This window comes from Nostoc sp. PCC 9305, from assembly GCF_963920915.1.
Lineage (GTDB): Bacteria > Cyanobacteriota > Cyanobacteriia > Cyanobacteriales > Nostocaceae > Nostoc.
This window is the reverse complement of sequence record NZ_CAWUDN010000050.1, coordinates 1-55453: the sequence shown is the minus strand read 5'-3', so window position 1 is coordinate 55453 and position 55453 is coordinate 1. Positions and strand designations below refer to the sequence as shown.

Below are 55453 nucleotides of genomic sequence, written 5' to 3'. Positions count from 1 at the left end.
TCTCCGTATTTACTTATCTTTACATAGTTTAGTTTTTTTATGCCCACCTACTTAATTCACTTTCCACGATTCAATGTGATGTCTGCGACGGGCTACGCCTACGCTCAAATCTTTGTCAATAAGCAGGAATTAATGAGATTTGTCTAGCGACTTTTTATTTGTCCCTGTGCCAAATTAAAATGCCACTTGGATAGGAAATCGCAAGGTATCCATGCATTTCTGGAAAAGAGATTGTGGCATGTGTAGTCAGAGAACAAATATCACTTGATGCAAAACTATAGCTCAAGAGGGACTAATGATTGATCGCTTTGTAAATCTAATTTTTATCGATTCCTTTGCCCTGGCAATTAACCTGACGTTTGGTGCATTACTTGGCACTAAAATCTGCAACTATTCATGGGAGGGAGATGTAGGTCGTGAGGGAGCAACACCAGAAAGTCACGCTAGTTCTTCTGAACCGCCACCATCCTTAGAGGAAGTAGATATAATCACTTCTATTTGATGAAGCTTGCCTGCCCCAATTGTCAAAAGCGATTGCAATCGGGAGAGTGCCGTTATGCAAACTTTAACTACTAACTGTAAAATTGAGGATATTAAGTCATGGCTCTCATTGATGAAGTTAAACAGGTTTGCTCGCGCCTAGCCTCTGTTGGCTGGCGAGATTTGCTACTCCAGCAAGGGCTAGATATCACAGCAACAAACCTCCAGCAGGAATTAACTAAAGAACTATCGGCTATCAATCGTCAGATAGTAGGGTTTGAAGATTTTGCCTTTGAAGGGAAACGAGCAATAGAAGCAGGAAATCCATCTCGGAGCTTGCTGTTTCATGCCTTGGCTTCACCCAATGTTATAAGTGCCAATCTCGGCGCATATCCCACCCTAGCAGAACTCGAAATTATTGAAAATTTTGTTTATGGAGTGCAGCCTCCTTCTTTACAAGATTTGCAAGTTCTGGCTTCAAGACAACCATTAGCGATCGCAGTGTTTGCTTGTGAATATCGCCCAGCTTCGGAAACTGTCCACCGTCAGCACGCTTCACTTTGTTTTTCGCGCACAGGTGTGGCACGAGTCGGAAACAGACAAGCGTTATATAATGATAAACTGCGCGGATTTCTCCCAGCCGTGGAAGGTGACTTAAAAGAAACTTTTCGCGTCTTGCCAGCTCGTTATTCTGCCTATATTGCTGTTCAACGCACTGGTAATCAAGATACTTTTGGCCCGTTGCGTTTTCAGGATGGTGATAATAGCAGACTATTCTGGGTTCCGCTCCACAAGTTATTCAACGGTACAGAATGCATTCGTGGCTTTGACTTACAAGTGGCAATAAAAGCTCATCATGTCAATCAAAAACTGCGGCGGATTCATTTAGCATTAAAAAACACAGGCTGGGATGAACCAGACATTAGTAACCCGCCATTTATTTTTACAGAAGGCATTGCTGAATTCACAACAGCGTCTGAGTTTGGCACAGGGCTTTTAGTTCCAGTTGTTCACCCAAATCTCATTGAAGCAGCTACTTATCAAGGAAAGCTACTCACCTTTAAAGTTCCACCGAATAGTCCAACCCTATCTTCTAGCCTAGCTATTCCTGCGGATAAAACCACAGGAGCAAGACACGCTCCAGAGTATGTTCATGTCCGCCATAAAATATTGCCCAATGGTCAACAAGAAAATCTCAACGACCAGAAAGATGTGGAAGCGGTTGTGAAAGCAGGTGGCTATGATGCTCAACACTATCTTGACTTTACAGGCGATGGGTCGATTGAAGCAATATGTCCAGAGTTAGCGGTGGCAATTCCTCGCAACGTGCCTGCCTATTCTCTGGTAACAGCACCAGATTTTTTCCCCAGTTGCGACCAGCGAGAGCTATTAGAATGGACAGAGCAATCAGTACCTAGCAGACTCAGACAGAATCTTTGGCAAGTTTCCCCGGAAACATTATCTGACAATCGCTTTGCTCCCAACCTGCAATTAGAAGATGTTGATTTTCGACCAGAAGATAAAACTGTAACTGCAATTGTCTCTTTACCCCATCAAGGTTCGGTGCGACAAATGCCGTTGAATGGTTCCCCAACAACCCGACAAGCATATCTTCCAGATGCGGCGGCGGGAGTGTTTGCTCCTGGTTGGGATGTGAGTTTTGATCGCACCAACCAAGTGGAACACCTAGCAAGCTACGGCTTAGGCAGCCCTTTTCCAGAGGACTCCAAACTTTGTGCTGCACTTAGTACATTTTGGCCCGCAGTAGCTCCTGATGCAGCCCGGACGTTTCAGCCAAATCCCATCTGGCCCACCGTCAGCCCACTAACAGATGCAGAAATTGGCCAGGTTGGCAACTTACCGTGGGATGGAATCTCTGGGCCTCGACGCATCACCAAGAATGGCAAAGAGTTGATAGAGTATTCAGATTTTGCTCATGCAGATTATGTAGAGAGTTCTTTAGAAAATAAATTTTCGCTTTCATTGACGGCTAAGGTTGATGTACGTGAATACGAAGCCAGAGTGTTGGCAATGGCAAATGTTTACCAAGTCTTAAGGATTAGACCTGAAGATAGGGGAAAATGGAGCGTGTTTTCCTTCCAATCAGTACAACCGACCAATTCTGAATTACAACAGGCACAAACTCAAACACAAACTAGGCTTGGTGGAAATATCTATCAGTTTGAGATTTATCGTCATGGAAATTCATTTTTAGACCCAGAAGATTCTCGAAAACGCTTGGTTGCAATCGAAGAAACTGTAACTCTGTTTGTTACACCAGTTAATATTGTGTTAAAACGCTCTAATGGAACCTGGTCTAGAAGACGTGTCTAATTGCGATGTGCTTGTAGTTGGGGGTGGGCCGGGGGGTTGCGCTACTGCTATTGGCTGCGCCCAACTAGGGCTAAAAGTTGTCCTGATTGAGTCGAAGCCATTTCCTCGTACACATCCTGGTGAAACATTACACCCTGGTGTTGAACCACTACTTAAGCAGTTAGGGGTACTTGAGCCAGTGTTAGCAGCTGGCTTTCTTCGCCACAAGGGAAACTGGGTGCAGTGGTCAGAGGAGAGCGAGTTTGTCCCCTTTGGCGAAGATGATTCGGGAGCATGGCTAGGATTTCAAGCCTGGAGAGCCGATTTTGATACAATTTTGCTGAATTGCGCCAGAGAAATAGGTGTTAAGGTTATACAACCTTGCCACGCTTCCCGTTTAGTGATGGATGGGTGCAGAGTAATTGGTGTTGAGACTTCTCTTGGAACTTTTCGGGCAGCTAAAATCATTGATGCTACCGGAGATCATCATTGGCTTGCTCAACAATTAGGCTTAGAAATTTGTTATCATTCCCCACGTCTGATTGCCTATTATGGTTATGTAATAGGAGAATGCCCAGCCCGAGATGATGCCCCAGCGATTGTTGCCGATTCCTCTGGTTGGACGTGGACTGCGAAAGTGCGATTGCAACTTTATCAATGGACGCGCTTATCATTTGTAGAGCAGAAAATCGCAAAAGATTGGCTACCCAATGAATTCTTTGGGTTAAAGATTTACCAAGCAATGCGGGCCGCTAATGTTACCTGGCGAATCGTTTCACAACCCGCCGGATATGGTTACTTTCTGGTTGGGGATGCAGCAATGGTACTTGATCCGACATCAAGTCATGGTGTTCTCAAAGCAATTATGTCTGGTATTTGGGTTAGCCATGCGATCGCATCAGAACTCTTAGGTAATCTTACAGAGCAACAAGCTATTGACCATTACTGTTTATGGATTCATAACTGGTTTCGACACGATATGAAAAACTTAAGTAGCCTAATTGCTAAGTTGCCTAGCCCTCCCTTTTGGATCTAACCAAATAAAAATTTATCGTACAGTCTGATTCTCAGAGATACTATGACAACCTATGAAACAATTTGTAAAAGTAAGAATATTGAATTTATTTACTTGTAGCAATAACTTTGTCAATTTCTTGTAATTTTTGCTGAAAGAGAGAGCGCATTTCATGAAGCTGTTTACTACTAGCTTTTTTAAGCAAATCTCCAGAAATTCCATTAACTTTTTGGAATATCACTTTTACCTCTTTTAACTCTTGTTCATTTGACTTTAAATACTTGACCTTAATTTTTCTAACCAGTTCACGAGTTTCTGTTACTGTCAGATTTTTCTTTAAGACTTCATCTGTTGCTGCAATCCGTTCTGATGCTGCTTGATTTTCGGAGATGTCTAATGCCTTGGCAGATAGAGTTGCCAATGCTAAAGCATGAGCGCCTTTGAGTCCATGCTGCCTGATGACCTGTTTTAAATCTTCAGGCAGATAAAGCATCGGCATTAGATTAGCTTTCACAGAACTAGGATTTAACCCTAACTCTAGCAGCACTAGTAGTAGACTCTGTTCTTTGCCTGTAATTTCCAATAGTTCTAAGCCCTGTTGCTGTTCATCGACGCTAACAGCCATCAATTTTGCTAGCTCTTTACTATTTCCATTTCTCTCTATTCTTTTAATTACCGTTCCCAACATTGTGGAAACTTCATCCATTGACAAATTAGCGGACTTCATTACTTCTTTAAATACTGCCTCTGCTTTATCTAAAGGATTCAAGTCTTCAAAGCCAAGAAAAGTTAGTAATGCAGATTGATCTAAGTCATTAGGCATTGCCACTATTACTGCACGAATAGTTGACCAGCCTAGTAATTTAGCTCCTTCAGTACGTAGCTGCCCATCTAACAGTATGTAACGACCATTACTCTGTCTGACTAAGATGACTGCTGAAATCTGCCCGTGTTTTTTGAGTAATCGTGCTTTTGCTTGTATTAATTCTGGTGTAATTGTCTGCCGAGGCTGATTAGGATTCGGGTCAATGAGATTTAAATCAACTTGTACTTCTCCTGATTGATTTTGAAGTTGTTCTCGGAGTTTTTGCAGTTCATTCTCTAACTCAGGAGATTGTGCGGTTCTGAGTCTTTCTATTTCTATTTGAAGTTCAGCAATTTTTTGTTCTTGCTCAGTTTTTTGAACTGCGCTACTAAATTTACTAGCAATTTTAGGCAAAGCCACGATTATTTTTTCTCCTTAATTAAAGCAACTAAATCATCTGTAATTTGCTTAAAATCTTTACAAGCAGGATGTTTGGGACGGTATTTTTGTAAAGGTAGCCCGTGAGCGCTAGCATTTTTGAATTCATTGGAACTACGAACTTTGGGGTAAAGTTTCAATTGTAAATGTTCAGTTATTTCTGGTAATTGCTCTAGATATTGTCTGTGCATCGCTACGGTATCATCATACATACTTGGCACAAACCCTAAAATTGGTGGACGAGGTGATAACTGTAACTCATCGCTGGTTGAAATGCACCATTCTACCAATTCTGCTGAACCAGAAATCGCTTTCATTTCTAATTGCACTGGGACTAATATGTGAGTTGAAGCCGCTAAAGCATTAACATTCAGCATTCCCAATGTGGCCGGACAATCCAAGATTACTAAGTTATGAGGTAATGGGTAGTTTTTTAAGCGATCGCTAAGTGTGTACTCTCCTCGTTTCCTAATTACTAATTCGTTGGCCATTTCAGCCATTAATGGATGTCCTTGGCAGACTTGAATTTTTGATTCTTCCCAAACCGAAATTAATTTCCAATCCCCCTTAAAATCTTTGGATAATGCTTTAACTAAAGTATTAGATACTTCAGCAGGTGGTACCCCACAAAACACATCTAAAGAGCGTTGTGGATCTAAGTCAAGTATTGCTACAGAAAAGCCACGCCGAACTATCTCGTATGCAAGGTGTACACTGAGTGTAGTTTTACCTACACCGCCTGCATTAGCTATCAGTGAGAGAACTATCTGCTTCATATCAGTTTTTTTGTCGGATTTTGAAATTCGACATAAGCTTTTGAAAAATGTATATCATGCATTTGTATTTGTCACCTATTTCTGTCGTATTTTAAAATACGACACATTTTTTAAGGATTGAGAAATAAACAAAATTAAATTGAAATCAACCCAACGTCCATCTAAACCATCAAAACAGTAACAGCCCAAACCCCTTACCTCATCTGTTAAATCTGATTTGACTTTAGTTGATGAATAACTCAAAACTCAGTAACAGCCTGACCATCCCCCGGTCGAGGAAAAACCCATGAAGCCGCCAAAAATTGAGCCGCAGGTGACTGGCAAGCGCAACAAGAAAAAAATAGATTTACCACCAGCAACCAAACCTCATATACCCTTCCAAGACCGCTCCGAAGAACCAGAATTACAGCCAGAAGCCTGTCAGCACATGCAATTCCTGGATTGCAACTCGGAGGTAGGGCGTGTGATATTCGAGTGCTACCACTGCAAGCAGGGGATAATCAGCGAGTACAGTGGAGATCCCGTAATGGGCGAGTACAAAGGACGACCTTCAGTAATTTTTACAAAGGTAAAATGCCCCAACTGTGAGCAAACAGCGATTAGGCTGCAAGCAAGGGAAGTGCTTAAGGGCAACAGCGATTCCTTCTCCTTGGCAGCAATTATGGCACACTCCCTCTTCAAGAGTGATTGGTGAAAGATATTCACGATTGATAATGCAAAAGTTGAAAATTGTACCCTTAATAATAACTGCACTAACGGCACTGACACTAACTAGTTGCAGTACTACTACTGCTGAACAGTATGAAGCTACAGCACTCACCAGTTACTCCTGGCAAGTCAAGTATGCGAATAACCTAACAGGTCAACCACAGCAACGTATTGAAACCTTTGCGAATACTTCAGTGTTGAATAGGAATGGATTGAAACCGGCAGGAGCAGTTGTTGGCCCAGATGACAAAGGGCTATGGTGGCCTACTTTACCGCCGCGACCAAGTGTTGATGAAGTTGAACAACGCAAAAAATCTCAAGAAGAGGCAGGCAAACCTGAATTGGTCAAAGATGTAAAGTACAAACTGACCTATAGAGCGGGTAATACTCAGAACACACTACCTACTAATTATGATGTTTATCGACAAGTGGTAAAAGCTTACGCCCAAAAAACTCCTTTGGAATTGACTTTGGGTGTGAATGATAATTCAATAGAGAAAGCTGAACCTGTCAGCAAGTAGTGACCCTAAGTTACGTATTCAGCAAGAAGTTAGAGATCAAAACTGAATTACTTTTCAACAAAAGATTGACACTAAAGTATAAATCAAGCTGTCAACCCCTTCTCTGCGAGACGCTACGCGAACGAGGAATTCAAAATTAAAGACAAGACGCTCGTGGACTCGCTTTCCGCGTTAGCGAGTCTTCGAGCGTCGCGTCTTGTAGACCCTTGATTCTTTGAATCAGTAGGGGCAATGGCCTTGAAGGATAATTAATTCAAAATTATTCTTATTCTTCCTAACAGAATTTTTAATTTTGAATTTCATTAAAGGGTCAACAATGATTTAAATTAATTTTTGCTGCGTTGATAGAAAAGATTTCAAAAAATTCTATGGGGGCTATATGGGGGCTTTATGTACCCCAAGGTTGTTTAGAGGCTTGAGCAAAATTTGACTCCCACACAGGGGCTATTTGGGGGCTGCATGGGGTACATTTGACTTTGTGAGATTTTACCCCACTTAGCCCCCAAGAGGTTATGATAATTTTTTGACGCTGAAGAAAAAAAGAGTAATTATTTTATTGATCTCTTCTCTGCTCCCCACTTCACAAATCACAGATAACTTTCACTTTCTCAAAATCTATTACCTTTCTCTTTATGTCAAACATTCACACGTTGCAAAAAATTTTTCCTGCTGGCTTTGACAACGGTTATGGAAGCCTAAAACTTTTAGTCGATGGCTTTGAAGTTGTTCGTGTGCCCAGCTATATAACCAATGCCGAGATGGAAGACGTACCTGGGAGGGTCGTTTTTAACGGTAGTGCTTACACAGTTGGAGAATCAGCTTTCCGTACAGGAAATTATTTTGACCGAAACACTGATAACAATGAAAACAAAGTCAACAACGCATTATTGACTTTATTCGGTGCATTGGCACATCTACCACACCGTAAGGCTTGGCATTTAAAATTAGTCGTTAGCTTACATGATGTTGGTCTAGCTGACGAATTGCAAAAAGTACTCAATGGAGAATATCAGCCAATACTAGCTGGCAAACAATCAGACGTGAAAATAGAAGTCCTGAAAGTCGTACTAGAAGGGATGGGTGCATTGTTTGGGCATCAACTACCGAAAAAATTAACCATTTTAGATTTTGGCAATGGCACAACTCTGTATTCTCGTTACAACCAAGGGAAACGAGAAGTTCACACCGCCTACCCCACTGGCGTAGAAGTTCTCATCAATGATATTTCCCAAAAGATGAAGCATTTAAATGGAGGAAAAATTGGGGATGCTTCCAAGATCCGATTTTGTCTGGAAATGGGACATACTCGGTACAGCCGGGACATTGATATCAAAGATGTCTACAGTACTTGCTTAAAAGATTGGTATGAGAAATACTTGAAGAAAGTGGTGAATCTGACACTTGATGCCAAACACCAAGGGGATGAAATCTGGGCGATTGGTGGAGGCTGCCTCTTACCTGGATTTAAGAAGCTATTAGAGAAGAACGGTTTCAAAATTCTGGATAATCCGGTGGAAGCTAATGTCTCTGGACTTTTAGAGATGGCAAAAGCCATCAGCAGCAAGAATTCGCCTACTACATCTCTTAAGTGATCACAATGACAGAAAAACTTGACTTAGCTCCGATAAAAATTCGGCTCAAAGAAAACTACCGAGAACGCATATTTGCAGAGTCCCAACAACTAGGTAAAAGTTATCTGGAGACGCTTTACTTTATTATTGATTGCTATTTTGTTTTCATCAAGGCTGGATTAGCTACACAACAAGTAGCTTTCACGCCGATTACTACTGACGAAAACAGATTTCAGCCGCCGACTGAAGAGCCATCTATTATTGAAAAGCAAGAGAATTTTGATGACCAAACCTTCACTCTTGATTTTGAGTTGTAAGGGAAGTATGGGACTGCTGCCTCTATAGTGCGTAAGTCAAGCGATCGCACGATAGCGTCATCGCTTTCTTTTGCATAAAGGAGATAATTCTAGCACCTCTGTTTGCTAAAGTAATTCTAAGGCGCGTGAATTTCCAAACAATCCAGAGGCATTATAACTATGAGAATACTTCATGGCACCTGGATACCAAAGGAGGAAACTGACTTTATTCAGTCAGGGTCTTTTTACTTGTGGGTAGAAACTCAATTATCCCACAAAAGTCACACCAATAGTCAACAAATTCATCCTGGACACTTGGTAGAATCCGAATTAAGCGCCTTTTTAGTAGAAGAATTGGGAATTAAAGAAGACAATACTAAATTTTCCCAACGCATATCTCCTAAATACTTTGCCTTACCAACCACCAATAATCAGCCCCTACCTTCACCAGAATTAACCAAGTATTTAGAAATTGAGTTGACTGATAGCTATGAAGAATTCCAATATTGGCAGGTAGATTGTTATGAAACAGTAGTGTCTACCAAAAACGGAACCGCACTTAATATTATTAAACTACTTAAAGATATCCATTTTTTAGCAATATATAATGCGGAGAAGTTTCAAATTGGTTCAGATTTATTATTTTGGTATCATTACACTCAAAGTTTTAAACAAGTAATCCTCAAAGACCAATTTATTCCCGCACTGAAGTATCGACATTTATCAACGGAAAATCCCCACAAAAAAGGCAAAAAAAAGACTGCTAAAGCAGCATTTGAAATTTATGCCACCTGGGAAATTATTTCCGAACAATATGAAGCAAATATTCTTAAATATATTGACTATATGCCACTAATATGTGTGGCAGGTAAAGCAACAGTTAGCTATCCTATTGAGTTTTTTGATCAAGAAACACTATTGCGTCACTTTTCCGAATATGTACTTCATGATTTAGTGACTCACACTCCATCTACAGCCGCTTTTGACAAACAAATTGCTGATTCTCTAATTGAGTCTTGCTTTTATCCTCGTCAGCATAATCCACTAACAACAAATACTGCCCTCAAAGAATATCAGCAATGGTTGGTGTGGAAAACCAAAATTACCCGCACTCAAGCTGATTCACCTTTTCATCTGTGCTTCCAGTTACATTCTCCTTCATCGTCACAAATAGACAATTGGCAAATTCAATTTCTAGTAGCCAGTAAACAAGATCCATCTTTGAAGTTAGCGTTAGCAGACTACTGGACAATGAATCAATTTTCCAAAACTGCTGTACATAAAGAATTTGGTAAAGATTTTGAAACAAATTTGCTGCTGAATTTGGGTTATGCAGCTAGGATGTATCCCAAACTATGGCTTGGGTTGGAAACAGCAAGTCCAATCGCAATGCAAATTACCTTAGAAGAAGCATTTGATTTCCTTACTGAAAGTGCTTGGGTGTTAGAAGACTCAGGATTCAAAGTAATTGTACCTGCTTGGTATACTCCCACAGGTCGTCGCCGCGCCAAGATTCGCCTCAAAGCATCGGGTAGCAAACTTGCTGCAACGAAAGGGGAAACAAAAAGCTATTTCGGCTTAGACTCACTGGTGGAGTATCAGTATGAGTTGGCAATTGGGGAGCAAACTGTCACACCTATTGAATGGGAACAACTGATTAATGCTAAAACTCCCTTGGTGCATTTTCGCGGTCAATGGATGGAATTAGACCGGGATAAAATGCAGCAGTTACTCGAATTTTGGCAGTCCCACGGTAACGAACAACCCCAGATGACCTTACTGGAGTTTCTACAACGCAGTGCTGAATTGGGGTCAGAATGGGAAATTGAACATGATGAAGCTTTGTCAGAGATGATAGCAAAGCTACAAGATAAAAGTCGCCTAGAACCAATTTCTGAACTTGATAATCTGCAAGGCACGCTCCGAGAATATCAAAAGCGTGGTGTTTCCTGGCTACAATATCTGGAAAATTTGGGATTAAATGGCTGTTTGGCAGACGATATGGGTTTAGGTAAATCCGTGCAGGTGATTGCCCGATTAGTGCAAGAGAAGGAGTTACATTCAGCTCTGAAAGTAGGTGAAAAGATTACTTCTTTATCTGCCCTGCCCACACTATTAATTGCTCCGACTTCTGTTGTTGGCAACTGGCAGAAAGAAATTGCCAAATTTGCACCTCATTTAAAAACTATGGTGCATCATGGTAGCACTAGGCTGCAAAATCTAGCTGATTTCAAAGCTGCTTGTGAACAAAACGATGTGATAATTAGTTCTTTTACTCTAGTCCGCAAAGATGAAAAGTTATTGAGCGGCATCGAGTGGCAACGTTTAGTACTGGATGAGGCACAAAATATTAAAAATCCGAAAGCTGCCCAAACCAAAGCGATTTTAAAATTAAGAGCTAAACATCGGCTGGCATTAACAGGAACTCCTGTAGAAAACCGCTTACTGGATTTGTGGTCAATTTTTAACTTTCTCAATCCTGGTTACTTGGGTAAAGAAGCCCAGTTTCGGAAAATCTTCGAGATTCCGATTCAAAAAGACAATGACCGCGTGAAATCTGCCACCTTGAAAAAACTGGTAGAGCCTCTAATTCTGCGAAGGTTAAAAACTGACCAATCTATTATTAATGACTTGCCAGACAAAGTTGAGCAAAAACTCTACACTAACCTGACCAAAGAGCAAGCATCGCTTTATGAAGTGGTGGTACTAGATGTAGAAAAACAATTGCAATTAGCAGAGGGAATTCAACGCAAAGGATTGATTCTTTCAACCCTGATGAAATTGAAGCAGATTTGTAATCATCCAGCCCAATTTCTCCAAGATGGGAGCGATTTTTCACCACTGCGTTCGCACAAACTCAGTCGGTTAGCAGAGATGGTTGAGGAGGCAGTTGATGAAGGAGAAAGTTTACTCATTTTTAGTCAATTTACGGAAGTGGGTGAAAAAATTGAAAAACATCTCAAACATAGTCTGCATTGCAATACTTACTATTTGCATGGTGGTACTAGTCGCCCACGTCGAGAACAAATGATTACCGAATTTCAAGACCCAAATACAGAACCATCGGTTTTTATCCTTTCCTTAAAAGCAGGGGGTGTAGGTATCACCCTCACGAAAGCTAACCATGTCTTTCACTTTGACCGTTGGTGGAACCCAGCAGTTGAAGACCAAGCAACTGACCGGGCTTTCCGTATTGGTCAGAAAAAGAATGTCTTTGTGCATAAATTTGTTGCCATTGGAACTCTAGAAGAGAGAATTGACCAAATGATTGAAGATAAGAAAAAACTCTCTAATGCTGTTGTTGGTAGCGATGAATCTTGGCTCACCGAATTAGATAATGAAGCCTTTAAGCGGTTGATTTCATTGAACAAGAGTGCAATTTTGGAGTAGATATTATGGCTAAATTTAGTCGAACCTGGTGGGGAGATCGCTTTATTCAAGCACTAGAAGCTTTTACAGATGATAACCGACTCAAAAGAGGACAGTCTTATGCTAGCGGTGGTAAAGTCAAAAGCTTTGAGATTGACTTAAATAAAATTACTGCCAAAGTCAGAGGCTCAGTTAATCCCTATTTTGGAGTCTACAAAGAACCAACTTATAATATAGAGATTCAGATTACACCTATTGCTAAAACCCGTTGGAATGAAGCTATCCAAAAGCTTTCTTCTAAAGCCAGCATCATTTCTCGATTGCTGCTAAATGAAGTCCCAGAAAATATTGAAGATACTTTCTCTCATTTGGGACTACATTTATTGCCCCATAGTAGTAAGGATTTCAAAACTAAATGCTCTTGTCCAGATTATGCTAATCCCTGTAAGCACATTGCTGGAGTTTACTATTTAGTGGCTTCTCAATTAGATAATAATCCCTGGTTGTTATTTGAATTACGGGGATTATCGAAAGCAGAACTTCAAGCCAAACTAGCTGATTCTCCTTTGGGAAAAGCTCTCTCTGAAGAATTGAATACTAAGGAAATTCCTTTAGAACTTTCTAATTCGCTGTACACTAAGCTAGAAAAGCAATCTCTTAACCAAATGCCAAATGCCAGAGAATTTTGGTTAGGTACAAAGCGATTACCACAAACTATTGAAGTGGCGACTCCAGGTAGTATCTGTGCAATTTTGATTAAGAAACAAGGGGATTTTCCTGATTTCTGGCACAATGATGCTTCCTTTATTGAAACAATGGAAGAACTGTATCAGCGAGTCAAAACCAAAAATCATCAGTTCTGATTTCAGGGCTGTTGAAGAAGAATTCAGCTATTCTGAATTAAGACGCTCTCTACGAGACGCTAAAAGCGTAGCTTGCAACTCTTACAGAGTACGATGACTCGCTATCAGTCGGGGATTCAGAATCCTTTAAGTTTGACATAGGTTTTCAATTTACAGGCTGAACATGATGCAAACTCCAATTAAAGCTAGTAAAACGGTGATCATTACAGGGGGTAGTAGTGGTCTGGGATACTATTGCGCCCAAGCGATCGCACAATCTTGCACGAACTGGCACATTATCATCGCCAGTCGAAATCTGCCCAGAGTTGAAGAAGCGGTTCAACAATTGACTGCTGAAACGAACTATTCTTTTATTGAAGGGATGACCCTTGATTTGGCATCTCTGGCATCCGTGCGTCACTTCGTGCAAGATTTCCAGACCAGAGAACATCCCCCATAAGATGCGATCGTGTGTAATGCAGGAGTTCAAATCGTTTCAGGTACACGCTACACAGAAGATGGATTCGAGATGACCTTTGGCGTAAACTATCTAGGACACTTTCTACTTGTCAATTTGCTGCTGCCACAGTTAAGTGACCCCTCCCGCATTGTATTTGTCATCTTACAGCACTTACGGCAGCTATGAGGTACATCCCCAAATCTGAAAGCTTTGATAGGAGAGGGCAAGGAGAAAAACTGTATTGCATAATAGCCGGAAGCGCTGTAATGGTGACAGGCCGATATTTTGATGGACTGAAGGAAATTCGATCGTCTGATGAATCCTACGATGAGCAAAAAGCAGTCGAACTGTGGGAAACGAGTGTAGGACTTACGCTTTGACAACGTACACAAAAGCGTCCGAGGAAAGCGATCGCATTCCCAATGGATGTAAAGAAGAATAGCACGAAGACTCATGTGAAATATGGTCAGGGCTATCTTCTTGGGGGTAGGGTTGCAGTTTCGTGTGTTGATAAAAATTGAATTTTAGTGCGCCAGATAAAACCAAGTTGTTCGTAATTCCCTACACCCCACACCCCACACCCCAAAACCAGTAATACCAGGGGTTAACGCTTATCTTAGTGACATTCTTTCATGCAATTGTATATGCTTTTTTCAAGAAATCGGTTTGACTTCTGGTTGAATCAGGTTAAGAACAGTGTAAGGATCGCGACCAGAAAATAGCAGCTTAATCACAATTGCTGCCGCAGACTCTAACAATCGAGCATACTTCAACTCCCCCAAATCGACTAGCTCTTATGCATATTTAATTTATTTAAGAACCTTCTGTTGTAGCTCCTAGTGCCAAAAGTGACGCTCGCACAGATTGCGTTAAACCAACGACCCCTGTAATATTCATGCCTTCATAAGGTCTAGGAGTTCTGAGAATTTTCAGACATTCACCTGTTTCGACATTCCATAAGCGGATGGTCTGGTCTTCACTGCTGCTAGCAAGAATTGGACTTTTAACCGGAGAATGGATAAATGCGATCGCAAAAATCCATCGTGTGTGTCCAATCAATACTCTCAAGCACTTCCCAGTTTTCATATCCCAAATTCTCACGGTTTGGTCGGTTCCTCCACTTGCCAGCAGACAACCATCAAGACTGGCAGCACTGATCACAGCATCAGTATGTCCTTCCAAGGTTCTTAGACATTGGCAAGTCTTGAAATCCCAAATTTTGATGGTTGCATCTTGACTGCTACTATACAAGGTTTGCCCATCTGGACTAAATTTAGCTGACCACACACCGTTTGTGTGCCCACGAAAAATTTTCAAGCATTCGCCTGTAGCAACATCCCAAGCTCGAATTAGGGAATCTGCACAGCAACTAATTAGCATCTTGCCATCAGGGCTATAAACAAGTGATGAGACAATATTAGTGTGATTACATAACACACCCAGGCAAACACCTGTCTTGACATCCCAAATCCGTACCTGCTTGTCACTACCACTACTGGCTAAGGTTTGTCCATCGGGACTGTAGGTAACTGAAAGTAGCCAGTTTCTATGACCCCGCAAGACTTGCAGGCATTCTCCTGTCTCTATGTCCCAAATTCTCACTGTTTCATCTGCACCGCCACTGGCAATGGTATTACCTTGGGGATGAAAAGCTACGGTTCGCACCCAATTAGTATGACCAGTCAAGGTTTTGATACACTTCCCAGTATGAATATCCCATAGTTTAACTGTTTGGTCTTCACCACTGGCTAAGACTTGGCTGCGGTCATTTTCATCAAGTGGAGAGGTTGCTAATGCCCACACACCACTACCATGTCCGCGAAAAGTTCGGAAACACTGTCCTGTATGAATATTCCAGAACTTAACAGTTTGGTTGTCATCACTGGCAATCAAGGTTTTTCCATCTGGAGTGAATGTCAGCGATCGCACTGTGTAGGTGTGCCCTGACAAAGTTTTCACACATTCTCCAGTGTGAATGTCCCACAAGCGAATTGTTGTATCAGCACTGCCACTTGCTAGCGTTTGACCATCAGTACTACAAGCTACACACCAGACATGGCCTGTATGACCGTGGAGAGTTTGCAAACACTGCATTGCTTCTAAATCCCAAATCCTCACAGTGCCATCAGCGCTACCACTTACCAGCATTTTATCATCGGCATTAAATGCTACAGACCACACAATACCCGTATGTGCTTGCAGTGTTTTCTGGCACTCACCTGTATTGAGATGCCAAAGTTTGATAGTATGGTCGGCGCTACCACTTGCTAAAGTTTGACCATCTTTACTCAGAGCGATCGCCCAGATCCAATCTGTGTGTCCTTCAAGACTTTTCAGACATTCCCCTGTCTGAATATCCCATAATTTAACCGTTTGATCCATACCACCACTGGCTAGGACTGAATAGTTTTCTTGCCGAGCCTGGGCTACAGACCAAACAAAGCCTGTGTGCATCCTGAATACTTGTAGGCATTGACCTGTGATATCCCATTGTTTAACAGTTTGGTCATCACTGCCACTAAATAAGGTTTGTCCATCGGCACTAAATACAATAGAACGCACCCAACCTGTGTGTGCTTCCCAGGTTAAGCATTGCTGTCCATCTGTTGTTTGCCATAGGGAAATTTGACCAAGGGTATCCCCGATTGCCAGAAGACTGCCATTTGGACTAACTGCTAGTGTAAAAGTATAGCTGAGATTTGCCGTAAAAGTAGATTTAGTTAAATCTGAATCGGCGAAATTAGTTTGGTGTAAATTCACACCTTTTAAATCAGCTTGCCAAATCGTCAAACCAGAAAAGTTGCGATCGCTTAAATCTACTTGCAGCTGATGAAGTAAATTAATCGTGTTTCCGCCCACATAACCAGCATCGATTGGTTTTTTGCCACGAAGTGATGCCAGAATTGTCATCAGTTGAGCTTCAATCAGATTTGCCGTTCCGAACAAAGAAAGTAACTTTTTAATTATAGAATTGAGAATTAAGTAAAGTTGAATTTCTTTGATATAGTCTTTCGCTGTTGCTTTCAGCAGTGCATGAGTTTTGAAAAAAGAAATATTTTGAGTTTCAATTTCAACACAAACCTGTTGAATCAAACGACTAGTAATGTACTCCATCAACACAGGCTGTAGTGTGAATGAACCACTACCTTTCTCAATCAAGCTTCGCCTTTCTAAAGCTGACAATGCTTCTAGGAGTTGAGAAGACGTAACCAAGGATAATAAATCAGCTTGTATTTCTGAAAAATTTACAGGTTCGCGGTTGATTGCCAACCAATACATGACTGATTTCTCTAAAGCTGATAAACGTTGAAACTGTTGTTCGAGCAAATCTTGAATATCGCCGAAGACAACAGTACCTTGAGCAAGAAAGTTAGAAATATTACTATCAAATAAATCCCGGATGGTTGTTGCTACAATCTTCAATGCCAGTGGATTACCTGCATAGGATTGAATTAGAGTTTGCCATTCATCAACCGATCCAATAAAGCTACCTTTGCAGCTAAAAATTGCTTGCCCATCAGAGATTGATAAACCAGATAATTGCAGAGTTCTAACAGGCAACTTTTCGCCCTCAAGTACCGCCACCTCTTTAGGCTTTTCTCGGCTCGTCAGCACTAAACAACTTTGGTGGCGAAACTCACCAATTCGCTTAAAAAGTTCGCCATACCCTTCGTAACCAGAGCGATATTGACCTGTTCGACCCTCATTGCTGCTTAAGATTGTTTCTGCATTATCGAGAATTAGCAGACAGCGATGTTTTTGGAGATAGGTAAGCAGTCGAGAAATGCGATCGCTGACAGATTCGGGTAAATCTCCCTGCTGTTGGTGAGAGAGAACTTGAATCAAGCTAGTGAGTAGTGCTTCAATAGTGGGGGCATTATAAAGCGATCGCCAAATAACATACTCAAAATTTCCCTGAAGTTTTTCACTCAACTTCACAGATAAAGAAGTTTTACCAATTCCCCCAATCCCCAATAGTGCCACTAACCGACAATGGTCTTGGATAATCCACTGCTCTAAGGTTGCAATTTCTTGGAAACGCCCATAAAAAATCGAAACGTCGAGCGCTTCACCCCAGTCTTGATAGGTTTTTACTGGATTATCAGACTTGATTTCTCCAGTATTCTTCTGACGAGAACACCATCTTCTCAAAGACGAACGGAGGTTATCTTTAGTAACTTTCTCACCCATCGCCTTGGAGAGCATTTTCCAGAGTCGAAAGCCAACAATTTTGATGTAATCGGCATCATAACCGAACTTTTCAGCAATCTCTGGATATGTTTTCTGTTCCCATGACTGTCGAAAAATAATTTCTTGCAAGTCATTTAGAGATATTTTTCCTAGAATTATTTCAACAATGGCTAAGGCTTCTTCGACAGTCATTTACCTAGAGGTTGCTTACTAAAGTTAACTTCAACTTGTAACTTTCAATAACTATTAGTTACTGCAAAGATTTAGCAACTTTTTTAAGATGCTATCAGTTGTTGTTCTTTGGGAATCAACAACTTTAAATCATCAACAAAATCCTTGAAATTATTCTAAACTATGACTACTACCTTACAAAGACGCTCTAGCGCCAATGTCTGGGAGCGCTTCTGTGAGTGGATCACCAGCACAGATAATCGTCTATACATCGGTTGGTTCGGTGTCCTAATGATTCCCACCCTGCTAACAGCTACCACTTGCTTCATCATCGCCTTTATTGCTGCACCTCCCGTAGATATCGATGGTATCCGTGAGCCTGTTGCTGGTTCTTTGATTTATGGCAACAATATTATCTCTGGTGCGGTTGTTCCTTCTTCAAATGCGATCGGCTTACACTTCTACCCCATTTGGGAAGCAGCTTCCCTCGATGAGTGGCTTTACAACGGTGGGCCCTACCAGCTAGTAATCTTCCACTTCTTAATTGGTTGCGCTTGCTACATGGGACGGCAATGGGAGTTGAGCTACCGCTTGGGAATGCGTCCCTGGATCTGTGTCGCTTATAGCGCTCCCCTGGCTTCTGCAACTGCTGTCTTCTTAATTTATCCCATTGGTCAAGGCTCTTTCTCTGATGGTATGCCTTTGGGTATTTCTGGAACCTTCAACTTTATGTTGGTGTTCCAAGCTGAACACAATATCCTAATGCATCCATTCCATCAGTTAGGTGTGATTGGTGTGTTTGGTGGTGCTTTAATTTCTGCGATGCACGGTTCTTTGGTGACTTCTACCTTAGTTCGTGAAACTAGCGAAACCGAATCTGCAAACTACGGCTATAAGTTTGGTCAAGAACAAGAAACCTACAACATCGTTGCAGCTCATGGTTATCTCGGACGGCTATTTTGGCAATATGTCAGCTTCCAAAACTCCCGGTGGCTGCACTTTGTCTTAGCAGCTTTACCTGTGATTGGTATCTGGTTTACTGCTTTGGGTATCAGCACGATGGCATTTAACTTGAACGGATTCAACTTCAACCAGTCTATCATCGACTCCCAAGGCCGCGTAATTAACACTTGGGCAGATGTGATTAACCGTGCCAACTTGGGTATGGAAGTAATGCATGAGCGTAATGCTCACAACTTCCCTCTAGATTTGGCTGCGGGTGAAGCTGCATCAGTAGCTTTCAATGCCCCTGTTATCAACGGCTAAGGTTTAACTGTCATTTTTTATAAGTGCTTACCCCGGCTTACTTTGTTGAAGCCGGGTTTTTTAACGTTTCCCTATCTGGGAAAGAGACTTTGATATCACTCCATTGTGGCAACCCAAGTAAAACCTAAGTTCTAAAGTTTCTTACTAAGAGGTTTTTAAAAGCATTTTTAGCCTCTGCTTGCGGCTGGCGATCACAAGAAGGCGGTCGAAACAGCGCCATCGCTGTTGGAGAAGATGGGCAATAGAATTATTCCTTTGGGCAAGAGTGGTGAGCGTCGAGGCGTGATGCTGGAGTTTGAGAATGTGGAGATGACAAATTTGCTCAACTAATAGCTTTCCTGTTTCATTTTATGAAAGCGCAATCTATTTCCTCTAATCTTGAGAAAGATTGACATTTAATTTGAAGCGACGTTCTTCAACAATTGAAACAGGTAACTCACGATCATCTGATGTATATTTTGAACTCAGAATTTGCAGATGCTGTTGGGTGACATCTGCACGTTTATCGCTCGTTGGATCTCTACCCAACCATGCTCTAGCGGTTTGAGAGCCAATAGTCAAATTAGTAGCTGTAACTACTTCTATTGGCAATGAGTCCTTTGGAAGTTCTCCCCAATACTCTATGGTAAAGTTCCGTAGTTTTATGGTCGCACTTGCTGGTAACAACAACGCTTGAAAATTACCTGTGCCGTGGAAACGACTAACTATAACTTTACCTTTGCCCTCGAATCCAAAAATGCTAACTCCGTAAACCCCGCTTTTTTCATACTTAACACCTGGACTGAGGCTGTAGGGTATAATAAACCAACGAGGGACAGAGCGCTCATTGCGTAGTGTCATGTCAAAGATGAGTGTGATCTGAGGTGGTTTCTGCCTATGTAAACCCATATACCTCATCTCTATGGCATTCTGATTTGATTCCCTGTCTATCCTTTTTAATGAATTATTTGGCACTGTTGCCATGAAATTGAAATATTGCTCAGTCAAGTTGCTAGACGAAATACAATTAGTCAAAACCAGCAGTAAGGCACTCATCAAAAACGGAAAATTCATAGCTTCATTTACTTGCAAAGTGCTGTATATACACAAAGCTTTTGACACAACATCACAGTCCACTTCCCCCACTAGTAGCGCAAGGCAGAATTAAAAATGAATACAGCGTAAGCGTTTCATTCATTGGGAATACGTAGTTTATTTCCGCCGTGTTGTACTTGTTAATCTAGCTGAAACATTTTTGCCATCATTTCCGGGATTAATTATTTTTATTTGGAGGATAATTGTATAACGAGTTAGTACTTATTTATCCGAGACAAAATATTTTTACCTCTCAATAAATTCTCTCTGGCAATTGAATGAATTTATTTCCGAAAAAATAAATTCATCTAGTAGAAGCAGTCATCATAAATTTTCTAAAAGTCCGTTTTTTGAACAACTCCTGAAAACTCTTTATTCACAAACTGCGGCTCTTTCAATAATAAACCATTCATGGTACAAGATTGCTAAGAAAAATCCTTCATTCTTCAGGCGATCGCATACTGCCATAAATCCCGAAAAGAATGGATCATCTTCATAGGTAGTATCTGATAGAAAAACTGTTACAGAATTCTTATCCGCACTCCAGATACAACGTATTATAGTAATATTCGGATGATGTGATTTATCTACAGGTAATAATATTGAGCATTCTTCCACTGACAAAAATTCTGGTTCTTCATATCTGAAAACCGATGACCAACTTTCTGGTCCTTCATGTTTCTCAATAATTCTATCCCACCTAACTGACTTGATTTTTTCCAGAGTTTCTGTCGATATTTCGGAAATTTTCATAATTTTTACTACAGTTAATAAATTTTAATAATTAACATCTGGCATTTGGCATCAATTGCCATAAATAGATTAAATTAATAGCCTACAATAATGCCTATTTCTATATAACCATTATTATAATCCGAGGGGAAGACAAAAAGCATGATTGACCACGACCGCCTTTTCAAAGCATTACTCTCTACAGATGATTTAACTCGTAAATGTCGAACTATAGAACAACAAAATCAAATTCTTCTCACTCAATATGAAAACTTGAAACGGGAACTGCGTTTAGCAAAAAATACTCCAGAAGGAACAATGGTTTCTGATTCTCGTAAAGCTGCTAAAAAAGGCATTGACTCGATGGCTATTATGGTAGAAACGATAGACAATCAAATTAAAGTTGTTTCTCAGATTCGGGATTTTGTCAAGGACTTTAGAGAACAGAAGATCACTATCAAAGAATTTCTTGGTGGCCCACCAACTCTGCACTCCCTAGACGAGGAAATTATGTCAGATATTCTTGAGCAGATGTTGTCAGAATTAATGAGATAGTAATTGAGGGTAGAACTTTACCACACTCCAGCCTAAAGTTTTCTAGAGTGAGAAAACTTGGGGATTTTTTCATATAGCTGATTGTCCCGATTTAGTCACAATATCCCAATTGACTTTTACATAGCCTGGTTCAATATGAGCAAAGTGCGAACTTAACAGTTGATGAGCATTAGGCAGGACGTGAAAAGGAATTGATGGGTACAAATGATGCTCGGCATGAAATGGCATATTCCACATTAAAAATCGCACAGGCCACAGAGTTAGTGTTGTGCGCGTATTTGTCAGCAGGTTAGCATCAAGAGTACAGCCTGTATGTTCTGCTAACAGAATAAAACGCAAAATTGGTTGACCAACAATCAATGGCAGCAGCCAATAAAGTAGAAACCAAGGCTGATCTACTGCTATTGATAGACCGAGCATAGCTGCATAAACTGCCAATTGCAGTTGAGTGGAGCGAGTCACTTCAGTACGTGCTGAATCAGGTATAAACGGACAATTATCAAATTTACCCAATGCAATCTGGAAATGTCCCCGAATTTTTCCCAACCACCACGGTAAACCGCTAATAATTAATAAGTATTTCGCAAAGTTGCTAGGTTTGGGATCGGTTAGTTCTGGATCTTTATCAGGAACGCGAGTATAAAGGTGATGCCATTTGTGATAGTAACGGAAGAATGTGCTGTTATAAAATGAAAGCAATCCCGCACCCCAAGCAACGGCATTATTTAAAGGACGAGCCGCAAATGCAGTTGTGTGGACGCATTCATGCATAGGTGCAAACATAGAAGCAATACTAAAACCATAAACCACTAGTGCGGGGATTGCTAGTTCCCAATGGCCCAAGTTTGTCCCCCAAATATAACCGCTACATCCTATAACACTCAGATGCAGAGTTAGTTGCCGCAGCCCTTTTGAGTTGGAGCAAGTATTTAACGCACTCAGATCATGTGCAGAAAGAATTTGGCGAGGTTTTTGCTGTTGATTAGCTTGACTGTTTGATAATTCTAATTGAGTAAGTACGCTATCATTAGACATAAATTTTTGCCTGACGGATAATCTATTATAAAACATTGCAATCCAACATTTACACTCGACAAATAATCCTTAGCTGAACTGTATTGGAGTTTATTCTGTTTTATTAATACTCGATTTATTAGAAAATTTCATAGCATTTTTTCGGAAGTTGTACTGATTCTGAAACTTACTCAGAGCCGCAAACTTTTAAAAAGATGCTGTATCCCAAAAAGTGGTTATGGAAAAATCTTGGGAGATAAATCTTATCTTTGTAAGTCTATTTGTTGTGTTTGAGATTTAGCTAATATTTTATCAATTTGAGTATTAGCATCCTCAAAAGTTTGCAATATCTGTGGAGTTACTTTATTAGTCTGCACCTTGCCAGATTGTAAATTTAAAATTACCTCCCCATTTTTCTGCGAAATAGTTAAATCTCTCTGCTGGGTACTAAAGGTTATATCATAAATTTTTCCCAAAACTTGAATACCATTTTCATTAGACTTACCCCAAACCATGCCAATCCTTTGAGCAATTTGAGTCAGCCGACTGATGGCTTCAAGCTCAAATGTATCTTTATTCATTACTGTCAACGCTTCGGCTGATAATTGCTCACCAGCTTTAAACCCATAAGCCACTTCTACAATGCGTTTTTTGTAATTCTCCGACTTCCCTAACTTATCTGCGGCATTGTACCAATTTCTCAAATCATCAATAGTAACTGATTGAGTTTGGACTGTTTGATTAGGTGAGGCTCTGTTTTGTGGTTCAGGAAACGGGACTATTTTCCCGTCCACATAATCCCCCAATGGCTCTAGATGTAGTCCCCACACCTGCTGTTTTTCGGTGAATAATTCTGGTAATGCTTTAGGTGAGTGCTTTTCCATATCAGCCCACTGCTGTTGATAAACAGGGTCAGCAATCATATCAGGTGTGATTTGATACTGCTTACCAACACGAAAGGCGACTTGCTTATCAATACCTGTCGCCAGAGCAATATCGCCTTCCTTAAACCCATACTGTTTGTAAGGCTCATAAGCTCTAGTAGTGTGAGTTCTGCCATATCCGCGCATGGCATCAATGCAAGTATTTACAGGTAGTGGGTTCGGCTCACCATGCATCATTAAAGGGTAGTTCATCGGAATCGGTTTGCCTTTGATGACGGGAGGGGCGACATTTTGAACCTCTTGGTTTGGGTGGAATTGAGCGCTTTGTTGAGGCGGAGATTGCGCTGTTTGTTCTGGTAGTTTCAAAAACTGTGGTTGTGTGGCGAGGGAATTAACTCTTTGTTGATAGTCACTATCCGATTCAATAATTGCCCCAAATTTCTTGATCATGTTCTCCAAAGTTTTGGGGGGAATTGAACTGCTGACTAAGTGAAATACTGCTAGACCTTTTTTAGTTTCCCTGATAACATCTTCTGTTGGTACTTGCTCCCATTCAACTTTTTGAGTAGTTAACCATTTAGTCACAGTTTCAGCTTTCTGGTTGTCAACAGCCAAGCCCATGACTCCAAGTTTTTTGTTTGATTCTGTCGAAAATAAGAAAGTAGGACGCTCTTTAATATGATGTAGAATATTCGCACTACTCTCAATCATCTCTTGTTGTTTAGAATTAACCGATTGAGTCCCAAAAGCCTGAAATTCCTTCGTCCACTTCTGGGGATATTCAACGGTATTAGGGTCAATTTGAGCGCAAATCACAGAAAAATTACTTTCAACGATTGCAGGCGCGGATGTAAGTTTTCCGGTTTTGAGCAATCCAAGCTGTCTGAGCGCGTCTTTGTCTTTTTTAAAGTGCAACACTCCCAAGGATTCACCATTAAAAAATACAGCATCTCTAGTTTTAGAAGCTGAGGTTTCGATAGTCAGTTTTCGGTAATCTTGATCATTGAATGTCTGACCAGAAAAATCATAAAAGTTAATTTTATTAATTTTGAGGAGATTCCCATTGGGAGATTCACCCAGGACAAAAGCTTGATCTCCAGTTTCGGAGATTGACGTAAGCCTTAGTTTTAGGGGATTACCATTTTTCAGGTAATCAATTTGTTTCAACTGTTGGACAGAATCACTGTCTAACTCACCCAGAGTTTTCCCATCAAGTTTGATTTTTACTGTTTTGTCAGTCACCGGCACAGTGCCAAATTCTAAGTTGACCGGTTCGGTGTTAAAAACAAGTCCTGCATAAGAGAAGTTCTTGAGTTCACGGATAGTAATTTCAACCGGCTCGTTTCCTGGCAGTCCAATGGTTGCTTTGGCAGTCGCGGGTTCCACGCCAACGAAACTAGCTTGTCCCTTTGTGCCAATGGGAAGCTGTGCGGTTCTAGTTTCAAGCATGGCAAATTCCTTATATTCGCCGTCAGCATCCTGAACAAACATTAGTCTGGAAACGTGGCGTTCATGCCCCGGTGGGTGGTGACTAGCTCTGATTTCTATCGGGTGCTTTTCGGTGGGATTCCAGTCTCGACCTAAAAATTGATTTGCCTCATTCAAAAGTGTGACTAACTTCGGTTCCGTAAATTGCAATTTATCTAAGCGAGAGATAATCTCATTGGGGAAAGCAGCGAAGGCAAAATTAGAGACTTTTTTAGCGATCGCTTGGGGGTTTGCGTTTTCTTTTCTTGCAACTTCAAGTTCATCCTGGCGGGATGCACAGATGTTCCAAGCGGCGGCGGCAGATGCAAGTTTTTCTGACTCTGGGATAGAGGTATAAAATGCGAGAGCCGCCTCTTGTGCCTTGTCGAAAAGTAATTTAGTTTGGCTTCTAGTAAGTTCTGGTTTTAGTTCTAGGAGTTTAGCTCCCTGCATCGTCATCCCCGCCTTGAGGTTGTGGTCAGTCACAGATTGTTGGCTAACTGTCCCCAGGTTGCGGTAGGCGGGTTTCTTATCCTCCCCAATCTCATCATTGATTTGTGCAACTGCTAGTAATTTGTGGGGGCGTTCTTTAGTTCGCCATTTCTCTGGTATTTCGTCTAGGCGAATGTTCAACGTTTGGGCTTTCCAAATCAGAGGATGTTCGTAATGGGTGAGATTGGTAATTTCGAGTTGGCAAGACTGTGGAGTTTGGATGATTGCTGATGGCCCTTTCTCGGTTTCCCGCCGTCGCTCCATACGTACCGCAGCGTTGAATTTCTGATCAAACTCGTACTTGGCGGCGATCGCTGCAAATTTTTGCTGTGGTGTAAATTCTACCCCTTTAAATAAGTCTTTAAACTGGACTATGGGACGCGATTCTAATTGTGATTCTTGGAAATATTTATTAGTTTGGCTAATTAATAATTCTACTGGTGAGTAGCCCTTTGGTGTTATCCCCGTGTTTAAATAAACTGAAGGCGACTTTTTATCTTTAATATAATTAACATCACGATACAAGTAGCGGCTGTTTTCCCGGATTTTATCCATCTCAGGTTTTTTAGCACTTTTGAATAAATCAACCGCTATTTGGTTTTGATAACATCCTTCTTCAATCATGCTCCGGTACATTTGACGGTTAATGTCCATTGCTTGCTGGATAATTTCGGGAGTTCTTTGACAATGAGCGATTTCAACAACCCCTTGCATATAAGGCTTGTATTCTTCTCGAATTAACTTTGGATCTTTCTGGCGTTCTTGCTCAAACAGGGTTTCGTAATGGTTAGAAACTTGGTCTAGATAATTTGATTTCTGCTCAAAAGTACCGTAAGTCTTTAGTACCTCAATTTCTGATTCTAATGCCTCCAGTGCTGTCACTTGATTGTTGATTATGCCCACGCTGATGCTATCACTCATGTGGATAGCGATTTTTTCAAATGGGGGCTGGCTTCCATCGGTGGGATCATAAAATGATTGTTTTTTGAGCTTAACCGTGGGCGAATAGGCGTTTTGGGGAAGATTTCTTCGCTCTGCCTCTGCTGTTAAATTAGGATATAAGCTAGCTCTTGCTACACCAATGCAGTCACCATCGTAGTCTCGTGCTTGGCGTTCTGATTCGGTTTCTGCTGGATCTATAAAATCAACATCAACCAAGAGTGCTTCTAGCTCTGTGATTCTTTGCTGTATGCGCTTGTGGTCTTCGTCATTGACTACAATTATGCCTTGCAAAGATTTACCATCTGGAGCAACACGGTCTTCAACGTGTTTATTAGTAGAGACACACAAACCATTAGAGTTGAGGAAAGGGGAGCGAAAGTTAAGAACCTTTTCCTCTTGCTTCAGCCAAGGGACACAAATTTCACCATTTTTGAGTTCCTTGGAGGGAATAATCATTCCTCGGTCAAAAGTAAGCGTTTTCCCAATAGCAATATCTCGCCACTCACTTTGTACAAACCGACTTAATTCCTGTTTAACTTTCTCAGTTTCTAAAAGCTGCTGATGCCCAAGTAAATCAGCTTTAATGAGTTGGTACATGAACAAGTCATCTTTGGCGGGGTCATCATCTAACTCCTGATCTGCATCTAAGTCATCATTTGTCCCTAAGTTTTTAATATCTGTTTCAAGATTTGTGACTTCGCCTGTTTTTAACTTCTTTTGGCTCAATGATTCTTTACGTTTTTCATATCTTTCACAATAGTAAGCACCAACAATTCTTGGGTCATCTTGAATAGAGGCTAATCTTTGAGCTTGTACCTCTAGTTCCTCAATAAAATCTTTAAGCCCGTGAGGGAAAGATGCCAGCAGTTGGGAGATAGACATCTGACCTTGTTGAGATTGCCCTTTTTCAGCTAACCAAATATTTTGCTGATATAATCCTGGTTGAATTTGAGGTTTAGTAGGACCTTTGGGTCTATCCTTGTCTGTTCCCTTAAAACTGCTCACAGGAAGAATTATATCGATTTTTGGTTCATTTTTAGTATCTGCATATTTTATTCTATCTAGTCTGTATGGTCGGAGTGTTCCTTTGCCAAAGCGATATTTAGTCGTATCTTCTCCAACTCCATCTACCCAACCAAATCGATGCTGAATTACACGATAGCTTTTATCTGCTTGGGATTCTCTTAAGGTTACTTTGTCATAAAGTTGTGTTGAAATCTGCCCATAACAATCGCCAACTAATTTATATGCCAAATCATTCGATAATATTCCTCCATTTTCACCTTTGTTATCAGTAGAATCATCTACTACCAAAATGTTTAGCTTTTCGTGAATCGCATTTTTACAAGCTCCAAGGAAGATGGAACCATAAGCCCCACGGTCTTTACTATCTGGACAAATTTTTTGAATTGTTTCTAAACATTCTTTATCTCCATAAAGTAAACGAGTCTTAGAAGACAGTAATAAAATCTGTCCATCTGGATGATTCTTTAATTCTTCATCGCTGCTGTATTCATCTGAGTGTCCAAATGAGAATTCTTTACCAGGAAAGTAAAATTCTAGTAAAGTATTACTGAGCTTTTCAGTTAAAATTGATTGAGAGTCATTTTTGCTATCGTCTATATAGATCCACTGATTTAAACGAGGGTCAAAATGCTTCAATTCCAGAGTCATAAAATTTGAAATTTGATGAACATTAATTAAATTTTTGAGAGGTTTTTATGTCAAGGATTAAGCGTTGGATAAATATGAATAAAAAAGAATTCAACCCAGATGGAAGCTTAAAAAGTGAAGCTCGGCAAGAAATGTTATCCAAAGGTGAAGATCCAGGAGCAATTGATAGTTATGCTCGTAGAGCAAAAGAAGAGTATGACGAGTGGAAGCACCTGGACGAGACTGATCCAGAGCCGTGGCCAATCTACACAGCCTACGATTTCTTCACTGAACAAGAAAAAAAAGAATTCAACCTAGATGGTTCTCTCAGACCTGAATATGTAGAATATGCTCGTCAAATTGGCATCAGTGGAAGTGCCCTGGAACAACTTGAGTGGCGTAAGAAAATGGAGGTGGATCATTATAATAAAATGTCTGCCTCACACGTAGAACAAGGCATCAACTTTGGTGAATGGTTGATGGAAGGGAGGATTGAAGATAGCAGAACATACGTCCAACGTCGTCAGCAGATGGAACAAGACCTGCGTAACTTTGAGCCGGAAGACAGTTTGCCTTACGACAAGGACACCTCTTATTAAAGTAGGTGAGTTACCCTGTAAAGAAAGTTTTATCCATCAAATGCAGTGATTTGACCTGAATATGTGAAAAAAAGCGATCGCCTCAACTTGGCATGAAAGTAAATATTTATCGAAACAGAATTCAGGAGTCAGGAGCCAGAATTCAGTTGGGTATTCTGTGCGACTGGTGGATAGCGCCGGCGGCAAGCGAGTCAGACGCTCCTGCGTCGCTAACGCTGCGCTATCGAGCGTCACGAGCGTTTTGATTCTGACTCCTGAATTCTGACTTCTGAATTCTTCTTCATAAACTGCCTTTTTACTTCGTTGACTTGAAAGATTTTAGAGATTGCTGATGGAGTATCATAGCCAGTAATCGCAGTGCAGTAAATAAATATACCGCACTGTCACTGTGTTTATCTATGGTGTTTTCTTGAGTCTTCGTGCCATTCGATGCTGTTCCAAAGATAGGGAAAACCAAAACAGACAGTTTCTCTTTCCCCAAAACTTAATTACTTGTGCCGTTTAGGTTTATTCTTATTACGTTCATACTCAGCAATAATATCCTTGGTCTGTTGTGGAAAAATCACACTTTTATTGTTAAATCGCATTTGGTATACCAGATAACAGGGACTTTTGCGATCAGGACAGGAAAGATTTGTTGGCAGATTAATGATTGTTACTCCTGCAAAAGTCGCAGAAGCTAACATGGCAGAGCCAAAAAAGAAAATCCCAGAGCGACCTGAACCGAGCCAACCACCGAGCCAAAAAACAAGTCCTTTGAACTGTTCAAAGCGTTTTTGACGAAGTTTTTGACGTTCTAGTTGTGCTTCGTTCCATGCCTGTATTTTTTCCAGCTTGTGGGCAGCTAATTTATTGGCTTTAGCATCGGAGGCTTTTTCGACTTGAATATCAATAGTGCGTTCTTTGGCTGCAATTTCTTGTTTTAATCGGTATTCATTCCATTCTTGGATACGTTGGGCGACAGCATCGGCATTGGCGAAGAAGGCAATGAGGGTGTCGTCTCCCAATTCATTCCAGATAACTGTGCCCTCTGTTGCTTTTTTTGGGCAATTCGAGCCATGATTCTTTCTTCTAATTGAGCAAACAGATTGTTTTCCGAATCGCTCTGTTGCAATTTCAATGCGACATTTTTCAGGTAAAGTGATTGAACTAAGCCAGTTATTTCTTCAGCTTCGGCAGCAGTAATCCTATCAATAAGATTAGATAAATCATCTCTGGCAGCTACAGCTTTTTCACTAACATTCTCAATCACTGCATCTAATTTTAGTAGCTCAGAAATCCCAGACTCATTTAGAGTAGCTAACTCAGATGCAACTTCTTCAAAGGATTTGTTTTGCTCTTTTATTGATTTGTAGGTTTCAAGAAAGCGTTCGCACTCATCTGGGCTATACTCATCTTGCTCAGATAGTCCGCAGATTTGGAGAATTATTAAAGCCTGAGAAAGTGCGATTTTATAGCCTCTTTCACGAGCAATAACTAGTAATTCAGTGATATCTAATGGTAATTGGGCTTTCTTCCCTTGTTTTTTCCCCCCATTTTTCGTTGACGACGAGGAATTGCCCTGAGTTTCTGACAGTGCATTGTCAACAACTGGAGATAATAGAGCCATTACTTCCTCCTCAGTTCCACCCTGCTCAATTAAAGTGCGACATTCACGAAACCTGTCTGCATCATTCTCGGTATATAACTCTTTTTCAGGTATCCCACTCAAGCGTAAAGTCCGGCTAATTTCGGATGGTGAGAGGTTGTTAAAAAGTTCTTGTGGTTGATACATAATCATGAATTCCTATTTAGATAAAGTTGAAAAAGGATTTAACCAGTCAACTTTTAACTGTCTTTCTTCTGTTGGGGGAATCTTAGATGGTTCTGTTGCGGGAATATTGGATGGAAGGGAAAGTGATGAATGTCTTTCTTCTGTTGCAGGAATCTTAGATGGTTCTGTTGGGGGAATATTGGATGGAAGGGAAAGTGATGAAAGTGAATTTCTGTCTACTGCAATCATCGTGGCTGCCTGAGACGGGATTTCTCCCAGCAGTCCCATCAGATATGAAGAGTGAAGTTGAAGGCGGTAAAGACAAGCACGAATGTGTGGTTCTAAATCTACGGGTTGCTCTTGGGCTTGATACGCTAAAGGAAGCCAATAGCTGCTAATAGCAATTATCACCATATCTTTCGCAGGATAAAGAGTATTTCTGGAGTTTAAATACTTAAACAGCATTGCTTCGGGGCTATCAGTCTTAACTCTACTTCGTAAGCGAAACTCAACATCTGAAAACATTGCTAATATTCCTTTAAAACGAGCAAATTGCTAGGACGCACGATGGTTTGAAATAGCTGATGTAGCGTTTTGATAACGGAATAATCCGTATACATCCGTGAAACGTAAGCACAACGCATCTTTTTTAATCGGCAGGTTAAAAGCCAAGCGCACATCCTCTTCTAATTCTGCCGCCCATGAAATCTCGGTATAAGTAAATAAGTTTTTCAACTCAGCAACTAAATATTCCGATGTTCCCCCACCAATAATTACTTGCTGAATATCAACAGGAATATTCATACTCAGCCAAATAGATACTTTATTCCAGTATTCTTTCCGAGACAACTCCGCTACTTCAACAATTTGTGCTACTTCCTCAGCTTTAAACTCAGCATTCTTACTCCGAGCCAAGGTGTTAAAGTATCTCGGTTTTAACGCTGAACCTGATAGATGAATAGCCTTTAACAAATCATGTAAGTTCTGTCCTGATGTTCGGCTTTTGATTCTCTCCAGCATCCAGGCTAAACCCAAACCTTCTGTTTTTCCAGTTGATATACCCCGCTCAAAGATTACGGCTGATATATCCCGAAAACCCAGCATCACCACAGCAATGTTCACTTTATTAAAGTCTGTGCCGAGTTTTTTACTTCGCGTCAATACCAGTCCCCCACCCTCCGGCAAACACTGAAAGCTGATCAGATTTACACAAAATTGTTGACCTCGAAAGCTAAAGCTAGACAGTGCCTTGGTTAAACCCATCTCCAATCTTTCCCTGTCTTCCCACTCCCCATAAGGCAACAGCAGTCCCAACGATAAATCAAGGTTGGACTTCAATCCTTCTCTAATCGCTATTGCCCCCACTGCTGCCAAAGTTTTTGGAATCGCGTTCTCATACTTGAGTTCTAAAAAATTGATTCGCGCTTCAAAATACTTTTGGGCCAAAAACCCAACCGCATAATACTCTCCGTTGTACTCTATCCAAGCCTCATTCTCTGGATTGGGCCGATTAATTTGCCCAGACTCATATAAAGAGAGCGAGTCTCTAGAAATCTTAACTAACTCTGGCTCCATACACAGCAATTCTGGTTTAGAAGACATCTTCTCCAGAACACGATAAACCATCTTCGTCATTGAAGTTCCTGGATCAAGGCTCAACATTAAATCCACAAAAAATTTTCTCCCTGTTTTTGACCCTTTATCAAGAATTATTCCTAAAAGGCTAAAGCGCATATACCATAATGATTTCAGCATTTGTAAATAAAAATTATGAATCATTACAATTGCACTTTTATTTCACTAATTTGTGCATTTTCTGGAAAATCGCCTAAGTTTCCAATCCTCACCAATCCTCACTAATTCTCATCAATTTATCCCAATTTATCCCAATGTCCCACTCCATAAATTCAAATTTATCGCTGATGTTATTACATATTAAACATCATCTAATAACCAATTATCATTAGCTTAATAAAACCCAATAGTTCCCGGAAGTTCCCGGAACTTCTCGGAAGTCACCCGTTTTATCCCCATTTTCTCCTACTAATTTGAAACATACTTTAGAGGGCACAAGCCTTGGAATCCATCTTTTTCTGACGCACAGTACGCCATATTTGGCGGAAAGAATACTCGATTTTTTGCTATATTAAATGACAGGAGAGTTGGGGAAATAAAATTTTGTTTTGGTCAAAGTCTCACGAAAAAATTTTCATTCGTCATCAAGCACTACGAAGTTTGATGACGGGGATTGATTTTGACTTCAATACTTATTGCAAGGGTGATTATCTTGCCAACAGAGAAAATAATCAGAATTTCTTGACGAGAGTAGGCCGCACTAACAGATGGAATAGAACAAGGATTAACTTTTGTAAACCCCATAACAGAGGTGAGCCATGCTAACAGCGGCTAACGTCTCAAGTGAGATGGCGGTGAACTACTTCATCAAGAATTACTATCACCAAGGAAAGTCGCTTTGGAATGGTCAAGGTGCTAAAAAGTTGGGGTTGTCAGGGGCAGTCGATGACGAAGACGCTTTTAAAAATATCATTGAGGGGCTTACGCCTGATGGTCGTGAGGTATTGAATGCCAGAGTAGTCAAAGAAAAGGGGAAAGGAGAACGCAGAGCCGCATTAGACTGTACATTTTCTGCGCCCAAAAGTGTGAGCTTGATGGCATTGGTGGGTGGGGATACACGGTTAATCGATGCCCATCATCAGGCGCTAAAAGAAACCTTGGAGCTAATAGAGCAGCGTTATGCCTATACCAGAGTGACAGATAATAGCGGCAGACATAGAGTTAAGACTGGTAACTTGGTCGTCGCGCAGTTCGATCACATCGAAAGTCGGGATTTAGACCCACATCTGCACACCCATTGTTTGCTGATGAACATGACCCAAACTCCAGATGGTAGGTGGTTGAGTTTGGGTAATAATGAAATATTCGCCAATAAAAAATTCTTGGGGATGGCATACCAAAGCTCTCTGGCGCGTGAGGTGCAGAAGCTTGGCTACGAGATAGAGCTTCGTTTACATGGGCAGTTTGATATAAAAGGCTTTAAATTCGAGGATTTAGAGGCATTTTCTAAGCGGCGACAGCAAATCATCGCCTCATCTGGTGCTAATTCGACTTGGGCCGAACGTGAAAAAATTTGGGATGATACCCGCCAGCGCAAGCAGAAACTACCAGAATCAGAATTAGTTGCATTGTGGAAGTCAGAAGCTGCGGCGTTAGGTATCACGTTTGTCAAGCCAGGAGAACCAAGAAAAGAACAGGCTCCTCTTGTGGTTGAGCAAAAAAGTCTGATTGATGCGTTAGATGATGCGATCGCACATTGCAGTGAGAGAAATGTCGCCTTTAAACAAGAGGATTTAGAAAAATTCATCCTAGAATCACGTTTAGCTACGGATGTAACAGCGATTGCACCCCTGATTAGAGAACATCAGGAGTTAATCGGTTTGCCAGGGTTGACTCACCAATTTACGACGATGACAGCAGTGCGGCGGGAATTGGCGACGATTGACTTGATGCAGCAGGGTCAATATAAATTTTGCTCCATTTCCCAAAGAGAAGTAGTCGAAAGCCACTTAGAGAACACCTTACTAAATACCGGACAGCGCCAAGCAGTAGAATTAGCTGCAACAACATCTGACCAGTTCATTGCATGGCAGGGGGTAGCTGGCGCTGGCAAGACTTTTGCCCTCAAAGAGTTGAAGGCGATCGCTTTTAATGCCGGATATACCATCAAAGGCTTTGCCCCCAGTTCCTCTGCTGCTAAGGTTTTGAGTGAAGAGTTAGAAATTCAGTCTCTTACAGTGGCTAGATTACTTGTCACTGAACCACAAGAAATTGAACCAAATCAAATCTGGATTGTGGACGAAGCGGGTTTACTCAGTGCTAAGGATGCCCATGCACTCCTACAACGAGCAACCTTACTTCAAGCTAGGGTGATTTTAGTCGGTGACACTCGGCAGTTGTCAGCAGTATCAGCAGGGAATCCCTTCAAATCCTTGCAACAGGCGGGAATCAAAACCGCACACCTCAATGAATCGTTGCGCCAAAAAGACCCTCAACTGAAGCTGGCAGTAGATTTAATTGCCGATGGCAGAGTAGAAGCGGGATTTGAACATCTACTGGCGACCGGCTCAATAAAAACTGTTTCTTCAGAATCCAAAATAGAGCAGATCGCCAATGATTATATAGTAGGGACACCAGAGCAGCGACTCAAAACTCTTGTGTTAGCTGGAACAAATACAGAAAGACTTGCCCTTACCCAAGCGATTCGCTCGAAGCTCAAGGGTGAAGGAACTTTGGGAGAAACTGCAACCATCACCCAATTGCAAACCAAAAATCTGACAAAAGTACAGATGCGGTTTGCCCATAACTTTGAAATTGGTGATGTGATCATGCCCACACGGGATTACAAACGCCGGGGGCTTTCTAAAGGCAAATTATATGAAGTGGTAGGTCGAACTACTGACAAGTTGACACTAAGAAGTGATGATGGACAGCATTTAGAAGTAGATACAGCATTTGACAAGGCAGTTTACCAGAGGCACCAGATTGAAATTGCTGTGGGCGATCGCTTGCAATGGAAGAAAAACGATCGGCAATTGGGACGACGTAACGGACAGGAGTTTACTGTAACAGGGATTGACCTGAACATAGTCCAGATTAAATATGCTGATGAGCGTACTGAATCCATTAGTTTGGCACAGGCGCAAAACTTAGACTATGCCCTTGTGAGTACAACATATAGTAGTCAGGGGAAAACTGCGGATCGGGTGTTAATTTCGGCAGATTTCACTATTGGACAGGAAAGTTTTTATGTTGCTGCCAGCCGTGCAAGGCATGAATTAAAGATTTACACCGAAGATCCAACGCGATTGGTAGAGTTGGCGCAACAGTCCAAAGCCAAAGAGAATGCTTTGGAATTGCTACGAAAACAGGTTCATAATTCAACTCTTCGCCAGCGCCAACTTTCGCCTCAGCTTGCAATAACTATAAATATCAGTGATGAGCTAGTAGCACCTGTACTGAAGTCTGACCCAGTACTGAAAACTCCTAAATCAGGAGAAGAGCCAGAAACAAAGCCAATTTGTCAAAAAGAAATGACGACAGAAATACCTGTAGTCAAGCTAAAAGAGATAGAGTTACCACCAACCGTTACAAAACCTCATATCGACAAGCCAGTACTGAAATCTGCTGTCCCCACAGAAGCGTTTTGGACACCACATAAAAGTAAAGATATTCCCAATTTTATTGAACCAAAGCACTGGCAAGAGTTTGAATCAAGTGCCATTCATCCTGATATTACGGCAAAAAACTTTGAAAGCCTTCAGTTCAACTATGCAGGTGGTGAGCATGAGGCTTGGGAAAGGCTGATGATCAGTGAAAAACTTAATCGTACAAATACCGGGAGGTTAACGGAGGGATTAATCAGAGCATATTCTCATCTTGATGCTGGAGGATGGTGGTGTGATGCTGGAGTTGATGCGCGTTCATTCGCTGACTTAAAGCCAGGTGAGAAACCGCCGATTAAACGATGGGGATGCTACAAGCCAAATCAACCAAGACCCAAAAAAGATGAGAATAATCAAATAATTGAAGGGAAATTCATTAAATATGAGCATCCCCCAAAAGTTGAATTAAGTATATTCTTGCTAGATGTTCCCGACGATATTGCCGAACGCATTTACTCCAAACACAAGGTGAACCCCAGTGATAGCGATCGCCAGTCAGGATTTTGGTACTGTGTATGGAAACATAATATCCCCTGTGCGATCGCAGAAGGAGCTAAAAAAGCAGCCAGTCTGTTGAGTCAGGGTCATGCTGCCATTGGGCTACCTGGGATTTCAGCGGGATACCGAACTCCCAAAGATGAGTTTGGCAAAAAAATCGGTAAGTCTTACCTACATGAAGAATTAGCGGTTTTCGCCACACAAGGGAGAGTTTTCAAGTTCTGCTTTGACTACGAAACCAAGCCCGAAACGAAGCTCCATATCGAACGAGATATTTCCGTGACTGGAAGATTGTTACAAGAAGCTGGAGCAAGAGTAAAAGTTGTCAGCTTGCCAGGGCCTTCTAAAGGTGTTGATGATTTCATAGTCGCAAGTGGGCCACTAGCTTACGAGAAATTGAGCCATGAAGCAAAGCGTTTAAGAGACTGGCAACAGCAGAATCAGCATTCAAAGGCTGCGGCTTTTGTACCACCGCCTCATCTGACACCAGAACAACGTTCTATACAACTTGAGGGAACAGGCAACAGGGAACGGGCAACAGGGAATGACAAATTGGATCTCTTACCAACACACAGGGAAGAGGAAATAGAAAAAACTGTTGCCTGTTCCCCATTGCCTGTTCCCTATCTTTTACAAAATAAACCACAGGTACAAACCCATGACTTTAACCAACGACAACAACCCAACACAGATACAATTCCTAACCGAGAAGATAGAGCAATTGACCCAGAAAATCGAGCAGTTACAAACCAACAGCCAGCAATTGACCCAGAAAATCGAGTTCTTAGAAACGAGCCAAGCCGAGAACCTAATCGAAATGAGCGCGAATCAGTCGAACTTCTTGCAGCAATTAACCGAGATGCTGAACTCGAAAAAGTCTTCGAGCATGGAGACGATATTGCAGGAATTAACCAAAGCTCTACAGATGATGGGCTTCGAGGTCAACGAACAGAGAAACTCTCAAGACAAATTAACGGACAAGATTCAACAATTTTTAATAGAGAAGCAAATTATGTCCATTCTTCACAACCAGCCACCAGACAACTCTTAAATACAATCTCTGATTATATTGAGCAATCAGCTGTCGAGTCTGCTTTAACCCAAACAATATTAGGGCTAACAGAACAACTTTCTCAATCTCATCAACAACTTCTTGCTGCTAAAAGTACATTCAATGACTTTGAAACAGCCTTGACGGCTGAGTTACAATCTCATGCAGAGAAGAAAGCCATTCTGTCAATCTCTGATTATATTGAGCAATCAGCTATCGAATCTGCTTTAGCCCAAGCAGTATTAGGATTGACAGAACAACTTTCTCAGTCTCATCAACAACTTGTTACTGCTAAAAGTACATTCAATGACTTTGAAACAGCCTTGACTCAAGAGTTAAAATCTCATGCAGAAAAAGGAGCTATTTTATCAATCTCTGATTATATTGAGCAATCAGCTATCGAGTCTGCTTTAACCCAAGCAGTATTAGGGTTAACAGAGCAACTTTCTCAATCTCATCAACAACTTGTTACTGCTAAAAGTACATTCAGTGATTTTGAAACAGCATTGACAACTGAGTTGCAATCTCATGTAGAGAAGAGAGCTATTTTATCCACCTCTAACTCTGTTGAGCAATCAGCTACTGAGTCAACCTTAGCTAAAACATTACTAGCAGAATTAAAGTTGCATCTCAAACAGATGATTCAGGGTTTAGATATTGAAAGATTGGCAGAAGTAGTTATGGAAGTAGGAAAATATGTCAAAGGTGAAAAGGTAACAGGAGCAAAGGTCAGCGAGTTATTTACGAGTGTTACAACTGATGCAAAAGTATTGACTTTTGAGGAGAAAATGAACATCGTTAGGCAACTGATTAGAGATGACAAACCATCGATTCTGAAGAGATTGAAAATAAACCCTCAACAATCAGATGATAACGGGGAGCATCTACAGTTTCGACGCTAACTTATCAGTTATCAATTATCAGGTATCAGATATTTCCATTAATTCATTCATTCATAGGTTAGTTGTTTACTGATAACTGTTCACTGTTTTTACTGGTATTGTTATTCCCACTATTTTAAACTGCTTACCTAAGACAAAATTTACTAGTTTCTGACCACTCACTAGATTATTTTGTCGGAGCGACGAATCAATTGTTTTGATAACTGTCCAGTTATGCCAGTATGCACGAAGAATCCACCATTAGCTCCTTCTCCTTCAATACAGCATACGAAATCTTTGATGTGTTTTGGGCTAATGTAATCAGCATAACGCTTAACCTGGATTACATAAAGCTTTCCCAAAATCAACACGCGACCATCTATCCCGCCGTCACCGGTGTACCGAAAGTTGCGTTGGATTTGCCAGCCCTGTTCAAAGCAACAAGTGAGTACCAATTCTTCAAAAACATAAGGCGATATCCTGCGTAGCGTAGCGATTACTACTGGCAATTTGGCTAATTGAGTTCTGCTACGAAGCTCAAGTAATACTTGACTAGCGTACTCAATATTATTCAAGTGTTTTTTAAGCTTTTTAGGTAATCTAACCCTTGGTGTTCGCGCTGGGCTTGGTAGTAATTGCTTCTTAAAATTTTTAGCTAAGAAAGCCTTTTGGGTTGCTACTGAGCTTTGTCGTACAGGCTTGTTAAAGTTTTTAGCTAAGAAAGTCTTTTGCGTTGGTGCTGGGCTTTGTCCTACAGGCTTGTTAAAGTTTTTAGCGAGAGTCTTTTGCGTTGGTGCTGGGCTTTGTCGTACAAAATTTTGAGATGAAATATCAGACGATTTTGTACTCTTAGGTGGTAATGGCGATTGCTTCAAACCTTGCCAGCGATACTTTGACTTTGGCATTGAAGGTGGAAATAATACAAACAGCCAAGCTAGAAAAATTATTCCACCCAGTGCAAACAACAAACCAATGATTAGGATTAGTATCATTTTTACACTCCCCTTTGATCATGGCTTACCTGTGCATATTTCTAAATTGTGATTCTTGTTGAGAATCCTGCTGAATTTGATGATGCATATCAACAACAGATTGAACCTTATCAAGTGCCTGTAACTGTTGGTCACTTACGTTAGGTGATAAAACTCCATCAGTGAGAACAGGCTCGCCGTTTTTGGCACGAACGATTACATTATCGCCAAGGCGTTCAAAATCAAAACTTCTACTTTTAAAACTTTTAGAACCATCAGAGTTATCTTTGCCCAAAATGTTCAGTAGCGCTTTGACACTTTGCTCAATTGCCTGACCTTTGACATCATCGACAGCAGCCCGTAGTTCAGTTCGAGTATTGTCAATAGCTGACTTGACACCCACAAGGCTTTGATCAACCGTGTTTTTAACACTATCTACCTGTGTACGTATCTCTTGAGTTAAGTTACCAGCTTGTTGATTGAGTTGATTTCTTACACTGTCAGTCTGATATTTAACTTCATCCTTAAAGCTAGTAATTTGTTCATTAATTTGAGATTTAAGTGAAGTAATTTCCTTTCTGAGCTTCGTTACTTCGGGTGTCAGCACATCTTTAATCCGCTCAAAAACATTCTTGGCAGTTTGTTTTACCTTGTTCTCAACCGTACCCACCCAATTTTGAAGAACCGTATTTTGAACTTGTGGTAAAAACCGTTCATTCACCTGTGACAATGCTTTTTGGGTGTTTTCAATCAACTGTTGCTGCTTCTCCAAGGATTTACTCATTTCGGCAACTTGAGCAGCTAGTTGTGATAAAGATTCGCGTGAAAGCTGTTCTGATTTGATACTATCTACAAGTTTTTGTTGTTCGCTTAGTTTTTTCTGCAATACTTGCACTTGTTTTCCTAAAGCTTCTACACTGTAGATTCGCTCATTACTTACAACTTTATTTTTCTGTGATGCCGGAGCTAAACCTAATTTGTCAGTCAGTACTTCTCCATTTTTAATATGGAATACTTTTTCATTACCAATTTTAATAGAAATTGCACCTTGAGAATTTTTCGGGTCAGACAGAGCTTTTTTTAAGTTCTCTACTATCGTCGGCGTTAAGAAGTTTTTAGAGGGTGATTCTCCCAACGTTCCTTGATAAACTTTGCTAGAGCTAGAGTAAATATGAATATCCTTGCTGGGATCTAATCCTTTTTCTTTAGCTTTCGCATGGATGAGTTTGAGGAGAGATTCTAAAATGTCTAGATAATCTCGCTTAATCTCTTTAGCTTCGCCATCATCAATCATTATTTACACCTTTGAGAATTGACTGAATTAACAGTTCAGGATTAATCGCTACTTCTGGTAAAACTATTCCACCGAGTTTATTAAGAACCTGTCTACCTTCAATTTCAATGTAAGCAAATTCTCCATCAATCATTACTGTTATCGATGATGTATTTTTTTCAGCATAAGATGGGACATAATCTTTCAGAACACCATTTAACACAAAAATATTGGCATCATCTGCATCGCCGCTATAGACTTCAAGGCACTCAGGAAAATAGTTAGCATCAAAAGGCAAGTTATCCCAACTATCAGCAGTGTTTAAAATCTCGCTTGGATATTTATCTGCTAGGGCTGCTATATCAGGAGGGAGTTTAGCAATTTGTTTTCTGTCATAATCAGAGAACGGATAAAACTTACTTGGCGACATGAATTTTCTCCTTCAGATTTTCAGCTTTAATTTGATTCCAGATAATATTTATTTAAATCAGACTTGCATATTCTGATAATTGCTCTTGGTTTTCTATTAAAGGTAACAATTTTATCGCGGAGGCTCGGCGAATTTTCATTTCTTCATCTGCTGGAGTTAAGAGAGTAGACTTTTTAGATAAGAACTTTTGAAACTCGTACCAAGCTTTCACACTGTCAGCTTCCGATTGGATTTCATGCTGAGGAATCTTAATTGATTGCAATATTGGCAAACTTATTTGACCACGAGAACGAAATCCGGGACTAATAATTACTGCTTTTCCCGATGGTAAGGTGTTAAATTGATTGACATCAAATAACTTGCGAGTACTGTTTTGGTCTGAATTAGAAATACTTGCACCACCCTTGCCTCCTGATGAGCGAGAACGTTGCTTGTATTTAATTTCTTCTTCACCTAAAAACTTACTAAATCGTTCGGCGGCGACATCATCTTGGGGATTAAAGAATGCTTTGGTCGCACAACCACCAAATATTGCATTAGTTGTGTTTTCACCATAAGATTCAATCAGCATTGAGAGATTTTGTAAACCTAAGATAGAAATTAGTCCATCCTCGCGGTTCTGATTCAGCCAATCAACCAGTGCTGGTAAATAAAGAGTAGGTAATTCATCAATCCCTAATACCAAAGGACAAGTACGTTTGTTAGCTACATTCCGGCTCACTAATAGATGTAGAATTGAGACTAGCAAAGGCGCAATCACATCACGCTTCTCTTTGTTCATCCCGAAAATCACCATTTGCCGCCCCTTCAAATCCAATGGAATATTGGTTTTTCCACAGAACGCTGCTAATGCCGACTTAACCATAAAACGGCTGAATAATCCGCTAGCTGTACCCACAATACTAGCTGCTGTTTCTGGCGACCCTGCAACAGATACAAACTGTGCGAAAGCCTCTCTAACCATGAAGTTTAGATTTTCTGCTTGCTCTATGCGCTTAACTAACTTTGGCAATCCTAGTATCGCTTGGCACATCATGATATCTGGATACTCTGTGCCCTTTGCCAGCATAAAGACGGCTTGGACTAACTGATCGCCAGCGTTGGTAAAGAAGCTATTTCCAGAATCTTGATCACCGAGTTGGAAATTGCGATTGAGTGTAATCGCAAGCTGCCGTGCCATTTCTGAGTCTTCATTACTGCGAAGAAAGTCTATAGGGTTGGCAACTGCTGATTCTGCAAAGCCTGGGGCAAGCACAGTAACCTGATAACCGCGTTCTATCGCATACCCTGCAAGTATTGGAGCTTGCCCTTTAGATGGAGAATCAGCTGATTCCTGGGAGGCGTATTTGAAATCATATAAAGCCAGAGGTAAGCCCTGATCAATTACAGAGCGAATCAGGGGATTAATCATTGAAAATGACTTTCCACTCCCTGGGCCACCACAAACTAGGATGCCTCGCTGTGCCTCTGGAAAATAAAGGGTTGTTGAATCTTCAGGGATGCAAGTTCTACGGACACCATTAATAACCTCGCTCGTTATATTCTTGGGAGTTCCCACATACAGCGATACTCGGTTATGCAAGCGTTGCTGGATTTGTTTACACGCCAACTGACGAGCCGCTGTTTTCTCTCTTGTCCCGCCCCACCGCGCTGTCGCTAGCTTGGCAATACCTCCCCTACTATCGATGATTTTGGCGATTACAATCACCGCGCCACAAACGAGTACCCCTAAACCTGCGGGAGAAAACAGCGCTGATTCAAGTCCTGCGGGAATAAATTGATTTGGCTTAACAATAGTGTTTGCGGTTCCTGTCATCGCCCAGTCCCCACAATCACCAAATCATTCTCGCTCACGGGCAACCAGGGAACTGGCCCAATGAAGTAAGGAGTGCAAGTTTTCTGCTGGAATGGCGGTCGCGCACAGATCCTAAAGAATAAGCCAAAGTCGGCAGTCCCAAGGGATTCATTAACTCCAGTTAGCGCCACTTTGAACCCACTACCATACACTAGCCGCCCTGTTGGTTCCTTCCCACCGTTAACGGCTGCTAGGAACCCATAACCGCCCAAAACTAGCTGAGATGAGCCAGATGCCCAGCGCTTGCCATACAAGCCTCCCTGTTTGCCAGCAAAATCCCCCATCTCTAAGTATGAGCATTCAATGCTTGGAGGACAGGCGACTGTTAAAGTGCGGTCGCCTCTGACAACGCTACCAGAAACAAAGTAATTATTCCCAGCCCTTGCATCGCCTTTTTCAGCCGTCCCAAGTACAACCGACGCGATACCCACAACGTCTATCCCAGAGCTAATAGGCTGAGGCATTTTATCAAAGGGCACTTGACTTAATTTAGGAATTTGATTCACATAAGCTTGCTGCCATGATTTAAATTTCCCTAATTGAGTTTTGTCCAACCCAGGAATTGAATCAAGCGAATATTTGCTTAGGTCAATCTTATCTAGTGTCAAATCTGCGACTTGAGGATTTGAGGCTATGGACTGAGAAATAGTGCCGCCGCCGCCGCCATTCTTGGAGAATAGATCGGCTAATGGGGGAACCTCTGATAGGCTCAAATTGCTTAATTCAGGCATTGCTTTAACTAATGTTTTTGGCGTTTGCCATTGCATTAATCCAAAGTCTTTGAGGGTGGGTTTGGTGGTTGTGCCTGTAGTGGGCAAAGCCACCGTGTCAATGGCCTTTAGGCTCAAGGCAGACATCTTAAAGGCATCATCTGCATCCCCCAACATCACAACAGAGTCTACTTTTTGCCCTGCTGTCCACGAGCGCGAGGGGTCGTAGCCAAAAACTGAAATCAGGTTTTTAGGTATCTTTAAAAATCCTGGCTGTTGAACGGCTGGCAAAGTATCCCATGTGATTTTCGACCAGTCGGGGGCAGCCGTCTTGTACAAGCCTTGTGAATAATCGATTGTTGGTGTCTGTGCGACTGAGGCGGAAAGCGGAACTAGAGAAGCTATTGCAGCCAGTAGAAAAGGCTTAAGTTTCATGATTTTTGTGAAAGTAATCTGGACATTGTTCTTGATTGGAGCCGCGTGGATGTACCGTGCATATTAGGATTTCTTGGTCGTATTGTCGCCCATGAAAATAGGCACAACTTTCGCATCCACTTTTGTCTTGCTGTAGTTCTACATTTCCTGTTGGTACTAACAGCTTTTTGGATTTTTGGGATTTTCTGTACTGGTTTATTTGCAATACAGTTAACGTTGCAAAGGGCACGGGTAACAGCCATTTTAAGTAGGTTTTTGCAGGACTAAGCTTTGTCTGACCCACAGCCAAAAGAGTAGTCAAAAGCAGCAAATAGCCGATTGGTGGAAACATCCATAACTCACCTTCGAGCCTACACGAATACAGAAAATCGCCTAATTCTTGGCGAATAGATTTAGAAACACTGTTCACAATCGCCCCCATTCAAGTAACTGATGAAAAGTGGTTTTATCGACCTGAGAAAGTGAAATCGCCTCATCTATAGTCTTGCCACGCCGTAACAATTTAATTGCATCTTGTACCTTGTTCCAGATGGTAGATCCGGGTTTAACTTGACCTTTGCGCCCAGCTTCTGCTAGCCCAAAAGCGAGAGCATTAGCATCGTTTCTCTGAATCGCACCATTTAGCGTAGTCCCAGGATTGGGGCGCATTAAGGCAACAGGTTGAGGCAGAGGGACTTTTATTGTTTGTGGTGGCGGCGAGGGCTGCGGGAAGTCTGATGGCGCTGATTGCGGCTTTTGAACTGTTAGGGGAAGTGGCGTTCGCGGACGGGTAATTGGCAGGGGTCGATCCGAGTCCGATTTAACTACCAAGCTCGTGTAAGCTGGGTTGCCAGTAGCAGGGACTATCTTAAATTGATATTGTTTTTCATTGGTAAGTAATGTAATTTGAGTGCTTCCATTACTGCTAGAGGTAACAGGAAACTTGATCGGGTCAATTTGGCGAAGAAAAATTACAGTCGCTTTACCTCCTGCACATTCAGAATCGCCGCCTGATGACTGGCATAAACCACCGTTTGAGGTAAATGCGAAGCGACTTGGATCGCCAATCCAAACTTGCTTGATAGTTTCCCCAGTAGACATTAAATTAATAGTTAATCCATAGCCTTTCCATACTTTTAATTCCATAGCGTTGGAGTTTGCATCATTCTCGTAAACCGTTCGGATGGGCATTGCCGACACGCTTGAGGCAGTAGCTATTAAGAGGGTTGTAACAATAGCGAGTTTATTTAACATTTTTTCTAGTTACCCTAACGTTATCGTGACTAGAGCGATATTGTTTGATTAACGAATATTTGCACTGGCTTACCAACATCGATCACAAATACTTCTTCTCTACCGCTTAACTGTTGAGAACGGGCGACATTTGAGCTTTTAATATTGTCGAGAACGCTATTAAATGCACCCTCTCCAAAAGCGGCGGATAAATCTTTTTGCTCGTTGGTAGTGGAGCTAGTAGAGAAGCCATTAGAGTTGCTGCTGATTTGAGTTGTGGGGCGGTTTTGTACTTCGGCCGCCTTGGCAACTCCCGCAACAATCGCTCCTATAAAATCGTTACCCAGGTTGCTACCTTTACGGGACTGCGCTTTTAGAAAACCACCATCAGAAGCCATAATCAGAACGGCATTTTCTGGGAGTTGCTTTTCTTGCATATCGCCATTAGTATTAACCAATACTGAAACACCGCGCAGTTTGGCGAAACCCGAACCATTGGACTCTGCTAGTTGAACAACCAGATAAGCACCCACGGGTAGTACATCCCTACCATCTGAGGCTTTTAAAGGTTTTGTTAGTTTCACCAAGTAATTCTGGTTGCCAGCGTCACCAGTGCCCCAAGCGATCGGCGTTTCTAGCCTACCCTCTGCGGTGCTGCCAACGAGTACGCGAAGAGCGTTGTAATTAATGGTAGTGTTCTGGGCGACTTGTGTAGCTCCTCCCGTACCTCCTTCAATTCCATTAATCTTGATGGGTTTTTCGCTTTCTGATTCATCGACTGAACTCCTGAAACTGCCAGCGTTTGCAGCGAGAAGCCATTGCTGAGTGGGGTCTTTGGTGGGGACGTTGGTTGCAGCCGTTGGGAACGCCAAAGAAGATTGTCTGCTCGGCTGGGCAATTTGGGGCTGGGGCTGGGGTTGCGATACTCTAGCCTGGGGGAAAGTAAAGGGCGCTGTCGGCTGACTGGCGACTGGGTAAGAACTTTGTCGGCGCTGCACTGGTTGCATCGGAGGGGTAATGGGTGCGATTGGGGCTGGGGCTAAGGTTGCGCTAGGGGTTGGAGTTGGCAAGCGATCGCGAATCTGCTTTAACTCGTTATTTTGGCTAGTCAGGGCAAGCGCTGTTTTATCCTTGCCCGTCTCATTTTCCGGCTCTGCTAGGGGCGTTTGCTCTTCTGTAGGCGGTTGCACAATGCCCTTGGAAAATTTCAGCACATTCATTGAATTGCCTAGCATTGCCCCAACAATCGTCACGAAGAGAAGGCAAATCAGGGCAACAACGCCCATTTTTAAGAGTGGAGATTGCGAGACTGTTCGAGCAGTAACAATTTCTTCTGGGGCGGGGTTCTCGGAGGGTTGAATTGAATCATTAGCGTGAGAAGTTTTAGCGCCGTTCATGGCGGCAAAATCTTGCTCTTCTATCTCAATAGTTGCCTCTGACAAAGCTGACTGGGTGTTCTTTTTCATAAATCTAAATCTTGGATTTTGTAAATTTCCAACCCCGCTTTGCGAACACGAGAGGCCGTTTCTTGAACATCGGACGCAAATCTAGGCAGGGCAGCCGTATCAATCGCCCTGACAAATACAGTTTTGTTAAAAGCGATGGGCTTACCAACTAAATTGCTGCCTTGGAAAACAACAATCTCTGCAACCATATCTACTTTCCATTGCCCATCCTTAATGCGAGTCGGCTGACTGATTAGGCTGACTTTTAGGATTGATTGCGTAGACCCATTAAAGACATCGGGCGGCGTCAGATTACTTATCTCCTCAAGGAATGGTGCGCGAAAATCTTCTGACAACGCAAAGCCCCAAGCCCATGCACTAGTAGTAATCTTGGCTTTTGATGTCGATATCCCAGGATCTAATTTTAATTGTTTGCTGGGGTCTTGATTGTAATCATTGGTTGGCTTTGGTAGAGCATTCCAACTTAAAAGTCCGGTCATTGTCTGCCCGACAAAATACGTAATAGCTTGCGGCGTTCGCTCAAGGCTACCTATAGGAATAACTCTGACAGATTCGCCGTCAGACAATTCTACCAAGGTCGAAGCTTTCGTTTTAGAAATTATTCCTATCCGAGCAAAATTCACCACTTCTATTAATAGCAAAATTATCAATAAAGCAGCATTTCCTATCAAAAATATTGGGGTAAAATTTAGTTCTTTTCTCTCTAGTAATTTCATTTTCTAAATCCCACAGAGAACTTAACTCCACTGGTAAAAGCTGTGAACAACGACAATCCACTACCTGCGCCTATAGCGACTGCAAGCAATGGCGAAAAAATAGCTTGTACAAGTTGCAATAACAAAGGATCGCTGGAAGGCTTATCAACTATTGCGCTGGCAATAATGCCCACTGATATCGAGTATGAAATGAGCATCAGCGTCAACCCTAACCAACCAGCCAACCAAGCATAAATAGGCTTGCTTTGGAAAGGAAGCAAAGATAAAACTAGGAAGATTGGGGCAGCATAAGCCACCATTAAAAATGACAATTGGATGATGTACTGAAAAGCTGCTGATAGCCCACTAAGAATAACATAAACAAAGCCTTGAATTGCGCTATTAATTAGTTCGCCGCTCAGGTCTAAGGGGTTCCAGCTTCCAGTTCCAAAACCTGCGCCAGTCTTTTTTCTAGCCTCCTGTGCGTCTTTTCGTGTATTCTCCACAGTTTTTTTGATGCAAGCTTGCTTCTGGCTTAATTCTTCACCTTCCTTCTTTTCGTTGTTGAGCTTTTCGCAATTAGCTAAGGCTATCTGTGCGGCTAAAACAAAGCTTTGATCAGCGTTGACATTCCGTATAGCGTCCTTTAGGTTTACCCCATTTCTAGTAATACTTAAAATACTCCTATTTAGCCCAGTTGAAACATTTCTCAAGGCGACTGTTACGTTGGCGAGAAGGAAGCCATTATTACTAAGCATTGCAATTACTAGCAAGGGTAAAACCATCTCAGAGATAAAATCAAAACCAAACCCTTCTTCTGCAAACTTCCTGTACCAGCCAAATGAGGCAAAGCCAATCATCACAACAGCCGTCAGGGTAGAAATGGCGACAACCGCTGTATAAATTGGGTTTGTTCCAGATGCTAATTCCAGCCAATCATTTTCAAACGATTTATAGATTAGGTCTGCACCTTGGATAGCGCCTTCGACTATTTCGCCTGAGTTCGTAGTACCCGTATTTTCTCCAGCTTGCTGCCCTGTCCTTTGAGCAAAAATAATAGTTAAAAGCGCTATCATCTCAGTTACCGTAACGTTATTTTGACCTTTTTTGAATTCAAAATGCAAAATGAGTAAGAAAATTAATTTTTAATTGATTTGATTATTGATTCTTCCAGAAGGTATCGTTAGCGGCGGCAGATTGAATGATTTGCCGAGTAGCGGCGTTAGATTCCTGATCCTTCGCCGCTGCTTGCTCATCCATGCGACTAGAAATATCAGCAAGATTGATATTTGCAACAGCCAAGGAACGGGATTGCTTTTGTGCTTCTGCATGGATAGATTTGGCAATTACAACACTTTGCAAGTTTTGAATAGCGACCTTTTTAAGAATGTCTTGGGTGACAACATCCTGCTGGGCGGCATTGGCATTTTCGCTTGATTGAGCAGTCGCATCATTAGTTATTGCTGCCGACTGCGATTGCACCCGCTGACCCTCAACTCCTAGTACTGATTCTGACTGACCGCGTGTATATTGCTGGTTCCAATCCCTGATAGCATTGTCGGCTTGGATGCGAGGGTCTAGTACTAGCAACGCACCTTCTTGTCTCTGGATAACTTTCTCAATATTCTTGCCAGCTTTCAGGGGATCAGGAATACCCAAATCCCCAACACTAGATTCAATTGCCTGATTTAATTCAGCCTCAAGCTTACCTAAAGACTTAGTAAACTCTTTTTGATAATTGTTGATGTAAGTCTGTAAGCTGCTATAAATTTGTTGAAATTGGGTTAAAAAAGATTGGGAGTTTTCCTGACCTTGAGCGTTAGCTGGAAGGCTAGAAAAGGAAATCAGAATTACTACGCCTGACTTCACGATCAATCGCTTGGTATTCAAGATATAAGTCCTCCAGGTCTACTACGAAAGGTTTTTTTGTGCAGAGAGATTTGACAGTGGCCTGTTTTTTTGGTAAATCAAAAGAAACAACATCAGCCATTAATGTTTTGGGTGATTCTTCCTTGTTTAACAAACTGGTGAAAAAGGGATCGTCAAAGGGCAAAGCATTAGGTGGAAGAGTGGAAGCATGGGAGCGAAAAAGCATAACATAATGTCCTGGAGCGGCTGGTTCAGAGTTAATCCCTGGTTGCTTTAGTTCACGTAGTCGCTTATTTTGATACTTCAATGCTCTCAGGCTAGGACTGCGCTTGACCGCATCTTCGCCCAATTCTATGTACACGCCACAGTCATTCTTTGCTTGACTAATAAATTTTTCGTATTGGGCTTGATTGTATTGCCAAACCTGAAAGCTGACTATTGACGCAACGCCTGCGAGTATTGCCGCTAAAAATTTATTTTGGATGAGCGATGATACAAATTTCATAAGGGCTTACCTTGCTTAATGCACTCGACATAATATTTAGAAAATTCTGCCACCCAGGTGAACTTGTCGCTGTGAATTTTCTTGAATTTATCTCGCGTGGCTTGTTCTTCTCTGCTATTGGCAACCAACGCCAGCAGGGGATAGGAGGGATAATAGCGGCAGCGCACATACTTGTTGTTATAGTCGAGCAACCACAACGTATATAGCTGCTGAATATTAGGGGCAAAGCTTTCGTTTTTATCGATAATTTCTCTAGGGATGCCCAGCAACTCAGAGAAACTATTAGCCGCGCCTGGGACAATACGCCCAATCAACCGCAATGGCATATTTTGTAATATTTGTTCTCCCGCCTCCGATTTAGCAATAGAAATGACATCCTGTGCCGCCAGAAACACCCGACAGCCTTGCTTTCTAGCCGTAGCGCATTTACGACCTGCAAGCCGTGATAATGCAGAAAATCCTAGCAATACGCTAGCCTCATCCATGAAAAATACACTATTGGGCGAGGAGAGGGATTGACGGGACGCGGCGATATATGCACTCATCCCGAACACTTCTGCATCTTTTCCTGATTGCAGATTAGTCAGTGCAAAGGTAATCAACTGGCTATCTGCTTGGAAGGTTGAAGGCTTGCAGATAGCGCTACCAATGCTACTAGCTTGCCAGTACTGTAACCGCAAGCGGATGTAATTTAACGCTTTTTCTACATTGTCGTCCTCATAGCCTAAATAAATGTACGCAAGCGAGAAGAATTTCTCCATATCTGCCAATGTCGGCGTATTCGCCCACTCTGGGGTGTTTATCCCTGCTTTTCGCGCTAATTCAAATCGTTCTTGGATTTCGGCATCTTCGTAAAAGGCTTTTGTACCCAAAGGGATTACAGATTCAATAGTTTGTGATAGCAACCCATCAAACTTTTGCGTTCCTAAAACTAATTGAAGCACGATTAAATTAATATCATTTCGATGGGCTTTTGTTCTTTCCTCCCACTGCGACTCAGGAAGCTTTGATAGGTCTAGCGGCTGTACAAGATTGTTTGATTCCTTAGAAATATCAAAGTAAAACCCATTAAAGTAGGGCGTGAAGTCTCCAAAAGTTCCTGAACCATCATCATTTGGCAAGTCAATCATTAATACTGACATTCCCAACGCCAAGCATTGATAAATAATAGAGGCGATGATTACCGATTTCCCACTCCCGGTAGTGCCGATTACCATCATGTTTTTCGGCTTTGACAAATCGATATAGACTGACGATTGCCCCTCATCAGCTACTAATTCAAAGCCTTGTTTATCGCCATGCGCTGTTTGAACGACTGGCGTTAAACCAATTACTTCACTGGCAAAGAAAGTGGCGCGTCTGTTGAAAGGAAAAGTTAGTTGTGGTCGCTGTCTCAACAGCAAAGTGTCAAGCCAGATTGACCATGTATATTGCATTTCTCTAATCAACTCGGCAGGCTGATTGATATACCCTGAAATCAGCCTACAAGCGTCGTCGATTTCGGAAGGAGAATTGCGATAAACAAGGATTATGACAGCTACATTTTCCGGGACATCACCCGTGTAAAGCTGTTTCTGAGCATCGACTGACCGCTCCGTATTAATTTGCGCTCCTACGTCAATAGTCTTTTTGCTGGCGCTAGCGGAGGCATTTATTGACCGCCTTGTAATTAATTGTTGGGTAAGCCTAATCATTTTTTGATCGGCTGGGCTAATCTCTGTAATTATTTCGACATCATAAATAACCTCGCGTGAGAATACGTCCCATAAAAAGCGTATTTGCTGATAGGTTGAAGCAAATACCTCTGGTTTTTGGGCAAGCGTCATTACGCCGATATATTTCTTTTTGTCAGTACTCTGGTGGGGCAAACATACCCAGCGTCTGTCCGCGTAGGGTATGCCGTTATTCAGAAGTACCGATGTAGCGTGTAATTGGTCGTTATACCACGATGGGTTGGGCGCGGCTTCGTTAATCTCTTCCCTTAATTCACCAGTATCATAAACCAAGGTATGGGGCACTTTTACAGCCTTCGCACCCATTCTAGAAATTAGGTCGCTCCACAATTGCTTGTCTGATTTGGGCGAGGGAAACAAGCCTATTTCAGATAGTATTTGTTGATGACGCAAAGAGACAATTATCGCTTTTTCAAGAACTTGAATTAAGTTTTGAAGAGTGAGTTCGGTCGCTCCTGTTGGGGTGAATTTGCGCTGTAAAAAGTTTGCCAGCTTAACTATCGCTCTATCTACCGCGTCACCACCTTCAGTACCTCCTGGGCGGACAGTAAAAGTCGTGTAAATACTGAGCTTGATATCCTTGCGCTGATGATTACGTGTCAGTTCCTGCATTCGGGCAACTTGCCCCCAATCAAGAAACTCACTCTCAGGAGATACAGGGCTAGCTAGCCTCTGGCGATAGCTTTCAATCACTTTGTCTTCATCGCAAAACGAAGACCAACGAAAGGTGAATTTCTCACCCTCGGAGAACTCTTTACAGCCGTTCTCAAAAGCCTTGGCCATCGCCTCTAGTCTCTCTGATGAATTAAACAGTGGGTGAAAGCCAGTGCATTCATATCCGAATACTAATTGCAGGGTGTTGTTAGTGTCGCTTACTTGTTTTTTGCTCAACAAGTAAGCCCCAATTTTATAGTTACCCTTTTTCAATTTCACTAAGGTTGCTAGGTCTAGAAAGTCTTCAAAGGGTACTATTTTTTGATTACGAATGCTGCTTTTTACCATAGTTTAGGCATCCCCTTTGAACCCGCCCTTTTTTTGTTTTGGGGCGAAGAATATCTGACATAGCCGCGTGTGAAAGTTGGAACGCTTGGGAACACTCTTGACCAGAACAAGTAAGGACGTTTGCCAGATAAAACTATCACCGTAGCACTCAACCAAACACCAGCCAGCAGTCCCCAAACTATTCCTGCCCCAAACATAATCGCTATGATGAAGCCCACGCCAAACATAAACAAGGCGACTGCAAACTGAAAGCCAGTAAAAATGCCTATTGTTGCATTTTGACCAAGTGACTGATTCACCCGTTTCATGGGCGATTTATTGTACTCGCTCATCACTAGCAAGCGGCTGTAACGCCGTTAAATAAGATACTTTGAGCAATCCAAAGCACCAGGATTATGAAAAACACGCCTACGGGCTGTTGAACCATCTGCGTTACTTCCTGCCCTTCACCAATGCCGTTAGCAACCTTAAGCCCAGAAGCTACAAAGTATACAAACAAAAGCACTGTGATGGTTGCATTGATAACTGCGGGAAGTGCTTTAATGGCCGTAGTTGCCGCTGCCGCACCACCGCCACCAATACCACCAGCGCCGCCGAACATACAAGTCATTGCTGTCTGAGCCGAATCGAATAAGCCCCACCCATAAGAGGGCATTGACTGCATGACAATGATTGTCGCTGTACCCGCCGCGTAAATGTGATGCTGATACTTGCGCCCAATCGCCGCGAGCGCCTTAGCAAGAACTTGAGATTGTGTTCTTCGCACAGAATTATTAGATGCCAAGGCAATTACTCCTTTTTTCATTGTTCTAGGAAAAATCTAAAAATCACCAAGCCCCGTTGGGGCGGGGTGTGGGGTGTGGGAAGAAATAGCCCCAACAACCTTTTGTGTTTAAGTCCTGCATTTTAAGGCAATTGCATTGGGGTTTCAGAGTTACGTCCAATGCCGTCCTCACCACACCCCACACCCTACCCCCTTTTTCTTGACCTTATTATCGAAGTTAGAAGTAACAAAAAATCTACTTCCAACTTTCCACTTCTGACTTATTTAATGCTCTTTGTTGAAATTCACTTTCTATGTCAGCTAAAGTATGCTCCCTAGCTAGTGAGCGAATTTCCTGAAGTACTGTAATGTGACACTCGTATAGCTTTGCATAGCCATCTAGACCACCTGTTTTTTTGTTGGTGAACTTCTGGAACTCTGGCAAGTACTTCCGAGCGATATTCAAGTATGCTTGTAGTTGTCTTGCAGAAACCTTTGGCTTTAACATCGCCGCAACTTCTGGTCTTGTTAGTTCTTCATTTTGCCAGGTAAACCTCCCTATCCCCATGACTCTGAGAACTTCTTGGAACTTCTAACTATACATAAAATACCCGCCTTTTTCGTGGCGGGGGAGTGTCATTTTAAAAAATATTAGCGGTCACAAAAAACTGGTTAAAGATAAGAATTGAGCGCTTTTCCTTCCCGTTCCCACTTTTCATCTAAAAGACGACAAGCTACGCGAACAACATTCTGAGGATTCCGTTTGTGTTCTCCTGGCATATTCCAGTTTCGGGTAGTGTATTCACTTTCGTACCCCAAAACCAGGGCAAGCTCTCGATAACTTAATTTCCACTTCTTCTTAAACTCTATTGGGTGCATAGTATTTATTTGATACTTGCATAAACAGCTTATTTAATATTTATAACATAATTAGTTAGTCAATTATTTATAATTTTATTTGGAGAGATAAATCAAGTTTTATATTTGCTTATCTTAATATTCTTATAAAAAATATTAGCTATTATCGAGTTAATCCAATTTATCTATAATATAGATATTCTCTTTTAAGCAATTATTTTTATGTCCAACACAGATGCTAATTTTCAGCAGCTATTTCAGCCCACAAGTCAAGTTAATAAAGATAACGAAAATCCCACGCTATTAGTCAATCACCTAACTCCTACTGATGACCAAATCAAAGACTGGCTACAATCACCACAAATCAAACAGTGGCTTACAAAACTACTAATGGGCATACCGAATAATCTCAAGATAGAAGCGATAAATACCATCATCAAAAATGTTATACAAAACCCAGACAAAGACTGTCGAGTACAATTCGGTAGTTCAACTATTGGAGTTGATGTTTTACGGTGGCAGCTTTGGGCATCCTATAAATTACCTTACGCCAGTGGAATCAAAACTCCTGATTGCCCCTACACTTTAAAAAAACATTTGGATACTCTCGACTAACTTCTCAGATTACATAATCCCGAAGTTTCATTAAATTCCCACACAATACCCGATCTATTCTTACCAAAACTACCATGCTTAACTGCGAACTGAGAATTGCTTCCACTATCTCACAAACAGCAATGACAAAGAAATAGATAAAAGTACGATTTTAATCAGTACTTCCGTCTCTTTATTTTTAATCAATCATCGTTATATTTTGGAGGATTAAGTAGAGAGCAATGCAACAGGCGATCGATCGCACACTTGGCGGGCGGGTACGCCATCGCTTGACTGCCATTAACTTAGCAGATGACTAAACCTTGTATTGAAGCTAAATTTGATGACGTTAACAGAAACATTTCTTCACATCTATTTTAGGCTCTAGCCCATGAACAGCTTTCATCGCCCAAGGAGATTCTTTAGAGTTCGTAAGCCAATTGGATTTTCGATTTGAGACGATGAGTTAGCTTTAGAGCTACCCTTGTAGAATAACAGAATCTCTCAATTACTCTTTGACTCATGATCAGGCTCCTTCAAGTCGAAAAATTTCCGATTCTGATGTTGCCGGAAATCGAGGCGTATTTAGAAAGTGGACTATTTCGTGGGATTGGCAAGAAAACTGCTCAAACTTTGGTCAATTGCTTTGGAAGTGAGACTTTATCGATATTAGATAACAACCCCGAAAGGCTTTACACTGTTCCCGGACTAACTCAATATCGGATTGATGGTATTACCAAAGCTTGGTCAGAGAGTAAAAAGAATCCGAACTTGGGAGTAATTACCCAACTTTTGGCTGTGGGAACTTCATTGAAGTTAGCTTTGAAAATTTGTGACTATTACGGACACAAAACTGCAAATGTACTTCAGAACAACCCTTACAGATTAATTGATGATATTGATGGCATCGGTTTTAAGACTGCTGATGAGCTAGCAATATCTCTTGGTATCCCACTATACAGCGATACTCGCAGGGTAAGCTCATCTAATTTGGTATAGGGTGAGCTTGACAAATTAAGTAAGAT

The 55453-nt window shown here is 41.5% G+C and carries 45 protein-coding genes and 1 pseudogene; 17 read left to right on the top strand and 29 right to left on the bottom strand.

Annotated features, from left to right (window positions below):
* Positions 1–295 precede the first annotated feature (295 nt).
* From ACM0OX_RS19350 to ACM0OX_RS19340, 3 genes are all read left to right on the top strand, one after another.
* Positions 296–502, top strand: a complete 207-nt coding sequence (locus ACM0OX_RS19350) for a hypothetical protein (RefSeq protein WP_414516671.1) — start codon at positions 296–298, stop codon at positions 500–502.
* A 98-nt stretch (positions 503–600) separates the two neighbouring features.
* The gene (locus tag ACM0OX_RS19345; protein WP_414516670.1) at positions 601–2814 is read left to right on the top strand and encodes a hypothetical protein; all 2214 of its coding nucleotides are present in this window, start codon (positions 601–603) and stop codon (positions 2812–2814) included.
* Positions 2786–3829: an NAD(P)/FAD-dependent oxidoreductase gene (locus ACM0OX_RS19340; protein WP_414516669.1), complete on the top strand. Its 1044-nt coding sequence runs from the start codon at positions 2786–2788 to the stop codon at positions 3827–3829. The genes ACM0OX_RS19345 and ACM0OX_RS19340 overlap by 29 nt, the downstream gene beginning before the upstream one ends.
* An 85-nt stretch (positions 3830–3914) precedes the next feature.
* Here the strand turns inward: ACM0OX_RS19340 and ACM0OX_RS19335 are convergent, their stop codons facing one another.
* Positions 3915–5033, bottom strand: a complete 1119-nt coding sequence (locus ACM0OX_RS19335; protein ID WP_414516668.1) for a ParB/RepB/Spo0J family partition protein — start codon at positions 5031–5033, stop codon at positions 3915–3917.
* A 2-nt stretch (positions 5034–5035) separates the two neighbouring features.
* Entirely contained in the window at positions 5036–5827 is a 792-nt protein-coding gene (locus ACM0OX_RS19330) for a ParA family protein (RefSeq protein WP_069074846.1), read from the bottom strand.
* Between the two features lie 286 nt (positions 5828–6113).
* On the opposite strand from ACM0OX_RS19330, the gene ACM0OX_RS19325 reads away from it, so the two are divergent.
* From ACM0OX_RS19325 to ACM0OX_RS19290, 8 genes are all read left to right on the top strand, one after another.
* Positions 6114–6521, top strand: coding sequence for a hypothetical protein (locus tag ACM0OX_RS19325; protein ID WP_414516667.1), 408 nt, complete (start codon positions 6114–6116; stop codon positions 6519–6521).
* 19 nt (positions 6522–6540) lie between these two features.
* Positions 6541–7056 (top strand): hypothetical protein, encoded by a 516-nt coding sequence (locus ACM0OX_RS19320; protein ID WP_414516666.1) that lies wholly within the window; start codon positions 6541–6543, stop codon positions 7054–7056.
* A 632-nt stretch (positions 7057–7688) separates the two neighbouring features.
* Complete coding sequence (locus tag ACM0OX_RS19315) at positions 7689–8648, top strand: ParM/StbA family protein (RefSeq protein WP_414516665.1); 960 nt, start codon at positions 7689–7691, stop codon at positions 8646–8648.
* 5 nt (positions 8649–8653) lie between these two features.
* Complete coding sequence (locus ACM0OX_RS19310) at positions 8654–8944, top strand: hypothetical protein (RefSeq protein ID WP_414516664.1); 291 nt, start codon at positions 8654–8656, stop codon at positions 8942–8944.
* 159 nt (positions 8945–9103) lie between these two features.
* The gene (locus ACM0OX_RS19305) at positions 9104–12313 is read left to right on the top strand and encodes a DEAD/DEAH box helicase (RefSeq protein ID WP_414516663.1); all 3210 of its coding nucleotides are present in this window, start codon (positions 9104–9106) and stop codon (positions 12311–12313) included.
* 5 nt (positions 12314–12318) lie between these two features.
* Entirely contained in the window at positions 12319–13155 is an 837-nt protein-coding gene (locus ACM0OX_RS19300) for an SWIM zinc finger family protein (RefSeq protein ID WP_414516662.1), read from the top strand.
* Positions 13156–13318: 163 nt separating this feature from the next.
* On the top strand, positions 13319–13594 hold the full coding sequence (locus ACM0OX_RS19295) for an SDR family NAD(P)-dependent oxidoreductase (protein ID WP_414516661.1): 276 nt from the start codon (positions 13319–13321) through the stop codon (positions 13592–13594).
* 182 nt (positions 13595–13776) lie between these two features.
* Entirely contained in the window at positions 13777–13974 is a 198-nt protein-coding gene (locus tag ACM0OX_RS19290) for a hypothetical protein (RefSeq protein ID WP_414516660.1), read from the top strand.
* 433 nt (positions 13975–14407) lie between these two features.
* On the opposite strand, the gene ACM0OX_RS19285 is transcribed toward ACM0OX_RS19290, so the two are convergent.
* Positions 14408–17977, bottom strand: coding sequence for an NB-ARC domain-containing protein (locus ACM0OX_RS19285; RefSeq protein WP_414516659.1), 3570 nt, complete (start codon positions 17975–17977; stop codon positions 14408–14410).
* 162 nt (positions 17978–18139) lie between these two features.
* Here ACM0OX_RS19285 and psbA point away from each other — a divergent pair, with 162 nt between their 5' ends.
* On the top strand, positions 18140–19222 hold the full coding sequence (gene psbA / locus ACM0OX_RS19280) for a photosystem II q(b) protein (protein WP_414516658.1): 1083 nt from the start codon (positions 18140–18142) through the stop codon (positions 19220–19222).
* A gap of 372 nt (positions 19223–19594) precedes the next feature.
* Here the strand turns inward: psbA and ACM0OX_RS19275 are convergent, their stop codons facing one another.
* Positions 19595–20275, bottom strand: a complete 681-nt coding sequence (locus ACM0OX_RS19275) for a hypothetical protein (protein ID WP_414516657.1) — start codon at positions 20273–20275, stop codon at positions 19595–19597.
* 393 nt (positions 20276–20668) lie between these two features.
* On the bottom strand, positions 20669–21049 hold the full coding sequence (locus ACM0OX_RS19270) for a hypothetical protein (protein WP_414516656.1): 381 nt from the start codon (positions 21047–21049) through the stop codon (positions 20669–20671).
* 177 nt (positions 21050–21226) lie between these two features.
* Here ACM0OX_RS19270 and ACM0OX_RS19265 point away from each other — a divergent pair.
* Positions 21227–21583: pseudogene (locus ACM0OX_RS19265) on the top strand (molecular chaperone DnaJ); the annotation flags it as partial.
* Positions 21584–21652: 69 nt separating this feature from the next.
* On the opposite strand, the gene ACM0OX_RS19260 reads toward ACM0OX_RS19265, so the two are convergent.
* Both ACM0OX_RS19260 and ACM0OX_RS19255 read right to left on the bottom strand, forming a co-directional pair.
* Positions 21653–22618, bottom strand: coding sequence for a fatty acid desaturase (locus tag ACM0OX_RS19260; protein WP_414516655.1), 966 nt, complete (start codon positions 22616–22618; stop codon positions 21653–21655).
* Positions 22619–22860: 242 nt separating this feature from the next.
* Positions 22861–28056, bottom strand: a complete 5196-nt coding sequence (locus ACM0OX_RS19255; RefSeq protein ID WP_414516654.1) for a hypothetical protein — start codon at positions 28054–28056, stop codon at positions 22861–22863.
* Between the two features lie 47 nt (positions 28057–28103).
* Here ACM0OX_RS19255 and ACM0OX_RS19250 point away from each other — a divergent pair, with 47 nt between their 5' ends.
* Positions 28104–28634 carry a hypothetical protein gene (locus ACM0OX_RS19250; RefSeq protein WP_414516653.1) on the top strand — a complete coding sequence of 177 codons (531 nt, stop codon included), beginning with the start codon at positions 28104–28106 and terminating at the stop codon, positions 28632–28634.
* A 36-nt stretch (positions 28635–28670) separates the two neighbouring features.
* Here ACM0OX_RS19250 and ACM0OX_RS19245 read toward each other — a convergent pair whose 3' ends face one another.
* The 5 genes from ACM0OX_RS19245 to ACM0OX_RS19225 all read right to left on the bottom strand — a co-directional run bounded on the left by ACM0OX_RS19245 (position 28671) and on the right by ACM0OX_RS19225 (position 32166).
* Positions 28671–28868 (bottom strand): hypothetical protein, encoded by a 198-nt coding sequence (locus tag ACM0OX_RS19245; RefSeq protein ID WP_414516652.1) that lies wholly within the window; start codon positions 28866–28868, stop codon positions 28671–28673.
* Positions 28869–29122: 254 nt separating this feature from the next.
* Positions 29123–29641, bottom strand: coding sequence for a hypothetical protein (locus ACM0OX_RS19240; RefSeq protein WP_414516651.1), 519 nt, complete (start codon positions 29639–29641; stop codon positions 29123–29125).
* Positions 29557–30408 (bottom strand): hypothetical protein, encoded by an 852-nt coding sequence (locus tag ACM0OX_RS19235; protein ID WP_414516650.1) that lies wholly within the window; start codon positions 30406–30408, stop codon positions 29557–29559. The genes ACM0OX_RS19240 and ACM0OX_RS19235 overlap by 85 nt, the downstream gene beginning before the upstream one ends.
* Before the next feature lie 12 nt (positions 30409–30420).
* Positions 30421–30912: a hypothetical protein gene (locus tag ACM0OX_RS19230; protein WP_414516649.1), complete on the bottom strand. Its 492-nt coding sequence runs from the start codon at positions 30910–30912 to the stop codon at positions 30421–30423.
* 30 nt (positions 30913–30942) lie between these two features.
* Entirely contained in the window at positions 30943–32166 is a 1224-nt protein-coding gene (locus ACM0OX_RS19225; RefSeq protein ID WP_414516648.1) for a ParM/StbA family protein, read from the bottom strand.
* Between the two features lie 614 nt (positions 32167–32780).
* On the opposite strand from ACM0OX_RS19225, the gene mobF reads away from it, so the two are divergent.
* Positions 32781–38078, top strand: coding sequence for a MobF family relaxase (gene mobF / locus ACM0OX_RS19220; protein ID WP_414516647.1), 5298 nt, complete (start codon positions 32781–32783; stop codon positions 38076–38078).
* 161 nt (positions 38079–38239) lie between these two features.
* Here the strand turns inward: mobF and ACM0OX_RS19215 are convergent, their stop codons facing one another.
* The 17 genes from ACM0OX_RS19215 to ACM0OX_RS19135 form a co-directional block, all read right to left on the bottom strand.
* A complete protein-coding gene (locus ACM0OX_RS19215; RefSeq protein WP_414516646.1) occupies positions 38240–39049 on the bottom strand; it encodes a restriction endonuclease in 810 nt (269 codons plus the stop codon).
* A 25-nt stretch (positions 39050–39074) separates the two neighbouring features.
* On the bottom strand, positions 39075–40322 hold the full coding sequence (locus ACM0OX_RS19210) for a hypothetical protein (protein WP_414516645.1): 1248 nt from the start codon (positions 40320–40322) through the stop codon (positions 39075–39077).
* A complete protein-coding gene (locus ACM0OX_RS19205; RefSeq protein WP_414516644.1) occupies positions 40315–40731 on the bottom strand; it encodes a hypothetical protein in 417 nt (138 codons plus the stop codon). Before ACM0OX_RS19205 ends, ACM0OX_RS19210 begins: the two co-directional genes overlap by 8 nt.
* Positions 40732–40783: 52 nt before the next feature.
* Positions 40784–42547: a type IV secretory system conjugative DNA transfer family protein gene (locus ACM0OX_RS19200; protein WP_414514720.1), complete on the bottom strand. Its 1764-nt coding sequence runs from the start codon at positions 42545–42547 to the stop codon at positions 40784–40786.
* Positions 42544–43731: a hypothetical protein gene (locus ACM0OX_RS19195; RefSeq protein WP_414516643.1), complete on the bottom strand. Its 1188-nt coding sequence runs from the start codon at positions 43729–43731 to the stop codon at positions 42544–42546. Before ACM0OX_RS19195 ends, ACM0OX_RS19200 begins: the two co-directional genes overlap by 4 nt.
* The gene (locus ACM0OX_RS19190) at positions 43721–44140 is read right to left on the bottom strand and encodes a hypothetical protein (protein ID WP_414516642.1); all 420 of its coding nucleotides are present in this window, start codon (positions 44138–44140) and stop codon (positions 43721–43723) included. Before ACM0OX_RS19190 ends, ACM0OX_RS19195 begins: the two co-directional genes overlap by 11 nt.
* Positions 44137–44964 carry a hypothetical protein gene (locus tag ACM0OX_RS19185; RefSeq protein WP_414516641.1) on the bottom strand — a complete coding sequence of 276 codons (828 nt, stop codon included), beginning with the start codon at positions 44962–44964 and terminating at the stop codon, positions 44137–44139. Before ACM0OX_RS19185 ends, ACM0OX_RS19190 begins: the two co-directional genes overlap by 4 nt.
* A 29-nt stretch (positions 44965–44993) precedes the next feature.
* Entirely contained in the window at positions 44994–46409 is a 1416-nt protein-coding gene (locus tag ACM0OX_RS19180; protein ID WP_414516640.1) for a hypothetical protein, read from the bottom strand.
* On the bottom strand, positions 46406–47125 hold the full coding sequence (locus ACM0OX_RS19175) for a hypothetical protein (RefSeq protein WP_414516639.1): 720 nt from the start codon (positions 47123–47125) through the stop codon (positions 46406–46408). Before ACM0OX_RS19175 ends, ACM0OX_RS19180 begins: the two co-directional genes overlap by 4 nt.
* A complete protein-coding gene (locus tag ACM0OX_RS19170; protein ID WP_414516638.1) occupies positions 47122–48180 on the bottom strand; it encodes a hypothetical protein in 1059 nt (352 codons plus the stop codon). The genes ACM0OX_RS19175 and ACM0OX_RS19170 overlap by 4 nt, the downstream gene beginning before the upstream one ends.
* An 82-nt stretch (positions 48181–48262) precedes the next feature.
* Positions 48263–48994: a hypothetical protein gene (locus ACM0OX_RS19165; protein WP_414516637.1), complete on the bottom strand. Its 732-nt coding sequence runs from the start codon at positions 48992–48994 to the stop codon at positions 48263–48265.
* Positions 48936–49478, bottom strand: coding sequence for a hypothetical protein (locus ACM0OX_RS19160; protein WP_414516636.1), 543 nt, complete (start codon positions 49476–49478; stop codon positions 48936–48938). Before ACM0OX_RS19160 ends, ACM0OX_RS19165 begins: the two co-directional genes overlap by 59 nt.
* Positions 49475–52213, bottom strand: coding sequence for a helicase HerA domain-containing protein (locus ACM0OX_RS19155; protein WP_414516635.1), 2739 nt, complete (start codon positions 52211–52213; stop codon positions 49475–49477). Before ACM0OX_RS19155 ends, ACM0OX_RS19160 begins: the two co-directional genes overlap by 4 nt.
* Positions 52207–52545: a hypothetical protein gene (locus tag ACM0OX_RS19150; protein WP_414514729.1), complete on the bottom strand. Its 339-nt coding sequence runs from the start codon at positions 52543–52545 to the stop codon at positions 52207–52209. Before ACM0OX_RS19150 ends, ACM0OX_RS19155 begins: the two co-directional genes overlap by 7 nt.
* A 2-nt stretch (positions 52546–52547) precedes the next feature.
* A complete protein-coding gene (locus ACM0OX_RS19145; RefSeq protein WP_414514730.1) occupies positions 52548–53018 on the bottom strand; it encodes a hypothetical protein in 471 nt (156 codons plus the stop codon).
* 214 nt (positions 53019–53232) lie between these two features.
* On the bottom strand, positions 53233–53544 hold the full coding sequence (locus ACM0OX_RS19140; protein ID WP_322714899.1) for a hypothetical protein: 312 nt from the start codon (positions 53542–53544) through the stop codon (positions 53233–53235).
* Between the two features lie 104 nt (positions 53545–53648).
* Positions 53649–53855: a hypothetical protein gene (locus ACM0OX_RS19135; protein ID WP_012412959.1), complete on the bottom strand. Its 207-nt coding sequence runs from the start codon at positions 53853–53855 to the stop codon at positions 53649–53651.
* A 201-nt stretch (positions 53856–54056) separates the two neighbouring features.
* On the opposite strand from ACM0OX_RS19135, the gene ACM0OX_RS19130 reads away from it, so the two are divergent.
* Positions 54057–54449 (top strand): hypothetical protein, encoded by a 393-nt coding sequence (locus tag ACM0OX_RS19130; protein ID WP_414516634.1) that lies wholly within the window; start codon positions 54057–54059, stop codon positions 54447–54449.
* 501 nt (positions 54450–54950) lie between these two features.
* The gene (locus ACM0OX_RS19125) at positions 54951–55427 is read left to right on the top strand and encodes a helix-hairpin-helix domain-containing protein (protein ID WP_414516633.1); all 477 of its coding nucleotides are present in this window, start codon (positions 54951–54953) and stop codon (positions 55425–55427) included.
* Positions 55428–55453: the final 26 nt, after the last annotated feature.

Excerpts from the sequence above, each read along its gene's own strand:
- ACM0OX_RS19350 (WP_414516671.1), top strand. The coding sequence starts at position 296 with ATGATTGATCGCTTTGTAAATCTAATTTTTATCGATTCCTTTGCCCTG.
- ACM0OX_RS19345 (WP_414516670.1), top strand. The coding sequence starts at position 601 with ATGGCTCTCATTGATGAAGTTAAACAGGTTTGCTCGCGCCTAGCCTCT.
- ACM0OX_RS19340 (WP_414516669.1), top strand. The coding sequence starts at position 2,786 with ATGGAACCTGGTCTAGAAGACGTGTCTAATTGCGATGTGCTTGTAGTT.
- ACM0OX_RS19330 (WP_069074846.1), bottom strand. The coding sequence starts at position 5,827 with ATGAAGCAGATAGTTCTCTCACTGATAGCTAATGCAGGCGGTGTAGGT.
- ACM0OX_RS19325 (WP_414516667.1), top strand. The coding sequence starts at position 6,114 with ATGAAGCCGCCAAAAATTGAGCCGCAGGTGACTGGCAAGCGCAACAAG.
- ACM0OX_RS19320 (WP_414516666.1), top strand. The coding sequence starts at position 6,541 with ATGCAAAAGTTGAAAATTGTACCCTTAATAATAACTGCACTAACGGCA.
- ACM0OX_RS19315 (WP_414516665.1), top strand. The coding sequence starts at position 7,689 with ATGTCAAACATTCACACGTTGCAAAAAATTTTTCCTGCTGGCTTTGAC.
- ACM0OX_RS19310 (WP_414516664.1), top strand. The coding sequence starts at position 8,654 with ATGACAGAAAAACTTGACTTAGCTCCGATAAAAATTCGGCTCAAAGAA.
- ACM0OX_RS19305 (WP_414516663.1), top strand. The coding sequence starts at position 9,104 with ATGAGAATACTTCATGGCACCTGGATACCAAAGGAGGAAACTGACTTT.
- ACM0OX_RS19300 (WP_414516662.1), top strand. The coding sequence starts at position 12,319 with ATGGCTAAATTTAGTCGAACCTGGTGGGGAGATCGCTTTATTCAAGCA.
- ACM0OX_RS19295 (WP_414516661.1), top strand. The coding sequence starts at position 13,319 with ATGATGCAAACTCCAATTAAAGCTAGTAAAACGGTGATCATTACAGGG.
- ACM0OX_RS19290 (WP_414516660.1), top strand. The coding sequence starts at position 13,777 with ATGAGGTACATCCCCAAATCTGAAAGCTTTGATAGGAGAGGGCAAGGA.
- ACM0OX_RS19285 (WP_414516659.1), bottom strand. The coding sequence starts at position 17,977 with ATGACTGTCGAAGAAGCCTTAGCCATTGTTGAAATAATTCTAGGAAAA.
- psbA (WP_414516658.1), top strand. The coding sequence starts at position 18,140 with ATGACTACTACCTTACAAAGACGCTCTAGCGCCAATGTCTGGGAGCGC.
- ACM0OX_RS19275 (WP_414516657.1), bottom strand. The coding sequence starts at position 20,275 with ATGAATTTTCCGTTTTTGATGAGTGCCTTACTGCTGGTTTTGACTAAT.
- ACM0OX_RS19270 (WP_414516656.1), bottom strand. The coding sequence starts at position 21,049 with ATGAAAATTTCCGAAATATCGACAGAAACTCTGGAAAAAATCAAGTCA.
- ACM0OX_RS19260 (WP_414516655.1), bottom strand. The coding sequence starts at position 22,618 with ATGTCTAATGATAGCGTACTTACTCAATTAGAATTATCAAACAGTCAA.
- ACM0OX_RS19255 (WP_414516654.1), bottom strand. The coding sequence starts at position 28,056 with ATGACTCTGGAATTGAAGCATTTTGACCCTCGTTTAAATCAGTGGATC.
- ACM0OX_RS19250 (WP_414516653.1), top strand. The coding sequence starts at position 28,104 with ATGTCAAGGATTAAGCGTTGGATAAATATGAATAAAAAAGAATTCAAC.
- ACM0OX_RS19235 (WP_414516650.1), bottom strand. The coding sequence starts at position 30,408 with ATGTATCAACCACAAGAACTTTTTAACAACCTCTCACCATCCGAAATT.
- ACM0OX_RS19230 (WP_414516649.1), bottom strand. The coding sequence starts at position 30,912 with ATGTTTTCAGATGTTGAGTTTCGCTTACGAAGTAGAGTTAAGACTGAT.
- ACM0OX_RS19225 (WP_414516648.1), bottom strand. The coding sequence starts at position 32,166 with ATGATTCATAATTTTTATTTACAAATGCTGAAATCATTATGGTATATG.
- mobF (WP_414516647.1), top strand. The coding sequence starts at position 32,781 with ATGCTAACAGCGGCTAACGTCTCAAGTGAGATGGCGGTGAACTACTTC.
- ACM0OX_RS19215 (WP_414516646.1), bottom strand. The coding sequence starts at position 39,049 with ATGATACTAATCCTAATCATTGGTTTGTTGTTTGCACTGGGTGGAATA.
- ACM0OX_RS19210 (WP_414516645.1), bottom strand. The coding sequence starts at position 40,322 with ATGATTGATGATGGCGAAGCTAAAGAGATTAAGCGAGATTATCTAGAC.
- ACM0OX_RS19205 (WP_414516644.1), bottom strand. The coding sequence starts at position 40,731 with ATGTCGCCAAGTAAGTTTTATCCGTTCTCTGATTATGACAGAAAACAA.
- ACM0OX_RS19200 (WP_414514720.1), bottom strand. The coding sequence starts at position 42,547 with ATGACAGGAACCGCAAACACTATTGTTAAGCCAAATCAATTTATTCCC.
- ACM0OX_RS19195 (WP_414516643.1), bottom strand. The coding sequence starts at position 43,731 with ATGAAACTTAAGCCTTTTCTACTGGCTGCAATAGCTTCTCTAGTTCCG.
- ACM0OX_RS19185 (WP_414516641.1), bottom strand. The coding sequence starts at position 44,964 with ATGTTAAATAAACTCGCTATTGTTACAACCCTCTTAATAGCTACTGCC.
- ACM0OX_RS19180 (WP_414516640.1), bottom strand. The coding sequence starts at position 46,409 with ATGAAAAAGAACACCCAGTCAGCTTTGTCAGAGGCAACTATTGAGATA.
- ACM0OX_RS19175 (WP_414516639.1), bottom strand. The coding sequence starts at position 47,125 with ATGAAATTACTAGAGAGAAAAGAACTAAATTTTACCCCAATATTTTTG.
- ACM0OX_RS19170 (WP_414516638.1), bottom strand. The coding sequence starts at position 48,180 with ATGATAGCGCTTTTAACTATTATTTTTGCTCAAAGGACAGGGCAGCAA.
- ACM0OX_RS19160 (WP_414516636.1), bottom strand. The coding sequence starts at position 49,478 with ATGAAATTTGTATCATCGCTCATCCAAAATAAATTTTTAGCGGCAATA.
- ACM0OX_RS19155 (WP_414516635.1), bottom strand. The coding sequence starts at position 52,213 with ATGGTAAAAAGCAGCATTCGTAATCAAAAAATAGTACCCTTTGAAGAC.
- ACM0OX_RS19150 (WP_414514729.1), bottom strand. The coding sequence starts at position 52,545 with ATGAGCGAGTACAATAAATCGCCCATGAAACGGGTGAATCAGTCACTT.
- ACM0OX_RS19145 (WP_414514730.1), bottom strand. The coding sequence starts at position 53,018 with ATGAAAAAAGGAGTAATTGCCTTGGCATCTAATAATTCTGTGCGAAGA.
- ACM0OX_RS19140 (WP_322714899.1), bottom strand. The coding sequence starts at position 53,544 with ATGGGGATAGGGAGGTTTACCTGGCAAAATGAAGAACTAACAAGACCA.
- ACM0OX_RS19135 (WP_012412959.1), bottom strand. The coding sequence starts at position 53,855 with ATGCACCCAATAGAGTTTAAGAAGAAGTGGAAATTAAGTTATCGAGAG.
- ACM0OX_RS19130 (WP_414516634.1), top strand. The coding sequence starts at position 54,057 with ATGTCCAACACAGATGCTAATTTTCAGCAGCTATTTCAGCCCACAAGT.
- ACM0OX_RS19125 (WP_414516633.1), top strand. The coding sequence starts at position 54,951 with ATGATCAGGCTCCTTCAAGTCGAAAAATTTCCGATTCTGATGTTGCCG.